62 protein-coding genes (2 of these 62 cut by a window edge) are annotated in these 57,671 nt (G+C 39.2%); all 62 read left to right on the top strand.

Annotation, left to right across the window (positions count from 1 at the left end):
• On the top strand, positions 1 to 574 hold the 3' portion of the coding sequence (ftsY, locus tag JNUCC25_RS21170) for a signal recognition particle-docking protein FtsY (RefSeq protein WP_013058902.1). It extends 425 nt beyond the left edge of the window; 574 of the gene's 999 nt are visible here — the last part of the coding sequence; its start codon lies beyond the left edge, outside the window; the stop codon is at positions 572 to 574.
• Positions 575 to 864: 290 nt separating this feature from the next.
• Positions 865 to 1,197 carry a putative DNA-binding protein gene (locus tag JNUCC25_RS21165; RefSeq protein WP_013058901.1) on the top strand — a complete coding sequence of 111 codons (333 nt, stop codon included), beginning with the start codon at positions 865 to 867 and terminating at the stop codon, positions 1,195 to 1,197.
• Positions 1,198 to 1,209: 12 nt separating this feature from the next.
• Positions 1,210 to 2,553: a signal recognition particle protein gene (gene ffh / locus JNUCC25_RS21160; protein ID WP_013058900.1), complete on the top strand. Its 1,344-nt coding sequence runs from the start codon at positions 1,210 to 1,212 to the stop codon at positions 2,551 to 2,553.
• 136 nt (positions 2,554 to 2,689) lie between these two features.
• On the top strand, positions 2,690 to 2,962 hold the full coding sequence (rpsP, locus tag JNUCC25_RS21155; RefSeq protein ID WP_013058899.1) for a 30S ribosomal protein S16: 273 nt from the start codon (positions 2,690 to 2,692) through the stop codon (positions 2,960 to 2,962).
• 11 nt (positions 2,963 to 2,973) lie between these two features.
• The gene (locus tag JNUCC25_RS21150; protein ID WP_013058898.1) at positions 2,974 to 3,204 is read left to right on the top strand and encodes a KH domain-containing protein; all 231 of its coding nucleotides are present in this window, start codon (positions 2,974 to 2,976) and stop codon (positions 3,202 to 3,204) included.
• 151 nt (positions 3,205 to 3,355) lie between these two features.
• Positions 3,356 to 3,739, top strand: coding sequence for a YlqD family protein (locus JNUCC25_RS21145; protein WP_064472091.1), 384 nt, complete (start codon positions 3,356 to 3,358; stop codon positions 3,737 to 3,739).
• Between the two features lie 12 nt (positions 3,740 to 3,751).
• Positions 3,752 to 4,264, top strand: coding sequence for a ribosome maturation factor RimM (gene rimM, locus JNUCC25_RS21140; protein WP_013058896.1), 513 nt, complete (start codon positions 3,752 to 3,754; stop codon positions 4,262 to 4,264).
• Complete coding sequence (gene trmD, locus JNUCC25_RS21135; protein WP_013058895.1) at positions 4,264 to 5,004, top strand: tRNA (guanosine(37)-N1)-methyltransferase TrmD; 741 nt, start codon at positions 4,264 to 4,266, stop codon at positions 5,002 to 5,004. Before rimM ends, trmD begins: the two co-directional genes overlap by 1 nt.
• Before the next feature lie 161 nt (positions 5,005 to 5,165).
• Positions 5,166 to 5,510 carry a 50S ribosomal protein L19 gene (gene rplS / locus JNUCC25_RS21130; RefSeq protein ID WP_013084808.1) on the top strand — a complete coding sequence of 115 codons (345 nt, stop codon included), beginning with the start codon at positions 5,166 to 5,168 and terminating at the stop codon, positions 5,508 to 5,510.
• A gap of 180 nt (positions 5,511 to 5,690) precedes the next feature.
• Positions 5,691 to 6,242, top strand: a complete 552-nt coding sequence (lepB, locus tag JNUCC25_RS21125) for a signal peptidase I (protein WP_013058893.1) — start codon at positions 5,691 to 5,693, stop codon at positions 6,240 to 6,242.
• 21 nt (positions 6,243 to 6,263) lie between these two features.
• Complete coding sequence (gene ylqF, locus JNUCC25_RS21120) at positions 6,264 to 7,130, top strand: ribosome biogenesis GTPase YlqF (RefSeq protein ID WP_013058892.1); 867 nt, start codon at positions 6,264 to 6,266, stop codon at positions 7,128 to 7,130.
• Between the two features lie 107 nt (positions 7,131 to 7,237).
• Positions 7,238 to 8,005: a ribonuclease HII gene (locus JNUCC25_RS21115; protein WP_029320570.1), complete on the top strand. Its 768-nt coding sequence runs from the start codon at positions 7,238 to 7,240 to the stop codon at positions 8,003 to 8,005.
• A gap of 369 nt (positions 8,006 to 8,374) precedes the next feature.
• The gene (sucC, locus tag JNUCC25_RS21110) at positions 8,375 to 9,535 is read left to right on the top strand and encodes an ADP-forming succinate--CoA ligase subunit beta (protein WP_013058890.1); all 1,161 of its coding nucleotides are present in this window, start codon (positions 8,375 to 8,377) and stop codon (positions 9,533 to 9,535) included.
• 18 nt (positions 9,536 to 9,553) lie between these two features.
• Positions 9,554 to 10,456, top strand: a complete 903-nt coding sequence (gene sucD, locus JNUCC25_RS21105) for a succinate--CoA ligase subunit alpha (RefSeq protein WP_454222437.1) — start codon at positions 9,554 to 9,556, stop codon at positions 10,454 to 10,456.
• A 63-nt stretch (positions 10,457 to 10,519) separates the two neighbouring features.
• Positions 10,520 to 11,401, top strand: coding sequence for a DNA-processing protein DprA (gene dprA, locus JNUCC25_RS21100; protein ID WP_029320572.1), 882 nt, complete (start codon positions 10,520 to 10,522; stop codon positions 11,399 to 11,401).
• A gap of 154 nt (positions 11,402 to 11,555) precedes the next feature.
• Positions 11,556 to 13,631, top strand: a complete 2,076-nt coding sequence (gene topA, locus JNUCC25_RS21095; RefSeq protein WP_013058887.1) for a type I DNA topoisomerase — start codon at positions 11,556 to 11,558, stop codon at positions 13,629 to 13,631.
• Positions 13,632 to 13,837: 206 nt separating this feature from the next.
• On the top strand, positions 13,838 to 15,142 hold the full coding sequence (trmFO, locus tag JNUCC25_RS21090) for an FADH(2)-oxidizing methylenetetrahydrofolate--tRNA-(uracil(54)-C(5))-methyltransferase TrmFO (RefSeq protein WP_013058886.1): 1,305 nt from the start codon (positions 13,838 to 13,840) through the stop codon (positions 15,140 to 15,142).
• A gap of 65 nt (positions 15,143 to 15,207) precedes the next feature.
• Positions 15,208 to 16,110 (top strand): tyrosine recombinase XerC, encoded by a 903-nt coding sequence (xerC, locus tag JNUCC25_RS21085; protein ID WP_013058885.1) that lies wholly within the window; start codon positions 15,208 to 15,210, stop codon positions 16,108 to 16,110.
• Positions 16,111 to 16,124: 14 nt separating this feature from the next.
• Positions 16,125 to 16,667, top strand: coding sequence for an ATP-dependent protease subunit HslV (gene hslV, locus JNUCC25_RS21080; RefSeq protein WP_013058884.1), 543 nt, complete (start codon positions 16,125 to 16,127; stop codon positions 16,665 to 16,667).
• 16 nt (positions 16,668 to 16,683) lie between these two features.
• Entirely contained in the window at positions 16,684 to 18,084 is a 1,401-nt protein-coding gene (gene hslU / locus JNUCC25_RS21075; protein ID WP_013058883.1) for an HslU--HslV peptidase ATPase subunit, read from the top strand.
• Between the two features lie 28 nt (positions 18,085 to 18,112).
• Positions 18,113 to 18,892, top strand: coding sequence for a GTP-sensing pleiotropic transcriptional regulator CodY (gene codY / locus JNUCC25_RS21070; protein ID WP_013058882.1), 780 nt, complete (start codon positions 18,113 to 18,115; stop codon positions 18,890 to 18,892).
• 443 nt (positions 18,893 to 19,335) lie between these two features.
• A complete protein-coding gene (gene flgB, locus JNUCC25_RS21065; protein WP_028411435.1) occupies positions 19,336 to 19,725 on the top strand; it encodes a flagellar basal body rod protein FlgB in 390 nt (129 codons plus the stop codon).
• 2 nt (positions 19,726 to 19,727) lie between these two features.
• Positions 19,728 to 20,177: a flagellar basal body rod protein FlgC gene (gene flgC, locus JNUCC25_RS21060; RefSeq protein WP_064472089.1), complete on the top strand. Its 450-nt coding sequence runs from the start codon at positions 19,728 to 19,730 to the stop codon at positions 20,175 to 20,177.
• Positions 20,178 to 20,189: 12 nt separating this feature from the next.
• Positions 20,190 to 20,480 carry a flagellar hook-basal body complex protein FliE gene (gene fliE / locus JNUCC25_RS21055; RefSeq protein WP_013058879.1) on the top strand — a complete coding sequence of 97 codons (291 nt, stop codon included), beginning with the start codon at positions 20,190 to 20,192 and terminating at the stop codon, positions 20,478 to 20,480.
• Positions 20,481 to 20,529: 49 nt separating this feature from the next.
• Positions 20,530 to 22,122, top strand: coding sequence for a flagellar basal-body MS-ring/collar protein FliF (gene fliF, locus JNUCC25_RS21050; RefSeq protein ID WP_078082139.1), 1,593 nt, complete (start codon positions 20,530 to 20,532; stop codon positions 22,120 to 22,122).
• 11 nt (positions 22,123 to 22,133) lie between these two features.
• Positions 22,134 to 23,153, top strand: a complete 1,020-nt coding sequence (gene fliG / locus JNUCC25_RS21045) for a flagellar motor switch protein FliG (RefSeq protein WP_025750326.1) — start codon at positions 22,134 to 22,136, stop codon at positions 23,151 to 23,153.
• On the top strand, positions 23,146 to 23,934 hold the full coding sequence (fliH, locus tag JNUCC25_RS21040) for a flagellar assembly protein FliH (protein WP_064472088.1): 789 nt from the start codon (positions 23,146 to 23,148) through the stop codon (positions 23,932 to 23,934). The genes fliG and fliH overlap by 8 nt, the downstream gene beginning before the upstream one ends.
• On the top strand, positions 23,909 to 25,222 hold the full coding sequence (gene fliI, locus JNUCC25_RS21035; protein ID WP_029320581.1) for a flagellar protein export ATPase FliI: 1,314 nt from the start codon (positions 23,909 to 23,911) through the stop codon (positions 25,220 to 25,222). Before fliH ends, fliI begins: the two co-directional genes overlap by 26 nt.
• 2 nt (positions 25,223 to 25,224) lie before the next feature.
• Positions 25,225 to 25,668, top strand: coding sequence for a flagellar export protein FliJ (gene fliJ, locus JNUCC25_RS21030; RefSeq protein WP_013058874.1), 444 nt, complete (start codon positions 25,225 to 25,227; stop codon positions 25,666 to 25,668).
• Positions 25,669 to 25,677: 9 nt separating this feature from the next.
• A complete protein-coding gene (locus tag JNUCC25_RS21025) occupies positions 25,678 to 26,295 on the top strand; it encodes a MotE family protein (RefSeq protein WP_064472087.1) in 618 nt (205 codons plus the stop codon).
• Positions 26,296 to 26,312: 17 nt separating this feature from the next.
• Entirely contained in the window at positions 26,313 to 28,580 is a 2,268-nt protein-coding gene (locus tag JNUCC25_RS21020; protein WP_064472086.1) for a flagellar hook-length control protein FliK, read from the top strand.
• Between the two features lie 9 nt (positions 28,581 to 28,589).
• A complete protein-coding gene (gene flgD / locus JNUCC25_RS21015) occupies positions 28,590 to 29,018 on the top strand; it encodes a flagellar hook assembly protein FlgD (protein WP_029320587.1) in 429 nt (142 codons plus the stop codon).
• A gap of 25 nt (positions 29,019 to 29,043) precedes the next feature.
• Positions 29,044 to 29,859 carry a flagellar basal body rod protein FlgG gene (flgG, locus tag JNUCC25_RS21010; RefSeq protein WP_064472085.1) on the top strand — a complete coding sequence of 272 codons (816 nt, stop codon included), beginning with the start codon at positions 29,044 to 29,046 and terminating at the stop codon, positions 29,857 to 29,859.
• A 35-nt stretch (positions 29,860 to 29,894) separates the two neighbouring features.
• Positions 29,895 to 30,104, top strand: coding sequence for a flagellar FlbD family protein (locus JNUCC25_RS21005; protein WP_025750317.1), 210 nt, complete (start codon positions 29,895 to 29,897; stop codon positions 30,102 to 30,104).
• A 3-nt stretch (positions 30,105 to 30,107) separates the two neighbouring features.
• Positions 30,108 to 30,539, top strand: coding sequence for a flagellar basal body-associated protein FliL (fliL, locus tag JNUCC25_RS21000; RefSeq protein ID WP_064472084.1), 432 nt, complete (start codon positions 30,108 to 30,110; stop codon positions 30,537 to 30,539).
• Between the two features lie 20 nt (positions 30,540 to 30,559).
• The gene (fliM, locus tag JNUCC25_RS20995; RefSeq protein ID WP_053487698.1) at positions 30,560 to 31,546 is read left to right on the top strand and encodes a flagellar motor switch protein FliM; all 987 of its coding nucleotides are present in this window, start codon (positions 30,560 to 30,562) and stop codon (positions 31,544 to 31,546) included.
• Positions 31,547 to 31,550: 4 nt separating this feature from the next.
• Positions 31,551 to 32,681: a flagellar motor switch phosphatase FliY gene (fliY, locus tag JNUCC25_RS20990; protein ID WP_029320593.1), complete on the top strand. Its 1,131-nt coding sequence runs from the start codon at positions 31,551 to 31,553 to the stop codon at positions 32,679 to 32,681.
• Between the two features lie 21 nt (positions 32,682 to 32,702).
• Positions 32,703 to 33,065, top strand: coding sequence for a response regulator (locus tag JNUCC25_RS20985; RefSeq protein ID WP_013058865.1), 363 nt, complete (start codon positions 32,703 to 32,705; stop codon positions 33,063 to 33,065).
• Positions 33,066 to 33,128: 63 nt separating this feature from the next.
• Complete coding sequence (locus JNUCC25_RS20980; RefSeq protein WP_029320595.1) at positions 33,129 to 33,770, top strand: flagellar biosynthetic protein FliO; 642 nt, start codon at positions 33,129 to 33,131, stop codon at positions 33,768 to 33,770.
• Entirely contained in the window at positions 33,763 to 34,431 is a 669-nt protein-coding gene (fliP, locus tag JNUCC25_RS20975; protein WP_013058863.1) for a flagellar type III secretion system pore protein FliP, read from the top strand. Before JNUCC25_RS20980 ends, fliP begins: the two co-directional genes overlap by 8 nt.
• A 10-nt stretch (positions 34,432 to 34,441) precedes the next feature.
• Entirely contained in the window at positions 34,442 to 34,711 is a 270-nt protein-coding gene (gene fliQ, locus JNUCC25_RS20970; protein ID WP_016765390.1) for a flagellar biosynthesis protein FliQ, read from the top strand.
• A 2-nt stretch (positions 34,712 to 34,713) separates the two neighbouring features.
• Positions 34,714 to 35,490: a flagellar biosynthetic protein FliR gene (gene fliR / locus JNUCC25_RS20965; protein WP_064472082.1), complete on the top strand. Its 777-nt coding sequence runs from the start codon at positions 34,714 to 34,716 to the stop codon at positions 35,488 to 35,490.
• Positions 35,491 to 35,492: 2 nt separating this feature from the next.
• Complete coding sequence (gene flhB / locus JNUCC25_RS20960; RefSeq protein WP_013084780.1) at positions 35,493 to 36,575, top strand: flagellar biosynthesis protein FlhB; 1,083 nt, start codon at positions 35,493 to 35,495, stop codon at positions 36,573 to 36,575.
• A gap of 30 nt (positions 36,576 to 36,605) precedes the next feature.
• The gene (flhA, locus tag JNUCC25_RS20955; RefSeq protein WP_013058859.1) at positions 36,606 to 38,642 is read left to right on the top strand and encodes a flagellar biosynthesis protein FlhA; all 2,037 of its coding nucleotides are present in this window, start codon (positions 36,606 to 36,608) and stop codon (positions 38,640 to 38,642) included.
• Positions 38,642 to 39,739, top strand: a complete 1,098-nt coding sequence (gene flhF / locus JNUCC25_RS20950; protein WP_064472081.1) for a flagellar biosynthesis protein FlhF — start codon at positions 38,642 to 38,644, stop codon at positions 39,737 to 39,739. The genes flhA and flhF overlap by 1 nt, the downstream gene beginning before the upstream one ends.
• Positions 39,732 to 40,601, top strand: a complete 870-nt coding sequence (locus tag JNUCC25_RS20945; protein WP_029320606.1) for a MinD/ParA family protein — start codon at positions 39,732 to 39,734, stop codon at positions 40,599 to 40,601. The genes flhF and JNUCC25_RS20945 overlap by 8 nt, the downstream gene beginning before the upstream one ends.
• A 9-nt stretch (positions 40,602 to 40,610) precedes the next feature.
• The gene (locus tag JNUCC25_RS20940) at positions 40,611 to 41,654 is read left to right on the top strand and encodes a protein-glutamate methylesterase/protein-glutamine glutaminase (RefSeq protein ID WP_064472080.1); all 1,044 of its coding nucleotides are present in this window, start codon (positions 40,611 to 40,613) and stop codon (positions 41,652 to 41,654) included.
• Positions 41,655 to 41,668: 14 nt separating this feature from the next.
• Positions 41,669 to 43,648, top strand: coding sequence for a chemotaxis protein CheW (locus tag JNUCC25_RS20935; protein ID WP_454222428.1), 1,980 nt, complete (start codon positions 41,669 to 41,671; stop codon positions 43,646 to 43,648).
• Positions 43,649 to 43,678: 30 nt separating this feature from the next.
• Positions 43,679 to 44,107: a chemotaxis protein CheW gene (locus tag JNUCC25_RS20930; protein ID WP_013058854.1), complete on the top strand. Its 429-nt coding sequence runs from the start codon at positions 43,679 to 43,681 to the stop codon at positions 44,105 to 44,107.
• 50 nt (positions 44,108 to 44,157) lie between these two features.
• On the top strand, positions 44,158 to 44,652 hold the full coding sequence (locus JNUCC25_RS20925) for a chemotaxis protein CheD (RefSeq protein WP_013058853.1): 495 nt from the start codon (positions 44,158 to 44,160) through the stop codon (positions 44,650 to 44,652).
• Positions 44,653 to 44,701: 49 nt separating this feature from the next.
• The gene (locus tag JNUCC25_RS20920) at positions 44,702 to 45,463 is read left to right on the top strand and encodes a FliA/WhiG family RNA polymerase sigma factor (protein WP_216887196.1); all 762 of its coding nucleotides are present in this window, start codon (positions 44,702 to 44,704) and stop codon (positions 45,461 to 45,463) included.
• 15 nt (positions 45,464 to 45,478) lie between these two features.
• On the top strand, positions 45,479 to 46,006 hold the full coding sequence (locus JNUCC25_RS20915) for a hypothetical protein (RefSeq protein ID WP_454222426.1): 528 nt from the start codon (positions 45,479 to 45,481) through the stop codon (positions 46,004 to 46,006).
• Between the two features lie 158 nt (positions 46,007 to 46,164).
• Positions 46,165 to 46,884 carry a 30S ribosomal protein S2 gene (gene rpsB / locus JNUCC25_RS20910; RefSeq protein WP_013058850.1) on the top strand — a complete coding sequence of 240 codons (720 nt, stop codon included), beginning with the start codon at positions 46,165 to 46,167 and terminating at the stop codon, positions 46,882 to 46,884.
• A 107-nt stretch (positions 46,885 to 46,991) separates the two neighbouring features.
• The gene (tsf, locus tag JNUCC25_RS20905; RefSeq protein ID WP_013058849.1) at positions 46,992 to 47,873 is read left to right on the top strand and encodes a translation elongation factor Ts; all 882 of its coding nucleotides are present in this window, start codon (positions 46,992 to 46,994) and stop codon (positions 47,871 to 47,873) included.
• 76 nt (positions 47,874 to 47,949) lie between these two features.
• Entirely contained in the window at positions 47,950 to 48,672 is a 723-nt protein-coding gene (pyrH, locus tag JNUCC25_RS20900; RefSeq protein ID WP_013058848.1) for a UMP kinase, read from the top strand.
• A gap of 2 nt (positions 48,673 to 48,674) precedes the next feature.
• Positions 48,675 to 49,232: a ribosome recycling factor gene (frr, locus tag JNUCC25_RS20895; RefSeq protein WP_013058847.1), complete on the top strand. Its 558-nt coding sequence runs from the start codon at positions 48,675 to 48,677 to the stop codon at positions 49,230 to 49,232.
• Positions 49,233 to 49,366: 134 nt separating this feature from the next.
• The gene (locus JNUCC25_RS20890; RefSeq protein WP_028410833.1) at positions 49,367 to 50,149 is read left to right on the top strand and encodes an isoprenyl transferase; all 783 of its coding nucleotides are present in this window, start codon (positions 49,367 to 49,369) and stop codon (positions 50,147 to 50,149) included.
• An 18-nt stretch (positions 50,150 to 50,167) separates the two neighbouring features.
• Entirely contained in the window at positions 50,168 to 50,959 is a 792-nt protein-coding gene (locus JNUCC25_RS20885; protein ID WP_029320614.1) for a phosphatidate cytidylyltransferase, read from the top strand.
• 35 nt (positions 50,960 to 50,994) lie between these two features.
• On the top strand, positions 50,995 to 52,143 hold the full coding sequence (gene dxr / locus JNUCC25_RS20880; RefSeq protein WP_098279090.1) for a 1-deoxy-D-xylulose-5-phosphate reductoisomerase: 1,149 nt from the start codon (positions 50,995 to 50,997) through the stop codon (positions 52,141 to 52,143).
• A gap of 78 nt (positions 52,144 to 52,221) precedes the next feature.
• The gene (gene rseP, locus JNUCC25_RS20875) at positions 52,222 to 53,481 is read left to right on the top strand and encodes an RIP metalloprotease RseP (RefSeq protein WP_025750292.1); all 1,260 of its coding nucleotides are present in this window, start codon (positions 52,222 to 52,224) and stop codon (positions 53,479 to 53,481) included.
• Positions 53,482 to 53,586: 105 nt separating this feature from the next.
• On the top strand, positions 53,587 to 55,284 hold the full coding sequence (locus JNUCC25_RS20870; protein ID WP_013058842.1) for a proline--tRNA ligase: 1,698 nt from the start codon (positions 53,587 to 53,589) through the stop codon (positions 55,282 to 55,284).
• Positions 55,285 to 55,402: 118 nt separating this feature from the next.
• Positions 55,403 to 57,671: the 5' portion of a PolC-type DNA polymerase III gene (locus tag JNUCC25_RS20865; protein ID WP_013058841.1), read on the top strand. The gene runs 2,042 nt beyond the window's last position; the window shows 2,269 of its 4,311 coding nt (coding positions 1-2,269); the start codon lies at positions 55,403 to 55,405; its stop codon lies off the right edge, out of view.

Genomic DNA, 57,671 nt, shown 5'->3' with positions numbered 1-57,671 from the left:
TAAATTCAAACAAGAAGGCAAAAAAGTCGTAATGGCAGCAGGAGATACGTTCCGTGCCGGTGCGATTGAGCAGTTAGAAGTATGGGGAGAACGCGTTGGTGTTGATGTTATTAAGCAATCTGCAGGCTCTGACCCTGCCGCTGTCATGTATGACGCTGTTCAGTCAGCCAAGGCTCGAAAAGCAGATGTTTTACTATGTGATACAGCAGGGCGCCTTCAAAACAAAGTGAATTTAATGAAAGAATTAGAGAAAGTAAAGCGTGTTATTGAGCGAGAAATTCCTGGTGCTCCTCATGAAGTACTTCTTGTACTTGATGCGACGACGGGTCAAAACGCTTTAAGTCAGGCTAAAACATTCTCAGAAGCAACGAACGTGACGGGAATTGTGTTAACAAAACTAGATGGTACGGCTAAAGGCGGAATTGTTCTTGCCATTCGAAACGAACTGAAGCTTCCTGTTAAATTCGTTGGACTTGGAGAAAAAGTAGACGACCTTCAGCCGTTTGACACGGAGCAATATATCTATGGGTTATTTGCCAATGCTGTAGAAGAAGAAACAGAAAAAGAGGCGTAATCTAAAAAGAGGCTGGGATATAAGTATCTTAGTTGAAGAAAGATCCGAACGATTAATCGTTCGGATTTTTTTATTAGTAGGGTGGACGCAGGTTGCATACGAGCTCCCTTAACCCGTTTGTTCGTCTTTAAATCGAAGTAATTTAATCATATCTCCATCTCTTTCAAGTGGGAAAATGTGAGGTGTTAAGGAAAAAACTTGACATTCAAACCTAGCCTAGTTAAACTAATAACATGTAAAGGCTTTTCACTTAACAAGGGGGCGGTCAGATGGTTGAAAAGAGCGTGCATATGCTCGAAAAAACAACAAGAATGAATTACTTATTTGACTTCTATCAGGCGCTGTTGACGCCCAAACAAAGAAGTTATATGTCACTTTATTACTTGGATGATTATTCCCTCGGTGAAATAGCGGAAGAATTTGATGTGAGTCGTCAAGCAGTTTATGATAATATAAAACGTACAGAGCAAATGCTTGAACAATATGAGGAAAAGCTATTGTTATTTCAACGGTTTCAAGAGCGTCAATCAATTGTTCAACAACTGAAAGACGAACTTGCAGCTGACTTAAACAAGAACAGTAAGCTTTCTTCTCTTCTTGATTCGCTCGAGAAATTAGATTAGGGGGCGGCGTATATGGCATTTGAAGGATTAGCCGACCGTTTGCAAAGCACACTGCAAAAGTTAAAAGGAAAAGGAAAAGTTAACGAAGCTGATGTTAAAGAAATGATGCGTGAAGTTAGACTTGCCCTTTTAGAAGCCGATGTAAACTTTAAAGTAGTAAAAGACTTTGTTAAGCGCGTAAGCGAACGTGCTGTAGGTCAAGACGTTCTTAAGAGCTTAACGCCTGGACAACAAGTTATTAAGGTTGTACAAGAAGAATTAACTGCACTTATGGGCGGAGAGCAAAGCAAGATTGCAGTAGCTCCAAAAGCTCCAACTGTAATTATGATGGTTGGACTTCAAGGTGCAGGTAAAACAACAACAACCGGTAAACTTGCCAATTTATTACGTAAAAAATATAACCGTAATCCATTGCTTGTAGCAGCAGATATTTATCGTCCGGCAGCTATTAAACAGCTTGAAACACTAGGGAAACAGCTTAGCATGTCTGTTTTTTCATTAGGTGATCAAGTAAGTCCTGTGGAGATTGCGAAACAAGCTATTGCTCATGCGAAAGAAGAGCATCACGATTATGTATTAATTGATACAGCGGGACGTTTGCATGTTGATGAAAATCTAATGGAGGAGTTAGAACAGATCAAAGAGCTTTCTAACCCAGACGAAATTTTCCTTGTTGTCGATGCTATGACGGGTCAAGATGCGGTAAACGTTGCGGATAGCTTTAATAAGCAATTAGGATTAACTGGAGTTGTATTAACGAAACTAGACGGCGATACGCGCGGTGGTGCAGCGCTTTCTATTCGTGCAGTAACCGATACACCAATTAAGTTTGTCGGTCTTGGAGAAAAAATGGATGCTATTGAAGCATTCCATCCAGAGCGTATGGCTTCCCGTATCTTAGGTATGGGTGATGTGCTGACGCTTATCGAAAAGGCTCAGGCAAATGTAGATGCTGAAAAAGCAAAAGAGCTTGAAGCTAAGTTGCGCACGCAGTCATTTACATTTGATGACTTTTTAGATCAACTTGCTCAGGTGCGTCAAATGGGACCGCTTGATGAGCTAATTGGTATGCTTCCGGGCGCCAATAAAGTAAAGGGGCTCAAAAACCTGCAGGTTGATGAAAAGCAAATTAATCATGTAGAAGCAATCATTCGTTCTATGACGAAAGCGGAAAAAACAAACCCTGAAATCATTAATGCAAGTCGAAGAAAGCGTATTGCAAAAGGAAGCGGACGATCTGTACAAGAAGTCAACCGTTTACTTAAACAATTTGAAGACATGAAAAAAATGATGAAACAAATGACAAATATGTCAAAAGGCAAGAAAAAGGGTATGAAACTTCCATTCTTTTCATGATAAAATGCTTGATTTGGACTGAAAAACCAAAGAAAATAAAATATTTTTCTAGTGTTAAGAAAAAAACCTTTACAAACATTTTACCTATTTGATATTATATTATCTTGTTGAAACATATTCGGAGGTGCTTTATAAAATGGCAGTAAAAATTCGTTTAAAACGTATGGGAGCTAAAAAATCTCCTTTCTATCGTATCGTAGCAGCAGACTCTCGTTCACCACGTGATGGACGTTACATCGAAGTAGTTGGAACTTACAATCCTGTAGTTCAACCAGCTGAAGTTAAAATCGATGAAGAGCTAGCTCTTAAATGGTTACAAAATGGTGCTAAACCATCTGATACAGTTCGTAACCTTTTCTCTAACGAAGGCATCATGGAAAAATTCCATAATGCTAAATTAGGAAAATAATTTCACTCGAGATGACATCACTAATCGAAACAATTGTAAAGCCGCTTGTTGATTATCCAGCTGATGTTAAAGTGGAGGAACAAGAAGATGAACGTCAAGTGACTTACATCCTTACTGTTCACCAAGAAGATGTCGGCAAAGTAATCGGCAAACAAGGCCGCGTTGCAAAAGCGATTCGAACTGTTGTGAATGCAGCAGCATCACAGCAAGGTAAAAAAGTGTATGTGAAAATTCAAGAGTAATCAAAAAGGGAGAGGGATAACCTCGCCCTTTTTTTATGTTATGATAAGATGAACGTTTTGATCACAGTAAGTCTTTTGCGAGCAAGAGGTAGCTATTTCAATATGCATGTAAAAAGCACAAGGTCACTATCTTGAGGGCGGAGGGAACGTTTTGAACATTATTCAAAAAGTGGTTGTGAAACAAGTGTTAACTGAAGCAAGCAAACAAGATCTTGAAAATCGTTTTATAAACCGCAAGCAGGCGCTTGAAAAAGAAATGGAACAGCTGAAATTTCAGTTAAAGCACATGGAAAAAGCCAATAAAGGTTCTTCTTTATTACATAGTCAGTTTGAAAAAGAAAAATCCGCTCGCCTTGAAAAAATTGAAGTGTTGAACTTTCAGCTGACGCAATTAGAAAAGCTTCCTTTAGGGAGCGAACTCATTGAAACGGAACTGGATGCCTTAGTAGAGGTAAAAATCGGCGATGATTGGGAAAAGATAAAAGAAAGTAAAACAATTATTATAAAAGATAGCAAAGTTGTTGAGATTAGATAGAGGTGAAGAAGCATGAAATGGTTTAAGGTTGGAAAAATTGTGAATACCCATGGTGTAAAAGGAGAAGTTCGTATTGTATCAACTACGGATTTTGCTGATGAGCGCTATGAAAAAGGAAATAAACTTTATATCTTCAAAGAAAAGCAAAGCGAGCCGGTAGAAGTAACGGTAGCAAGCCACCGCAGGCATAAAAATTTTGATCTGCTTACATTCGAAGGCTATCAAAACGTAAATGATGTTGAGCAGTATAAAAACTGCGAAGTGAAAATCCCTGAGGAGCAGCTAACGGATTTAGAAGACGGTGAATTCTATTTCCACGAAATTATTGGCTGTACAGTAAAAACAGAAGACGGAGTAGAGGTAGGAACGGTCAAAGAAATTTTAACGCCGGGAGCTAATGATGTGTGGGTTGTTAAAAAAGGCGGAAAAGAAGTTCTTATTCCTTACATCGACGACGTTGTACAATCTATTGATATAGATGAAAAAGAGATTGTTATTACAGTAATGGAAGGGTTATTGGACTAATGAAAATTGATGTACTGTCGCTATTTCCTTCTATGTTTGACGGTGTTTTTGGTGAATCAATTTTGAAAAAAGCACAGGAAAAAAATGCGGTTGAACTGAATGTAGTTAATTTCCGAGAATATTCTACGAACAAACATCAAAATGTGGACGATTATCCTTACGGCGGAGGTGCTGGAATGGTATTGACGCCTCAGCCTATTTTTGACGCTGTAGAAAAGCTGACTGAAACAGCTAAGAAGCCCCGGGTAGTTTTGCTTTGTCCGCAGGGCGAACGTTATACACAGGCAAAAGCAGAAGAGCTAGCAGCAGAAGAGCATTTAATTTTTATTTGCGGTCATTACGAAGGATATGATGAACGAATTCGTGAGCAGTTGGTAACTGATGAAATTTCAATTGGTGACTATGTATTAACTGGAGGAGAGCTTGGTGCAATGGTTGTGATCGATAGCGTTGTTCGCCTGCTTCCCGATGTGCTTGGCAATAATCATTCAGCTGTACAGGACTCACACAGTACAGGTTTACTAGAGCACCCCCACTATACGCGTCCTGCTGATTTTAGAGGCTTAACGGTTCCTGAAGTACTTATGTCAGGAAATCATAAAAAAATTGAACAGTGGCGCCAAAAAGAGTCTTTAAAGCGCACGCTGCTTCGAAGACCGGATATGCTTGAAAAGATGGAGCTAACGGAAGAGCAAAAGAAACTAGTAGCTCAATTAAAAGAAGAAAACCAGCTTTCATAAATCCATAAAATTTATGCATAAACTCTGTTGCATACGGTATAAGAGTGTGCTAAGATAGATTTTGTGGCTTGGGCAGATGTCTGGTCACCTATAACGATGTTCCGCTGCAATGATTGAAAAGCATTGGTATGAGCGTCTGTTGGAAGGAGTTGAAACACGCGATGCAAAAATTAATCGAAGAGATTACAAAAGAACAATTAAAAACAGATCTTCCTACGTTCCGTCCTGGTGATACTGTACGTGTACACGTAAATATCGTTGAGGGTACTCGTGAACGTGTTCAGGTATTTGAAGGTGTTGTTATTAAGCGTCGTGGCGGTGGTATCAGCGAAACATTTACAGTACGTAAGATTTCTTACGGTGTAGGTGTAGAGCGTACATTCCCACTTCATACGCCAAAAATTGCAAAAATCGAAGTAATGCGCCGCGGTAAAGTACGCCGTGCGAAACTTTATTACCTACGTGAATTACGTGGTAAAGCTGCGCGTATTAAAGAAATTCGATAATAGTAAAGGGGAGCTTGTTTATACAAGCTCCTTTTTTCAAATGTTTTTTTAGAACGATTCGTTCTCTGACAGTAAAAAATAGACGTACAAGTCATCATTTTTTTATTCTATTTATTTATTAGGCGTTTCAAACATTATCGTTTAAAATAAAGGTATGACATAAGAGTTGGAGGACTGAAGATGGCTCGAAAGAAAAATGAACTGTGGGAATGGATAAAAGCAATCGCCATTGCCGTACTGTTAGCTGTTGTAATTCGCTATTTTTTGTTTGCACCGATTGTAGTAGATGGACTTTCTATGATGCCTACGCTGCATGACCAAAATCGAATGATTGTAAATAAGTTCTCCTATAAGATTGGTGATCCTGATCGCTTTGATATTATTGTTTTTCATGCTACAGCGGAAAAAGATTACATAAAACGTATTATCGGACTGCCGGGTGATCATATTGAGTATCGAAATGATACGCTATATGTAAATGGAAAAGCTTATAAAGAGCCCTATTTAGATCAGTATAAAAAAGAAGTGATTGACGGTAATTTAACCGAAGACTTTAAACTAGAAGACGTAACGGGTAAAAAGACTGTGCCAGAAGGCTATTTGTTCGTGATGGGAGACAATCGACGCTACAGTAAAGACAGCCGTCAGATTGGCTTTGTGAGCATGGACAAGGTGCTTGGTAAAACGAGTGCCGTATACTGGCCGATTAAAGAAGCACGTTTTGCAAAGTAAAATATAAAAGGTGAGTAAAATATGACAATTCAATGGTTTCCTGGCCATATGGCCAAGGCCAGAAGACAAGTAACTGAAAAGCTAAAATTGATTGATATTGTATACGAACTGGTTGATGCACGCATTCCGCAATCATCGCGAAATCCGATGATTGATGAGATTATTGTGAACAAGCCGAGAATCGTATTGCTGAATAAAGTGGACAAAGCTGATCCGCGCGTTACTCAGCAGTGGCTAGATTATTACAAAGAACAAGGTATTTATGCCTTAGCTATTGACGCACAAGCAGGTAAAGGAATGAAACAAATTGTTTCGTCTTCCAAAGAACTTCTTCAAGAGAAGTTTGACCGCATGCGCGCAAAAGGAGTTAAAAAACCCCGCGCTATCCGAGCGATGATTGTAGGGATTCCTAACGTCGGTAAATCAACGCTGATTAATCGCCTTGCCAGCAAAAAAATCGCCAAGACCGGAGACCGTCCAGGTGTGACGCAAGCACAGCAGTGGATTAAGGTAGGGAATGAGCTGGAGCTACTTGATACGCCAGGTATTTTGTGGCCTAAATTTGAAGATGAAAAAGTTGGATATAAGCTTGCGACAACGGGTGCTATCAAAGATACCATTTTAAATATGCAAGATGTCGCTGTTTATGCACTGCGCTTCTTATCTAGCCATTACCCAGAACAATTAAAGCAGCGTTATGATTTAAATGAAATCCCTGAAGATATTGTAGAGCTTTTTGATGCAATTGGGTCGCGCCGCGGCTGTTTAATGGGTGGCGGCATGGTGGATTACGATAAAACAGCTGAGCTTGTTCTTCGAGAAATTCGAACGGATAAAATTGGCACCTTTACATTTGATGATCCAAGTGAAGCTGAACAGCAGCTGTAAGCAATACATTGCGAACTGAAACAAAAAACGCCTCTGCCTTTTCAGCATGAGGCGTTTTTTATGTAAAGGTGCCGTGTGAAAATGTTGATATAAAGAAGGTGGAGCTAATGAAAAAGAGTATTAAGGAAATAAAAGAAGAACTAAAGCAAGTGAGAAGCCCGGAAGATGCTTTATTTAAGGCATATGCGCAAGATGAGCGTAAAGGTGTGCAGCAGGTTATTATTCAAAAACAAAGGCAATTTGAAGCCGCTGAGCGCTTGAAGAAACAGTTTGATGAAATGATGGCATATGAAAATGAATTATATAGCCAAGGAGCAACCTATATTGCCGGAGTAGACGAAGTAGGAAGAGGGCCGTTAGCGGGACCGGTAGTAGCGGCTGCCGTTATTTTGCCTCCTGATTTTTTTCTTCCTGGTCTGACAGATTCCAAGAAGTTATCAGAGGCAAAGCGAGAAGCGTTTTATGAAGAAATTTGTAAAAGCGCTGTTGCTATCGGTATAGGCATTATAGGGGCAGAGGTTATTGATTCTATTAATATTTATGAAGCAACAAAAAAGGCAATGACTGAAGCAATTGAACTTCTAGCTGTTCAGCCTGATGAACTGCTTATTGATGCGATGAAGCTGCCGGTGCCTATTTCGCAGCAGTCAATCATCAAAGGCGATGCTACAAGCATTTCGATTGCTGCAAGTTCTGTTATTGCAAAAGTGACGCGAGATCGAATGATGAAAGAACTTGGTGAACGCTATCCTGCATATGGATTCGAAAAACATATGGGATATGGAACAAAACAACATTTAGAAGCAATCGAACAATATGGAATTTTGCCAGAACATCGCCGATCTTTTGCACCGATAAAAAACCAAGTAAACTAGAACATGATACCCGAGCATATCTCTGCTTTTTAGCGCATGTTTCACGTGCGGGATTTTAGGTTCAAAAAGAATATAGCCTATTTAAGTGGAGATATTGTAGAGGGTGAAGTTCGTAAATTATTTTCCTCTCAGTTCGCTTTAGTTATGAAGGTTGATTTACATGATCAACTATACGTTTAACGTCCGCAAAGCCTCATCGACTTCATAAGGTATAGTTAAGTACTATCTCCATAAAAATATCAATTTTCTTATTATTTCAATATTTTTCACTAGAATAGTAGACAATTAGACAATTATTTTTATACAATGAAAGCGCAGTCTATTTTGTGCAGTATAGTTTTGTGGTTGATTATGTTAGGAGGATGGGAAATGAATATCCATGAGTATCAAGGAAAAGAACTACTCAGAAAATATGGGGTTGCAGTACCAAACGGTCGAGTAGCTTTTACTGTTGAAGAAGCAGTTGAAGCAGCAAAGGAATTAGGTTCACAAGTATCAGTGGTGAAAGCACAAATCCATGCTGGTGGACGCGGTAAAGCGGGCGGTGTCAAAGTAGCAAAAAACTTAGATGAAGTTCGTACATATGCACAAGATATTTTAGGAAAGACCCTCGTAACACACCAAACAGGCCCTGAAGGAAAAGAAGTTAAGCGCTTGTTAGTTGAAGAGGGATGCGATATTAAGAAAGAATACTACATCGGTTTAGTTCTTGATCGTGCAACGTCTCAAGTTGTATTGATGGGTTCTGAAGAAGGTGGAACTGAAATTGAAGAAGTGGCGGAAAAAACGCCTGAAAAAATCTTTAAAGAATATGTAGATCCTGCGATTGGTTTACAAGCATTCCAAGCTCGCAGACTTGCATTTAATATTAATATTCCAAAAGAATTAGTTGGAAAAGCAGTTAAGTTCATGACAGGTTTATATACAGTATTTGTTGAAAAAGACTGCTCAATTGCAGAGATTAATCCTCTAGTTGTAACAGGTGACGGAGACGTTATGGCATTGGATGCGAAGTTAAACTTTGATTCAAATGCGCTGTATCGTCAAAAAGATATTCTTGAATATCGTGACCTTGAAGAGGAAGATGCTAAAGAAATTGAAGCATCTAAATATGACTTAAGCTACATTTCACTAGACGGTAATATCGGTTGTATGGTAAACGGTGCAGGTTTAGCAATGGCAACGATGGATATTATTAAGCATTATGGAGGCGACCCTGCTAACTTCCTGGATGTTGGGGGCGGCGCAACTGCTGAAAAAGTAACAGAAGCATTCAAAATTATTTTATCTGACCAAAATGTAAAAGGTATTTTCGTTAATATTTTCGGCGGGATTATGAAATGTGATGTTATTGCAACAGGTGTTGTTGAAGCAACGAAACAAGTTGGATTAAGCCTTCCATTAGTTGTTCGCTTAGAAGGAACAAACGTTGAACTTGGAAAAGAGATTTTACAAAAATCAGGCTTAAATATCACAGCTGCTGAATCTATGGCAGACGGCGCACAAAAAATCGTTTCACTAGTGAAATAGAAAGGCTGGGGGATAGGAATGAGCGTATTTATTAATCAAGATACAAAAGTAATTGTACAAGGAATTACAGGCGGAGTTGGCCTTTTTCATACACAGCAAATGTTAGAATATGGAACGAAAATTGTTGGTGGCGTAACGCCAGGTAAAGGCGGCTTAGAAGTAGAAGGTGTTCCGGTATTTAATACGGTTGCCGAGGCAAAAGAAAGAACAGGCGCAACGGCTTCTGTTGTATATGTTCCGCCAGCATTCGCAGCTGACTCCATTATTGAAGCAGTTGACGCAGATTTAGATTTAGTTATTTGTATTACGGAAGGTATTCCAGTATTAGATATGGTAAAAGTAAAGCGTTATATGGAAGGAAAACGTACGCGCCTTGTGGGACCTAACTGCCCAGGTGTTATTACACCGGAAGAATGTAAAATTGGAATTATGCCAGGGTACATTCACAAAAAAGGTCATGTAGGTGTAGTTTCACGTTCTGGTACATTAACATATGAAGCTGTTCATCAACTTTCTGAAGCTGGCATTGGCCAATCAACAGCTGTTGGTATCGGCGGTGACCCAGTGAACGGCACGAACTTTATCGATGTATTAAAAGCGTTTAATGAAGATGAAGATACGTATGCAGTAATTATGATTGGTGAAATCGGCGGTACGGCAGAAGAAGAAGCGGCAGAATGGGTAAAAGCAAATATGACAAAACCTGTGGTCGGCTTCATTGGCGGTCAAACAGCACCTCCGGGAAAACGTATGGGCCATGCTGGTGCTATTATTTCAGGTGGTAAAGGGACAGCGTCTGAAAAAATTAAAACAATGAATGAGTGCGGTATCCAAGTAGCTGAAACACCATCTGTTATGGGAGAAACACTTATTAAAGTGTTAAAAGAACAAGGCATTTACGAGCAGTGTAAGACTCATTAATAGAAGACATATAGCCTCCTTTGACCGGGGGCTATTTTGTCCATTTAAAAAGGAGATTGTAGAATGTCTGATTTACGGGAAAAATTAATTCATTTAGCACATTGTCCATCTGTTAATTGGAAACAAATTTTTACGCTACTTCAACAGAATTCTTCATTACAAAATCTCTACGAGTACTCTCCATCACAGCTTCAAAAACTATTGACTCTCTCGATTGAACGTGCTAATCAAATAAAAAAAGATTTGCAAACTATTCCAATACGAGATATTCTAGATAAATATGACGCTGAGAATATTCAATGTGTCACCATCCTAGATAATGAATATCCTGAACTTTTGCGCCATATTTATGATCCGCCTTGGGTATTATTTGCAAGAGGAAAGGTTTCTCTTCTACACGCTCCAGAAAGCTTAAGCGTTGTAGGAACAAGGAATCCCACTTCATATGGAACTGCAGCTCTGACTCATATTGTTAAGCCGATGCTGCATGAAGAATTTGTCGTTGTAAGTGGACTAGCTCTAGGGATTGACCAGGCTGCTCATGAACTGGCTATCGCTGAAAAAGCTAAAACGATTGCAGTTTTAGGCGGAGGGTTTTATAATATTTACCCAAGAGGAAACCAAAATTTAGCAAGAGAAATTGCGCAGCATCATTTGCTGCTTTCTGAATATGTCCCGTTTATGAAGCCGACGAAATGGTTTTTCCCTCGCAGAAACAGAATCATTAGCGGATTAACAGGAGGCACGTTGGTGGTGCAAGCAAAAGAAAGAAGTGGATCTTTTATTACCGCTGACCAGGCGCTTCAGCAAGGAAGAGAAGTATTTGCCATACCGGGTTCTATTTTTGAAGAAACATCATGTGGAACGAATAAGTTAATCCAATTAGGGGCAAAACTTGTGCAAAGCGCTGCTGATATTACAGATGAAATGATGTATATAAGATGAATGTTTCAAAGTAGTCATATTCTTGCATGGTATGAAATACTAGTGAGATACGTAGTAAAATCGTATGACTTATCTTTTGGACATTTGACAAACAAGAACCAAATATTTAATAATAATGAAGATTTTATTCTACCTCTTGAGGAGGAACAAATAGATGTCTGACTACCTAGTGATTGTAGAATCGCCTGCAAAGGCTAAAACAATTGAACGTTATTTAGGAAAGAAATATAAAGTAAAAGCATCGATGGGACATGTTCGCGATTTACCTAAAAGTCAAATGGGAATTGATATTGAACAGGATTACAATCCGAAATATATTACAATTCGCGGGAAAGGCCCGGTTTTAAAAGAACTAAAAACAGCGGCTAAAAAAGCAAAAAAGATTTACCTAGCAGCCGATCCAGACCGTGAAGGAGAAGCGATTGCATGGCACTTGGCGCACAGTTTGGATGTAGACATTGCATCGGACTGTCGCGTAGTATTTAACGAGATTACAAAAGAAGCGATTAAAGAATCTTTTAAACATCCACGAGCAATTAATATGGATTTAGTAGATGCTCAACAAGCACGCCGTATTCTTGACAGGCTGGTTGGCTACAACATCAGTCCATTGCTGTGGAAAAAAGTGAAAAAAGGATTAAGTGCCGGAAGGGTTCAATCAATTGCAGTGCGGTTAATTATTGATCGTGAAAAAGAAATTGCAAAGTTTATCCCAGAAGAATACTGGACGGTAAAAGCAACTTTTCAAAAAGGGAACGACCAATTTGAAGGCCAGTTAATCGAATATCAAGGGAAAAAAGTAGAGCTATCGAATGAAAATGATGTAACCAACATTGTTAAACAATTAGATGGAAATGAATTTTCAATTTCTAAAGTAACAAAACGTGAGCGAAAGCGTAATGCGGCTCCTTCTTTTACCACGTCTTCATTACAGCAAGAGGCAGCGCGGAAACTGAACTTCCGAGCGAAAAAAACAATGATGATTGCGCAGCAATTATATGAAGGAATTGATTTAGGAAAAGAAGGTACAGTAGGTCTTATCACGTATATGCGTACCGATTCTACTCGTATTTCAGAAACAGCTCAAACAGAAGCTAGAGATTACATTACGAACGCATACGGAAATCAGTTTGTGGCAACGGAAAAGCGTAAAGAAAAGAAAAATTCGAACGCGCAAGATGCCCACGAAGCGATTCGTCCAACTTCAGCTCTTCGTAAACCAGGAGAGGTAAAAGAGTTCTTATCGCGTGATCAGTATCGACTGTATAAGCTAGTATGGGAGCGCTTCGTTGCTAGTCAAATGGCACCTGCAATTATGGATACAATGGCTGTAGATTTGAAAAATGGAGACGTAACATTTAGAGCAAACGGCTCGAAAGTTAAATTTCCAGGCTTTATGAAAGTGTATGTTGAAGGCAATGATGATCAAGTGGAGGAAAAAGAAAATCTTCTTCCAGACTTAGAAGAAGGAGAAGTAGCTTATTCTAAGGACATCGATGAAAAGCAGCACTTCACACAGCCGCCGCCAAGATATACTGAAGCTCGTTTAGTCAAGACATTAGAAGAGCTAGGCATTGGCCGACCGTCTACATATGCTCCAACACTTGACACGATTCAAAAGCGCGGGTACGTAGCGCTCGATAACAAGCGTTTTGTTCCAACAGAACTTGGAGAAATTGTACTAGAGCTTGTATTGGAGTTTTTCCCAGAAATTTTAGATGTAGAGTTTACAGCTAAAATGGAAAACGATTTGGATGAAGTGGAAGATGGTAATGTTCAATGGGTGCGTGTTATTGACGAATTTTACAGTGATTTTGAAAAACGCTTAGAACATGCTGAAAAAGAAATGCGCGAAGTGGAGATTAAAGATGAACCTGCCGGAGAAGATTGTGAAGAATGCGGTTCACCTATGGTATACAAAATGGGACGCTACGGAAAATTTATGGCATGCTCTAATTTTCCTGACTGCCGCAACACAAAGCCAATTGTAAAAGAGATTGGTGTAAAGTGTCCGAAATGTGAAGAAGGAAATATCGTTGAGCGAAAATCGAAGAAAAAGCGTACATTTTATGGCTGTGATCGATTCCCGGGCTGTGACTTCGTATCTTGGGATAAGCCGATTGCAAGAAAATGTCCGAAATGTGAAAATCTGCTTGTGGAGAAGAAACAGAAAAAAGGAACTCAAGTCGTCTGTACAAGTTGTGATTATAAAGAGGAAGCTCAGCAGTAAAAGAGAATGGGATGAATTCCCACACTTTAAATTTAAAAATAGCAGTTATATAAGATGCGGCGACATTGCTTCATGTGCTAAAATGGAAACGTTATTAGCGACATTGAGTAATGTCGCATTTTCTTTGTCCCGTTAAAAAAGGAAAAGACAAGTGAATGAATAAGTAAAATGATAGAAAAGATAGAAATGAAGTTGGAGGATTTACAATGAATGAACAAGTAATTAATGTTATCGGAGCAGGTCTTGCTGGAAGTGAAGCGGCTTGGCAAATCGCAAAGCGCGGTTTGAAAGTCCGTCTTTATGAGATGAGACCAGTAAAGCAAACACCTGCTCATCATACGGACAAATTTGCTGAATTAGTATGTAGTAATTCACTGCGTGCGAATACATTAACAAATGCAGTGGGTGTGTTAAAAGAAGAAATGCGATTATTAGACTCTGTAATTATTCGTTCAGCAGACGAGTGTGCGGTTCCAGCAGGTGGAGCACTGGCTGTTGACCGTCACGAATTTGCCGCTCGTGTGACGGAAAGCGTTAAAAACCATCCAAACGTAACGGTTGTTAATGAAGAGATTACGGAAATTCCACAAGGACCAACTGTTATTGCAACAGGTCCGTTAACGTCAAAAGATTTATCAGAAAAGCTGCGTGCGTTAACAAGTGAAGATTATTTATATTTTTACGATGCGGCTGCACCTATTATTGAAAAGGACAGCATTGATATGGATAAAGTATATCTTAAATCTCGCTATGACAAAGGGGAAGCTGCCTATTTAAACTGTCCGATGACAAAAGAAGAATTCCAACGTTTTCATGAAGCATTAATCAATGCAGAGACGGTTCCTTTAAAAGAATTTGAGAAAGAAATTTATTTTGAGGGATGTATGCCAATTGAAGTAATGGCTTCACGCGGAGAAAAAACAATGCTCTTTGGACCAATGAAACCAGTTGGGTTAGAAGATCCGAAAACAGGAAAGCGACCTTATGCAGTTGTTCAGCTTCGTCAAGATGATGCAGCAGGTACACTATATAATATCGTAGGTTTTCAAACACATTTAAAATGGGGAGCACAAAAAGAAGTATTAAGCTTAATTCCAGGTTTGGAAAATGCAGAAGTAGTACGCTACGGAGTTATGCATAGAAATACGTTTATTAATTCTCCTAAATTGTTAAAGCCGACGTATCAATATCGTGAGCGTGATGACTTATTCTTTGCTGGACAAATGACGGGAGTAGAAGGATATGTAGAATCAGCGGCGAGCGGACTAATGGCCGGAATGAACGCAGCTCGACTTGTACTTGGTGAAGAATTGGTTGTATTGCCGCAGGAAACGGCGATTGGCAGTATGGCTCACTATATCACACATACAAGCGCTAAAAACTTCCAGCCGATGAATGCCAACTTTGGCTTATTCAAAGAATTGGAAGTGCGAATCAAAAACAAACAAGAACGAAATGAAACGCTTGCTAAAAGAGCATTGGAAACTATTCAGAATTTTACAACAAAATAATCAAAATTGTTTGCAAGGGCTACTTAATTGTGATAATATTTAGTAGCCCTTGTGAGGTGATAACATTGGAATTTGTTAAAGATGTATTAAATTCCTTTCTAGAATATTTACAAATTGAGAAAAACTATTCAAAATATACAGTTGACTGCTATGAAAAAGACATAGGTATCTTCATGTCTTTTATGCAGGAAGAGCAAATACAAAACCTACAAAGTGTTACATATGCTGATGCAAGGCTGTTTTTAACACGCCTATATGAAAAGCAGTATTCAAAAAGATCGATGTCACGCAAAATTTCTTGTTTGAGAACGTTTTATCGTTACTTAAATAGAGAAGAATTAGTAGAAGATAATCCATTTGCGCTCGTTACCCTTCCTAAAAAGGAAGAGCGAAATCCTCGCTTTCTGTATGAAGAGGAGATTGTGAAATTATTTCAAATGAATGACTTAACAACTCCGTTAGGGCAGCGTAATCAGTCTCTATTAGAATTGCTGTATGCCACCGGAATACGAGTGAGTGAATGTGCATCTATTAAGCTTAGCGATATAGATTTTTCACTTCAAACTTTGCTCGTATATGGCAAAGGGAAAAAACAACGGTACGTGCCATTTGGCTGTTATGCCAAGGGCGCTCTTAGAGTATATATAGATAATGGAAGAAAGCTTCTTTTAAAAAAGGCTCCTTCTGATACTCATTCGCTCTTTTTAAATTATAAGGGGACACCGTTGACAGACCGAGGCATACGCTTAGTCATTGATCAGTTAGTAAAGAAGACCGCTGAGAATATACATATTAGTCCACACGTTTTGCGGCATACTTTTGCGACTCATATGTTAAATGAAGGGGCAGATTTACGTACAGTTCAAGAAATGCTAGGTCATGAACATTTATCAACCACTCAAATATACACACATGTGACGAAGGATCGTTTAAAGGCAGTTTATATGAATCACCATCCTCGCGCATAAAAGGAGGAGTTAATTTGTCTACTTTCCATGCTACTACGATTTTTGCGGTTCAGCATAACGGTCAATGTGCCATGTCTGGGGACGGACAAGTAACGTTCGGAAATGCTGTTGTTATGAAACATACTGCTCGAAAAGTAAGACGTCTATTTCAAGGGCAAGTTCTTGCCGGCTTTGCAGGTTCAGTAGCTGATGCATTCACTCTTTTTGAATTATTTGAAACGAAGCTTGAAGAGTATAACGGAAATCTTCAGCGTGCAGCCGTTGAGCTTGCTAAACAATGGAGAAGTGACAAAGTATTGCGAAAGTTAGAAGCAATGCTTATTGTTATGAACAAAGATAACTTACTGTTAGTATCAGGAACGGGTGAAGTTATTGAACCGGACGACGGCATTTTAGCAATTGGATCAGGCGGAAATTATGCTTTATCAGCGGGACGTGCATTAAAACAACATGCAGGCGAACATTTAACAGCTAAAGAAATTGCAAAAGCAGCTTTAGATGTAGCAAGTGAGATATGTGTTTATACAAATGATCATATTATTGTAGAAGAACTGTAGGAAAGGGGATTTTTTTATGAATTCTCATTTAACACCTCGACAAATTGTAGAAAAGCTCGATCAGTATATTATTGGTCAAACGAAGGCAAAGAAAGCGGTCGCTGTTGCGCTGCGAAATCGCTATCGACGCGGTCTGCTAGACGAATCTTTACGTGATGAAGTTGTGCCGAAAAACATTTTAATGATTGGTCCTACAGGTGTGGGTAAAACCGAGATTGCACGCCGCTTAGCTAAGCTTGTCGGTGCACCTTTTATTAAGGTTGAGGCAACAAAATTTACGGAAGTTGGATATGTAGGACGCGATGTAGAATCAATGGTTCGTGATTTAGTGGAAACGTCAGTTCGACTTGTGAAAGAAGAAAAAATGAACGGCGTGCGTGATCGCGCAGAAGAAAATGCAAACAAGCGGATAGTAGAGCTTCTTGTTCCAAGCAAAAAGAAGCAGCAATCGTTTAAAAATCCGTTTGAAATGATTTTTTCAAACGGTACACAGTCAAGCGATGCGGATCCTGATCAAGATGAGGAAACGAATATTGCAACGAAGCGCAAGCAGATTGCTCATCAGCTTGCTTTAGGAGAGCTTGAAAATCATTATGTCACAATTGAAGTAGAAGAGCAACAGCCTTCTATGTTTGATATGTTACAAGGTTCGGGTATGGAACAAATGGGCATGAACATGCAGGATGCCTTAAGTAATTTTATGCCTAAAAAACAAAAAAAGCGCAAACTTACTGTTAAAGATGCACGAAAAGTATTAACAAATGAAGAAGCGCAAAAATTGATTGATATGGATGAAGTGACGCAAGAAGCTGTGAATCGTGCAGAACAATACGGAATTATTTTCATTGACGAAATTGATAAAATTGCTCAAAAAAGTGCTAATTCATCTTCCGCTGACGTTTCACGTGAAGGCGTGCAGCGAGATATTTTACCAATTGTAGAAGGGTCAACGATTGTTACAAAATATGGCGCAGTCAAAACTGATCATGTTTTATTTGTAGCAGCCGGTGCTTTCCATGTATCAAAACCGTCGGATTTAATTCCAGAATTGCAGGGTCGATTCCCAATTCGCGTTGAATTAACGAAGCTAACCGTTGAAGATTTTATAAACATTTTAGTAGAGCCAGATAATGCGTTATTAAAGCAATATGCGGCATTATTGGAAACTGAAGGTATACAAATTGAATTTTCTGACGATGCTATACGTAAGATTGCAGAAATTGCATATCAGGTGAATCAAGATACAGACAATATTGGTGCAAGAAGGCTTCATACGATTTTAGAACGTTTGCTAGAGGATTTATCGTTTGAAGCACCAGAAGTAACATTAGAGAAAATTGTGATTACTCCACAGTACGTGGAAGAAAAATTAGAAAAAATCGCTAAAAACAAAGATTTGAGTCAATTTATTTTATAGAACTGAAATCGCAGGAGGAAGAGTACTAATGGATTTATTAGGGAAAACTAGAAAGATTAATGCAATGCTACAAAAAGCAGCTGGTAAACCAGTAAACTTTAAAGAAATGGCTGAAACACTTTGCGAAGTGATCGAATCAAACGTATTCGTAGTAAGCCGTCGCGGTAAATTATTAGGAATCGCTGTTAAACAGCAAATTGAGAATGCGCGCATGAAAGATATGTTAGAAGCACGCCAGTTCCCAGAAGAATATACTCAAAGCTTATTTAACATTCAAGAAACATCTTCTAACTTAAACATTGAAAGTCAATATACAGCTTTCCCAGTTGAAAATAAAGACTTATTTGATGCAGGACTAACAACAATCGTTCCAATTATCGGAGGCGGAGAGCGTCTAGGTACGCTTGTACTATCTCGTTTAGACCGTCAGTTCGAAGACGATGACTTAATCCTTGCTGAATACGGTGCAACGGTAGTAGGTATGGAAATTCTTCGTGAAAAAGCAGAAGAAATTGAAGAAGAAGCACGTAGCAAAGCTGTTGTACAAATGGCAATTAGCTCATTATCATACAGTGAGTTAGAAGCTATTGAGCACATCTTTGAAGAGTTAAATGGAAATGAAGGACTATTAGTAGCAAGTAAAATTGCTGACCGCGTTGGAATTACACGTTCAGTAATCGTAAATGCGCTACGTAAATTAGAAAGTGCTGGCGTTATCGAATCACGTTCTTTAGGAATGAAAGGAACTTACATTAAAGTTCTTAACAACAAATTCTTAGTAGAGCTTGAAAAATTAAAATCTAACTAAGTTTATGAACTAAAAAGCACACGGGCAAAGCCCGTGTGCTTTTTTTGTGTGCTCTCAGTACAAAAAGGTTCGCTGTGAGTTAAGACGATTCGTTCACTATTTTTACAAATCTATAACAAACTTCATATAAAAATCTAAAAATTATATTATAGAATCTTTAAATAGTAAAAAGATACTAGTTGATTACAAATCGTTACTTTTATTACATATTGTTCAGGACTTATGATATATATTTTGATTTTAAATTTAAAAAATAGAGCTAAAGTATAGCATTGATGTTAAAATATGCTTGGAAAACGAATGAAAATTTTGGTTTATAGTCCAAAAGTTCTTAAAAAAGGATAGACATTGCATGAAGTTTTTCTTACAATAAGTTCTATGGTACTAAAGTCGAAATTTGTCTCATTTTTGAGGAAAATAGAATAGATAAGCAGGTGTAAGAATTGAGTTTGTTTTCAACTACTTTTCAAACAATTGAAAATGGAATTAGCTACGCGTCACAAAAGCAGCAGACGATTGCACAAAATATCGCAAACGTTGATACTCCAAATTATAAATCGAAAACAGTATCGCGTACGAGTGAATTCCGAGATTTATTACATAACGAGTTAGAAGCATATCAGACTGATTCAAAACATATCCCATTTTCCGATTCATCCCAGCGAGTGATTACCCAGCAAGGAAACACTTCCTATCAAGCAAATGGAAACAATGTGGATATGGATAAAGAGATGGCGGATATGGCTGAAAATCAAATTTACTATGAGGCGCTAGTAGATCGTTTAAATGGAAAATTTAATTCTCTTCAAACAGTCATTAGAGGAGGTAAATAAGTTTGACTATTTTTCAAAATATGAATATTACATCTTCAGCTTTAACTGCCAATCGTTTAAGGATGGACGTTGTTTCATCTAATATGGCGAATGCTGAAACTACAAGAGGGACGTACGTTAATGGTGAGTGGCAGCCTTACAAAAGAAAAATGGTTGTCATACAGTCTGATCGTTCGCCTTCTTTTTCGTCCCTCTTACACTCCGAAATTAATAAAAATCAAAACAATGGTGTAAAAGTCACAGATATCGTAGAAGATAATACTCCTTTTAATTTAGTATATAACCCGACGCATCCAGATGCGAATGACCAAGGGTACGTAAAGATGCCGAATGTAGATCCTTTAAAGGAAATGACGGATTTAATTAGTGCTACTCGATCTTATGAAGCAAACGTGACGGTCTTTAATACAAACAAAAGTATACTAACAAAGGCGTTAGAAATTGGGAAATAAAGGAGTGATAAAATGATTAATGGTATCAGCAATCAAATAGCAATAGCAAAAACAGCAGCTTCTACTAGCACTGGACAAACAACTCAACAGTTTTCAACGTTTTTAAAAGACTCAATCAATGAGTTAAACAATACTCAACGCGCTTCGGATATAGCGACTGAAAAGCTTGCTAAAGGAGAAAACGTCGAAATCCAAGATGTAATGATTACTGCTCAAAAAGCAAGTATTACGATGCAAACGGCTCTTGAAATACGCAATAAAGCTGTTGAAGCCTATCAGGAAATGATGAGAATGCAAATGTAATTGAGCGGTTATTAAAGAAAATGAAAATAGTAATAACCGGAGGAATACCATGAATGAAAGAATAGCTCTTTATCGAGATAAGATGAAAGTCTTTTGGAATAACCGCAAAAAAGGACAGAAAATAGCCCTTATCGCTGCTCCTCTTGCGGCTATTCTAGTCATTAGTTTAGCATCTGTTTTTTTAAACCAGGATAAATTTGTCCCTCTTTATAGCAATCTATCGGCTCAAGAAACAGGACAAATCAAAGCGGAGCTTGATGCTAGAAGCGTTCCTTCAGAAATCTCTGATAACGGAACAACCATTTCGGTGCCTGAACAAAGCGTTGACTCGCTAAAAGTTGATTTAGCTGCACAAGGAATTCCTGATAGCGGAAGTATCGACTATTCGTTTTTTGGGAAAAATGCGAGCTTTGGTATGACAGATAATGAATTTGATGTGTTAAAACTCGATGCGATGCAAACTGAATTGGCTAACTTAATGAAAAACATTCAAGGAGTCAACGATGCAAAAGTGATGATTACCCTTCCCAATGAAAGCGTCTGGGCGAATGAAAAGCAGGGAGAAGCATCAGCATCGATTGTGCTTAATACAAAGGCTGGTTATAAATTTGATGATCAGCAAATTAAATCTCTTTATCATCTAGTATCCAAAAGTGTGCCAAACCTTCCTACAGATAATATCGTCATCATGAACCAATATTTTGAGTACTTTGATTTAAAAGGTAACGAAACGAATTCAGCTTCTAGCTCATTTGCTTCGCAGAACGAAGCGAAAAAAGAAGTTGAGCGAGATATTCAGCGTCAAGTACAGCAAATGCTAGGAAGACTGGTCGGTCAAGATAAAGTAATGGTCTCTGTTACAGCAGATCTTGATTTTACACAGGAAAATCGCGAAGAAAAGCTAGTAGAGCCTGTTGATAAAGATAATATGCAAGGAATTGCCGTTAGCGCTGAAAAAATTAATGAAACATTTTCTGGTAAAAATGCTCAAGATGGAGGCGTTGCTGGAACAGGAGAAGAAGATACAACAAATTACTCATCCAGTACAACAAGTGGAGACGGAGACTACGAAAAAAATGAAGAACGAATTAATTATGAAGTGAATCGAATTCATAAAGAAATCGTCGAAAGTCCATACAAAATTCAAGACCTTGGCATTCAAGTAATGATAGATCCGTCCAATGCAAAAGGGAAATCGCAAGTTTCCGATACGCTTGAGTCAGACGTTCAAAAAATGTTAGGTACAATTGTCCGTACTTCTATTTCAAAAGATGCAAATACGAAAGCTCTCTCGGATAACGCGGTCAGCGATAAGATTACCGTTTCCGTTCAGCCGTTTAATGGACAAGAAACAGCTGACAACACAGCAAGTTCGATTCCATTGTGGATGTATATAATCGGAGGAGCACTGCTGCTTATTATTGTTGTTCTTATTGTGCTGTTGGTTAAGAAAAGGCGTCAAGACTTAGATGAAGAGGAATATGATGAAGAGTATGATGAAACTTTTGAAGCATATGAAGCAGCACAAAAAGCCCCTGTTTTAAGTGCTGAACAGCAAACAAAAAGCAATCTTGAAACGTTAGCGAAGCAAGACCCGGAAGAGTTTGCAAAACTGCTGCGAACATGGATTAGTGAGGATTAGGAGGAAGGCTAATGGTAAAGGCTATGCAAAAAAATGAGTTAACTGGAAAGCAAAAAGCAGCAATTTTGTTGATTTCTCTCGGTCCGGATGTATCAGCTTCTATCTATAAACATCTCAGTGAAGATGAAATTGAGCAACTAACGCTTGAAATTTCTTCAGTGAGAAAAGTAGAGCCGTCTCTAAAAGAAGCTGTGCTTCATGAGTTTGAACAAATAACGCTTGCTCAAAACTACCTTGAAAAAGGAGGAGTAAGCTATGCGAAACAGGTGTTAGAAAAAGCACTTGGACCAGAGCAGGCTATGATGATTATCAATCGATTAACTTCTTCTTTGCAAGTTCGTCCGTTTGACTTTGCCAGAAAAGCTGATCCTATGCAGCTGTTAAATTTTATTCAGCATGAGCACCCTCAGACGATTGCCCTTATTTTATCTTACTTAGAGCCGCCGCAGGCAGGACAAATCTTATCATCACTGCCTCAGGAAAGGCAAGCGGATATTGCAAGACGGATTGCAACGATGGGAAGTACGTCTCCGGAAGTTATTAATGAAGTGGAGCAAATTTTAGAGAGAAAGCTTTCTGCTACTGTTACCCAAGACTACACCCAAACAGGTGGTTTAGAAGCGGTAGTTGAAGTATTAAATGGAGTAGACCGAGCGACTGAAAAAATTATTATTGATACGCTTGAAATTCAAGATCCGGCATTAGCAGAAGAAATCAAACAGCGAATGTTTGTATTTGAGGATATCGTAACGCTCGATAACCGTTCTATTCAGCGTGTGATAAGAGATGTAGAAAATGATGATTTATTGTTGAGCTTAAAAGTAGCAAGTGAAGAAGTGAAATCTATTATTTTTAAAAATATGTCTAGCCGTATGGTGGAAACGTTTAAAGAAGAAATGGAATTTATGGGTCCTGTGCGTTTGAAAGATGTAGAGGAAGCTCAGTCACGTATCGTTGCTGCAATTAGACGTTTAGAAGATGCTGGTGAAATTGTACTAGCTCGAGGTGGAGGAGACGATATTATTGTCTAATATCATTAAATCAACTTATACGAACAAACTTTCAGACGAAAATGCTAAGCACATTCAAGTCATTCCATTTGGTTTTCCGATACAAGATGAGCCCGCAGAAGAACATCTTCAGCAAGAAAATGCACAGCACGTTATTGAACAAGCGCACAGTGAAGCTGAAATAGTAAAGGCCGAGGCAGACGCTTACCGCAAACAAGCTCAAAACGAAGTTGAACGTTTGAAAAAGCAGTGGGAAGAAGAGAAGGTGCTGCTGTTTCAACAAGAACAAAAGCGAGGCTATGAAGAAGGATACGAAGAAGGGCTGCTTCAAGGAAAACAAGAGTATGAGCATGTATTAGCCATGTCGCGAAACATTGTTGACGAAACAAAGAATCAGTACTACGAATATATAAATCAATCTGAAGAAGTCATCTTTGAATTAGGTTTCGCCCTCGCTGAAACGATTTTAAATGAGCAGCTTCAAAGAGATGAATCATTTTTATCACTTGTTGCAAGGTCTTTAAAAGAAGTTAGAGAACATAAAGAAATCCAGCTTTTTGTTTCTCCGAAAAAATATGCATATGTATGTGAACATAAACGAGAACTGTTCGATTTATTAAACGGAGAAACCGGGCTATTTATTTATGCAGATGAAAATCTTCAGGAAATGGATTGTGTCATCGATTCCTCTTATGGCCGTCTTGTTGCTTCTTTTGATAGTCAGTTAACAGAAATGAAGAAAAAATTAAAAGAACGTTTGTTAGAGGAGAGTAAACATGAAAGTCGCACAACTCATTCATGAAATCCCGCGCACATCTTCTTTTAAACGGTACGGGAAAGTTAGCCGAGTAGTAGGAATGATGATTGAATCTAGAGGACCTAGAACGTCAATAGGAGATGTTTGCTTTATTCATCTTAGTGAACGAGGAGATAAAATTCGTGCGGAAGTTGTTGGTTTTAACGGTGAGCACGTCATTTTAATGCCTTATACGTCTGTTCGATATATCGGACCTGGCTGCCTAGTGGAAACGACAGAAAAACCTCTGCAGGTAAGCGTGGGAAAAGAGTTAATAGGTCAAGTGCTTGATTCGTTAGGGAACCCTTTAGACGGGTCTGAACTTTCTCATTATTTGCCGTTTGTTTTAACTGATCAAGACCCCCCTAATCCCTTAGAGCGGCCGCCTATTGAACAGCCGATTGAAGTAGGGGTACGAACGATTGATAGTTTGCTAACAGTAGGTCAAGGGCAGCGCATAGGTATTTTTGCAGGAAGCGGTGTTGGAAAAAGTACGCTGCTCGGGATGATTGCACGCAATACAAAAGCAGATATCAATGTCATTGCCCTTGTAGGCGAGCGAGGAAGAGAAGTTAGAGAGTTTATTGAGCGAGATCTTGGAGAGGAAGGGTTAAAGCGCTCCGTTGTAGTAGTTGCTACCTCGGATCAGCCTGCTCTACTTCGAATGAAAGCAGCATATACAGCTACTTCTATTGCTGAATACTTTCGAGATGAGGGGCTGAGCGTCATGATGATGATGGATTCTGTTACTCGTGTAGCAATGGCTCAGAGAGAAATTGGATTAGCCGTAGGTGAACCTCCAACTACCAAAGGTTATACACCATCTGTTTTTGCTAGCTTGCCAAGGCTGCTTGAACGTACGGGAACTAATCAACATGGATCTATTACTGCTTTTTACACTGTATTAGTAGACGGTGATGATATGAACGAACCTATTTCGGATACGGTGCGAGGCATTATAGACGGACATATTGTACTAGACCGGGAGCTGGCCAATAAAGGTCAATATCCGGCCATCAATGTCTTAAAAAGCGTTAGTCGGGTGATGAACCATATCGTAAGTGAACGGCATAAAGAAGCAGCTGAAAAACTGCGTTCATTAATGGCTACCTATGTTAATTCTGAAGACTTAATTAACATAGGTGCCTACAAAAGAGGATCTTCTGCTTACATTGATGAGGCCATCCACTATCACCCTGTCATTGATGCATTTTTAAAGCAAAAAACGAACGAACATCCATCATTTGAAACAAGTGTAACAAAGCTCTGTGAACTGTTTGTGAAAGGTGAGTAAATATGGCATATGAATTTAGGTTATCTAAAATAATGGCAATCAAGTCAAATGAAAAAGATGAACTGCTATCTCAATATAATCAATCCTTACAGCAGTTTGAAACAGCGGGTGAAAAGCTTTATAAAAAGTTAAAAGAAAAAGAAACGCTGATTGAACAGCATACGGGCAAAATGAAGCAAGGGCTTTCTATTTTAGAAATTACGTCATTTCAGCAGTTTTTAACAAGTGCCGAACGAGTGATTGAGAGGCTGCAACAAGAGGTCATGTTTGCAAGACAGCAAATGAACTTAAAAAAACTGAAGCTAGAAGAAAAGAACATAGAAGTAAAGAAGTATGAAAAGTTAAAAAAGAGAGACTACGATTCTTATATAACCGCGGAAAAACAGTTAGAAGCGAAGCAAATGGATGAGCTGTCGCTACAGCAGTATATGCTGCATAGGAATTAGGTGGACAACATGGCTAATCAAAAAGAGTTAAGAGAAGAGTACGAAGAAGAAAAGTCTTACAGTAAAAGCCAAGTGTTTTTATTTTTAATCTTTATTCCAGCGGTGTTCCTCATCTTGGCGGCTTATATTGTTCTGACGCTTTTAGGCGTTAATGTAAATGATAAAGTTTCAGGTATTACACACGCCATTCCGCTTGTATCAAGTGAACAGTCGCAAAAAAATGAAAATATTCAAGAAAGCAATGAAGAAATACAAAAGCAGGTTGATAGCCTTCAAAAGAAGCTGAGCACGAAAGAAAAGCAAATCGCAGCTTATGAGAAAACGATCACTACAAAAGATCGTCAAATGGATGAACTAAAAATTGAAATGCGCGATATGGAAGAAAAAGCCGATGATGAAGCGGAAAAACAAAAGAACAATCAGCTGGCAAAAAAAGATGTAATTGCTACCTATGAAAACATGTCTCCTAAAAATGCAGCACTTATCTTTGCCGAATTAAAAGAAGACAAAGCGGTCGCGATGCTTAAGCAGTTCAAAGCGAGTACAAGAACGGCAATCTTAGAAAAAATGGATCCAAAAGTAGCTGCACGCTATACGACATTGTTAACAGATCAGATTGAGGAATAAAAGCAGAGGTGAAAACAGTGGAAATTTCACTACGTCCAGCAGCTGCATCAAAGTTAAACTGTGATGAAAAAGCAGCTGCTAGTCAGACTCAGGGTTTTTTTGAAGAAATCGTTCAGCAGCTTCAGCAGTTAGATACGCAGCCTTCAGCATCCGAGGAGAAATCATCAGATGAAACAGCGGTAGATCAAAACCTCTTGCAGGCGGTTGGGTTAATTGCGATTCAGTTAAGTGAAGCAGAAGATAAAGAAATGGAACCGGCTGTCTTATACGAACATCTAACCGAAATGATTAATAGGATTCCAAGTAGTCCAGATTTGGAACAGCCGCTTCTAAAGCTGCAGCACGTGCTAACAGACATGCAGCGGGCACCTGTTTCACCTGAAACAGACAGTCAAGAACAGTATTTAACTTCTATTTCTACCTTGCTGGAACTATGTAAAAATACGTCAGCTGTTTTTCAAACAGAGTTTGCTCAGCTGATGGAAGAACTACAAAAACCGCAGCTGCAGTCAGTGAAGCTTTCGGATTCGCAGCTTGAGGGTTTGCGGAAAACTGCTGCTGAAAAAATAGAGAAAATTCATAAACAACCACGTGTATTAACCGATACCTTACATGAAAAGCGCTCAGCTGATTTCTTCGCCGTTGTTCAAGCAGCCCCAAAAAGTTCTGTAAGAGATATGACCGCTTTTCATAAAGAGGAAAAAGTGCCGCTTTTGAATCAGCTTCCATGGAAAAAAGATGTGATTTTACGTAACGAAAGTATGGATAGAGATAGTTCAAAAAAGGATAGTGAAATTTCTTTCACTGCTAACACGGCCGGGGCGACGTTAGAAAATACTCCATCATCTTTTAAATCTAAAGAAGCACCTAAGGTCCAAGAGTTTTCTATTGATCTAGGGCAAGTGAAATCTGATCATCAACAGTCTGACAATCTTTTAAATGAGCTGCAAAAAATATGGAGTAAAGCTTCGCTCAGTGCTGAAAAGGGAAGATCCAAGCTTTTCATTGCGTTATTTCCAAAACAGCTAGGTACGATTTCAATTGAAGTGCTTCAGCAAGAAAATGAAACGATTGCGCAAGTGGTTGTATCGTCAGCGAAAACAAAAGAGCTATTAGACGCTAACCTTTCGACTTTACGGCAAGTTCTGACTCCTCAGCATGTATCCGTTGATCAAGTCGATGTGGCCGCTGTTCAAGCAGCTCCAGAAACTTCTGTAAAAGATATGAACGCTTTTGGTAAACAAGAAAAAGTGCCGCAGTTTTCTATTGATTTAAGGCAAGCAACATCTGAGTATCAACAGTCTAGAGATCTGGTAAACGAATTGGAAAATATATGGAGTAAAGCTTCAATCAGTACTGAAGAGGGAGCATCCAAGCTTTCCATTAAGTTAGTTCCAAAGCAGCTAGGTACGATTTCAATTGAAGTGCTTCAACAAGATTATAAAACGATTGCGCAAGTAGTTGTATCGTCAGCGAAAACAAAAGAGCTGTTAGACGCCAACCTTTTCAGATTACGGCAAGCTCTCACATCTCAGCATGTATCCGTTGATGTTGATAAAGTTGGTGTGGACGCTGTTCATACCGCTTCAGAAAGTTCTGTGAGAAATACGAACGCTTTTCGTAAAGAAGAAAAAGTACCGTTTTTCAATCAGCTTCCATGGAAAAAAGATGTGGTATTACACAGCGAAAGTATAGATACAAATAGCTCTTTAAAAAATAGCGAAAGTTCTGCAGGTACAAACACAACCGGAGCGACAGTAGAGAATCAGTCATCATCCTTTGGAACTGGAGAAATGCCTAAGCTTCAGCAGTTCTCTATTTATCTAGGGCAAGCAAAATCTGACTATCAACAGTCTAGCAATTTGGTAAACGAGCTGGAAAAAATATGGAGTAAAGCTTCGTTCAGTACTGAAGAGGGAACATCCAAGCTTTTCATTAAGTTATTTCCAAAACAGCTAGGTGCGATTTCAATTGAAATGCTTCAGAAAGACAGTGAAACGGTTGCACGAATTGTCGTATCGTCAGCAAAAACAAAAGAGTTATTGGACTCCAACCTTTCAACTTTGCGGCACGGTCTCGCGTCTCAGCATGTATCAATTGATAAAATCGATGTGCTACTGTCAGAACAAGCGATGTCGTATAACAATGAAAATGATCAGCAAAAAGAAAGACAGGAAAAAGAAGCGTTTAAAAAAGAAGAAGAAGATCAAGAGTCACAACAATTGGAAGAATCGGCTTCCTTTCTATCTTCTTTTGAAGCAGCGCTCATTAACTACAACGTATAGGTGATAACAATGACAAATGAAATTACGTCTGACTTGTATTTAAGCAATAGGGAGGCACAAGTGAAGCAAACGGGAAACAGCTCGCTTGGCAAAGATGACTTTTTAAAGCTTTTGATTGCTCAGCTTCAAAATCAAGATCCAATGAATCCAATGCAAGACAAAGACTTTATTGCTCAAATGGCTCAGTTTTCATCTCTTGAACAAATGACAAATATGAGCACATCGCTCAATACGTTTTTAACGCAGTCTCAGGCTTCCCCTATTTTAAAAGGAAGCGAATTAATTGGTAAAACCGCTGCATGGTTAGATGAAGAAGGAAATAAAAAGCAAGGAGTCATTTCGACAGCATCTGTCAAAAACAATGAGGTATCGTTTAGGATCAATGATGAAAATCATACGGTACTTTCGCTAAACGAGATCTTAGAAGTAAGCAGTTAACCAACCAAATTTAAGGAGTGATTTTATGTTACGTTCGATGTATTCAGGAATCAGCGGCATGAAAAATTTTCAAACCAAATTAGATGTCCTAGGAAATAACATTGCCAACGTTAATACATACGGCTATAAAAAAGGACGTACAACGTTTCAAGATTTAGTGAGTCAGCAGGTAGCAGGAGCAACAGGGCCGGCTGGGAACCGTGGAGGTGTTAATGCTAAACAAGTCGGATTAGGTTCGCAAATTGGCACAATTGATACAGTTCAAACATCAGGAAGCATTCAGTCAACGGGACGTCCGCTAGATTTAGCTATTTCTGGTGACGGCTATTTTGTTGTAAATGATGGAACATCAGACTATTACACAAGAGCGGGGAACTTCTATTTAGATAAAGATGGTTACCTTGTGACAGGTGATGGGTTGTTTGTGAAATCTACTAGTACTAATGACAATGGAAGAATTAAAATTGATCCAACTACAGCTAAAAGCTACAGCATTGGGGCAAATGGGACCGTTAATATTGTTGGTCTAAACGGAACTATGCTTCCGAATCCTCAGACTATCAAGCTTGCAAAATTCGCTAATAATGAAGGGCTTCAAAAAGCAGGAGGAAATTTGTTCGCTAATACTCCAAATGCTGGTCTGGTTACAACTCCTGCAAACATTACTCCTGGAAACAGCGGTACGGGAACTTTAATTTCAAGCGCCCTTGAAATGTCCAACGTTGATTTATCGGAAGAATTCACGGACATGATTGTTGCACAGCGCGGATTTCAAGCGAACACAAGAATTATTACAACATCCGATGAAATACTGCAAGAGCTAGTGAATCTAAAACGATAGGCGGGAGGAAGGAGTAAGTATTACTCCGGTTGATTATGATCACTTTAACAAGGCTAAACGGCAAAACGTTTACGTTAAATGCTCTTTACATCGAGCAGGTTGAGGCATTTCCCGATACGACCATTACGCTAACGAATAACAAAAAGCTAGTGGTAAAGGATTCAGTTGAAGAAGTGAATGAGAAAGTGACGAGCTATTATCAGCGAATTAACGTATTAGGGCTGCAGCAAACGACGGAGGAATAAAGTGTGTTTAAAAATAAGCTAATTAGTAAGATGATTATTATCCTGCTTTCTCTTACTTTAATAGGAAGCATTGCGGTTATTGTGACGTTAAAGTACACGGAGCAGGCAGGTACTGAAAAAGGTCCATCTATCGACGATGTGATTAAAGCTTCTGTAGATGTAACGGATATCAAAACCAATTTAAAAAGCAATAATTACATCAGCATCTCTTTTAAAATTCAAATGGATAGCAAAAAAGCAGCGGGAGAGCTTCAAAAAAGAGACTTTCAAGTAAGAGACATCATTATCAAACGGCTCTCAGATATGAGTGCTCAAGATTTTGAAGGAACACAAGGGCTCAGCACGTTAGAAACAGATATTGCAAAACAAATTGATCAATTAATGGAAAACGGACATGTTGTTAAAATTTATACAACGTCTAAAGTGTTGCAGTAAAGAAAAAGGGAGGGAAGCTAGTGGCAGGGGATGTATTATCACAAAATGAAATTGATGCCCTATTATCCGCGTTATCAACCGGAGAGATGGATGCGGATGAGCTAAAAAAGGAAAATAAAAAACAGCGTATTCGTACATATGATTTTAAACGCGCCCTGCGTTTTTCAAAAGATCAGATTCGCAGTTTGACGCGAATTCATGAAAATTATGCGCGCATGCTCATCAACGTCTTTTCGGCGCAGCTTCGTAACGTTGTACAAGTGTCCGTTGTATCCGTGGATCAAATTCCGTATGAGGAGTTCATTCGCTCTGTTCCGAAAGTAACCATCTTAAATGTGATAGCTGTCCCTCCTTTAGAAGGGCATATCATTATGGAAGTCAATCCGAACATTGCCTATGCGATGCTTGACCGCTTGCTCGGGGGACAAGGCGAGAGCGGTGGGGAAATTAGTAACTTAACGGAAATTGAAACGAGCTTGGTTCGAAACTTGTTAGAGAAAACGTTAGATAGTATGAGAGAAGCTTGGAGTTCTATTGCGGAAATTGAGCCTGAAACATCAGAGTTTGAAGTGAATCCTCAGTTTTTGCAGGTGATTTCACCAAATGAAATTGTCATCGTCATTTCATTAAACGTACAAATTGGAGATGAAACGGGCATGATCAATCTATGTATTCCGCACGTGACGCTTGAGCCGATCGTGTCCAAACTGTCCGTTCATTACTGGATGCAATCTTCGAAAAAAGAACCTAATGTACAAGAGGTTGAACAGCTAAAGGAACAAATCAATGATGCGGAATTGCAGGTTGTAGCCGAGCTAGGAACAGCGGATATTTCAATTGAAGATTTCCTAGCATTAGATGCAGGAGATGTTATTCGACTGCAAACAAGCGTTCATAATCCGTTAACTATTTACGTCGGAGAACAACCTAAATTTATTGCACAGCCTGGAAAAGTCAGTCGAAAAGTTGCTGTGCAAATTCTAGATGATGTTAAGAGGAGGAACTAAAAGAATGAACGATGACATGCTTTCGCAAGATGAAATTGATGCATTGTTAAAAGGAACTTCTTCACTTGACGAGTTCTCAGAGCCGAATAAGTCAAGTCAAGTAGACGATTACTTTACGGAAATGGAAAAAGATGCGCTTGGCGAAATTGGAAATATTTCGTTTGGCAGTTCAGCAACAGCGCTATCGGCTTTATTGAATCAAAAAGTCGATATTACCACACCGTTTGTATCGCTCGTATATAAAGAAGAGCTGACGGATGAATTTCCAAATCCTCATGTCGCTGTGCAAGTTCAGTATACAGAAGGCTTTTCTGGTACGAATTTGTTAGTTATTAAACATGAAGATGCAGCTGTTATTTCAGATTTGATGCTTGGTGGAACGGGAGAGAATCCGACGGAAATCATGGATGAAATTAAGCTGAGTGCAGTGCAGGAAGCGATGAATCAAATGATGGGTTCTGCAGCGACGTCTATGTCTACGGTATTTCAAAAGAAAATTGATATCTCTCCGCCGAGCTTAGATATTTTAAATATTCAAAAAGGGAAAGGCACAGAGCTGATTCCCCAAGATGACGTCTTTGTAAAGGTCTCTTTTAATTTGAAGGTAGGCACATTAATTGATTCGAATATTATGCAGCTTTTATCGATATCTTTTGCCAAAAGCTTGGTGGAAGAGCTCTTAGTTCCAAGCGCAGAAGATACGGCAGCTTCTATTGAAAAAGAATCAGATCTTAACGAAAAGCAAACAGAACCGCCGGCAGCTGAATACATACAGCATGAAGAAACGCAGCAGGCAGAACCTGGTCATGTATCAGTTGATGTTCAGCCCGCATCGTTTTCAGAGTTCGAGCACGTGTCTTCTCCTCAAGGGGATTCACGAAATTTAGACATGCTGCTTGATATACCGCTTCAAGTTACCGTGGAGCTTGGAAGAACTAAGCGAACGGTTCAAGAGATTTTAGCATTATCTTCTGGTGCAATCATTGAACTTGATAAACTAGCAGGCGAACCAGTAGATATCTTGATTAATAGCAAATTAATTGCAAAAGGTGAAGTGGTCGTCATTGACGAGAATTTTGGCGTTCGCGTAACCGATATTATTAGTCAAAAAGACCGTATTAACAAACTAAAGTAATGATTTTTAGGAGGAGTAGAGATGGGAAACCGAATTTTAATTGTAGATGATGCTGCATTCATGCGCATGATGATCAAAGATATTTTAACGAAAAATGGATATGAAGTAGTAGCAGAAGCGGCAGATGGCCAGCAGGCTGTGGAGTTATTTAAAGAGCATGCACCAGATCTTGTCACAATGGATATTACAATGCCTGAAATGGATGGAATTACGGCCTTAAAAGAAATTAAAACCATAAAAAGTGATGCTAAGGTGATTATGTGTTCAGCCATGGGCCAGCAGGCAATGGTGATTGATGCCATTCAAGCAGGGGCAAAAGATTTTATCGTTAAGCCTTTTCAAGCAGATCGTGTATTAGAGGCAATTTCAAAAGCAATTGGATAAACAACAGATTGGCGGGGCTTTCCCGCTAATCTTACACTATGTTGAAGTAAGAGGTGGCAGACAATGCTGCGAAAGTTCGTAATTGCTGCGCTGTTAATAAGCGTATTAGCAGGATCAAATCAAATCGTCTATGCAGAAAGTGGATCTGCATCGGTAAAAGAATGTTTGGAAAAAACGGAGAAGTGTTCAGAGAGTGGGAGTACTGATTCAAAAGAAAAAACTGAACTCCAGGGGACACCTACGCTTTCAGCTGGAGATATCGTGAAGATGATATTCGCGTTTTTACTTGTAATTGGGCTGCTTTTTGTGCTCTTGAAATTTGTCAATAAAAAAGGAAGGCTGCTGCAAAAAAATAAAGTAGTACAAAACTTGGGCGGTACAAATGTTGGAAGCAGCAAATCTGTACAAGTAGTTAAAGTTGGAAATCAGCTTTTTATCATTGGAGTCGGTGAAAATGTGCAGCTTCTTTCAGAAATTACAGGGCAAGAGAAACAGCAGCTGCTTACGCAGTATGAGGAACAACAGAAAAACGAGAGCGAATATAAAGTCGTACTACCGTCTTTTTTAGAAAAATTGACTTCTAAAAAAGAAGAGAAATCTAGTCATTCTTTTCAACAGCTTTTTCAGAGAGAAATGAATGAAATGAAAATAAAAAGGCAAAACGTACTAAAAGAGTTAGAAAGGAACAAAAAGAACGATGAATGAAGTGATGAACCTCTTTAACTCGAGCAGTCCTACAAATATTTCCACGTCTGTTCAGCTCTTGTTGCTGCTGACGGTGTTTTCGGTTGCTCCTGGAATTTTAATTATGATGACCTGCTTTACACGCATTGTCATTGTGCTGTCATTTGTACGTACATCGCTCGGGACACAGCAAATGCCTCCTAATCAAATATTAGTTGGTTTATCGCTGTTTTTAACGTTTTTTATTATGGCACCCACTTTTTCTCAGGTGAATGAACAGGCGCTTCAGCCGCTTTTAAAAGAAAAAATCACGCTGAATCAAGCCTATGAAAAAGCAGCTGAACCGATGAAAGAATTTATGAGTGCTCATACAAGACAAAAAGATTTAGCTCTTTTTTTAGAATATGCGGATATAGATAGACCATCCTCTGTTCAGGATATTCCTTTAACAGCGCTCGTCCCAGCCTATGCGATCAGTGAGCTAAAGACAGCATTTCAAATTGGATTTATGATTTTTATTCCTTTTCTCATTATCGATATGATTATAGCAAGCGTGCTGATGTCTATGGGAATGATGATGCTTCCTCCCGTTATGATTTCGCTCCCTTTTAAAATTTTACTATTTGTACTGGTTGACGGCTGGAATTTAGTTGTTAAATCATTATTAATAAGTTTTCAATAGGTGATAGACAATGAATGGAGAATTTGTCATTTCGTTAGCAGAAAAAGGCGTGTATACGATCTTAATTGTATCTGGCCCTTTATTGCTGCTGGCCCTTGTAGTTGGGCTCATTATTAGTATTTTTCAAGCAACTACCCAAATTCAAGAGCAAACTCTTGCTTTTGTTCCTAAGATTGTAGCGGTCTTAGTAGGAATTGTATTTTTTGGTCCGTGGATGTTATCAAAAATGATTTCATTTACATATGAAATTTTTTCAAATCTGTATCGGTACGTAGGATAGCTATGAGTCAGTTGATCTTATCCTATCCCGCGTTTTTACTAGTGCTAGTGCGGGTAACGTCTTTTTTTATCACGGTTCCGCTATTTTCATACAAAACGATTCCCGCAGTTCATAAGGTAGGTTTGTCTGCCTCGCTATCCGTCATTATTGCGACAACGATTGATTTACCCGTCGTTTCGTTAGATGCACAGTTTGTACTTTTAGTAGTAAAAGAATGTGCTGTTGGGTTGTTTATTGGTTTGACTGCGTATGTATTTATTATGGCTATTCAAATTGCCGGAGGTCTCATCGATTTTCAAATTGGGTTTGCGATTGCCAACGTAATAGATCCGCAGACAGGGGCGCAAAGTCCGATACTAGGTCAATATTTATATATATTTGCTCTCCTATTTTTATTATCGACCAATGGACATCATTTATTAATAGACGGCATCTATAATAGTTATTTAATTATTCCGTTAGACAAAACAGCCTTCCCTGTGGGAAGCCAAGCATTTGCTACACACATCATAACTGTTTTTTCATCGATGTTTTTAGTAGCTGTTCAAATGTCTTTACCTTTGGTAGGTTCATTATTTTTAGTAGATATCGCGCTTGGAATTGTCGCAAGAACCGTTCCGCAGTTAAATATTTTTGTAGTGGGATTTCCGGTAAAAATTATTGTTGCCTTTATTTTGCTGATTGTCGTGATGGGGAGCATGTTTTATATGATGCAAATCATATTTGAACAAATGATAGAAGCGATGCACGCGATGATCCGCATATTAGGAGGAGTGTAGCTTTGTTTTTAGTAAAAGTTGATTTGCAATTTTTCGCGGGAGAAAAAACGGAAAAAGCTACACCTAAAAAAAAGCAAGACTCTAGAAAAAAAGGACAGGTAGCTAAAAGTCAAGACGTTACAACTGCGCTCATCCTTTTAATGGTTTTTCTTTATTTTTTGTTTGGAGCTAAACAGTTTTTACAGCAAATGATGAAGTTGTTAAGAGAAGCTTTTCAAACGTATATGCTTGAGGAAGTGACGGCAGAGCGCGTATTTGCAATGTTTAAGCACCTTCTTCCTTCAATAGCCCTTGCAGCAGGTCCTGTTATGCTCGCAGCTTTTATTGCTGCGCTCGGAGCGAATTATATGCAAGTTGGCATTCTTTTTTCCACGGAGGCTCTTCAGCCTAAGTTAGAAAAGATTAACCCTATTAGCGGAGCCAAACGGATTTTTGCCATGAGAGCGCTGGTAGAACTAATCAAGTCAACGCTGAAAATTATGTGTATCGGAGCCGTCACGTTTTTTATCTTATGGATTCACATAGAAGATGTATTAAATTTATCTCAAAAAAGCATAGGGGACTCGCTGGTTGTTCTGTCTAAGCTTGTTTTTCAAATGGGACTTGCAGCCTCGCTTATGCTTTTATTTTTATCGCTGCTTGATTATTTGTACCAAAAGTTTGATTTCGAGAAAAATATTCGAATGTCAAAGCAAGATATCAAAGATGAGCATAAAAACATTGAAGGGGATCCTCTAATCAAATCAAAAATAAAGCAAAAGCAGCGGGAAATGGCAATGTCTCGCATGATGCAAGAAGTTCCAAAAGCAGATGTCATCATTACAAACCCCACTCATTATGCCATTGCTTTAAAATATGATGAAGAAAAAATGGATGCTCCCTATGTTGTAGCCAGCGGCGTGGATTTTATTGCTCAAAAGATTAAAGGGATTGCCAAAAGCCATGAAATCATCATGGTAGAGAACCGCCCGCTGGCAAGAGCACTTTTTGACCAAACCAAAGTAGGAGATGCAGTACCCGAAGAATTTTTTAAAGCGGTGGCTGAAATATTAGCTTACGTATACCGCATTCAAAATAAAATGTAACGTTACGCTATTGTAAGGAGAGAAAAATTAATGTCTGCAAGAGAACTGCCAGTTGTTATAGGTGTTGTACTCATTATCGTCATGCTTGTTATTCCGTTGCCTTCATGGTTATTAAGTATTTTAATCATGATTAACATTTCTCTTGCGCTGCTTGTACTGCTCGTTTCCATGAATATGAAAGAACCTTTAGAGCTATCGGTATTTCCGTCTTTGCTGCTGGTTCTTACGCTGTTTCGATTAGGTTTGAATGTATCGACAACACGTTCAATCTTAGGAACAGGAGAAGCAGGCGGAGTGGTGGAAACATTTGGCCACTTCGTTATTGGAGGCAATCCGTTAGTGGGCTTTGTTGTCTTCATTATTTTAATTATCATTCAGTTTCTCGTTATTACAAAAGGAGCGGAGCGTGTTTCTGAAGTAGCCGCACGCTTTACTTTAGATGCGATGCCGGGTAAACAAATGAGTATTGATGCAGATTTAAATGCAGGTATGATTTCAGAAAAGCAAGCAATTGACCGCCGTGAAAAAATTCAGCGTGAAGCAGATTTTTATGGAGCAATGGATGGAGCTAGTAAATTCGTCAAAGGTGATGCCATTGCAGGGATTGTCATTACCCTTATTAATATCTTGTTTGGAATTATTATCGGCATGCTGCAAATGGGAATGTCCATCACTGAAGCATCCCAAACCTTTACTTTGTTAACAGTAGGCGATGGGTTAGTGAGTCAAATTCCAGCTCTTATGATTTCAACAGCGACAGGTATTATCGTCACTAGAGCTGCTTCAACAGGCAATTTGAGCGAAGATATTACCCAGCAGCTGTTTGCTTTTCCCGTTATGCTTTATGTCACTGGAGGAACGATTGCGGCTCTTGGTTTAATTACGCCAATTAATGATGTTATTACAATGCCTATTGCTATTTTGTTAGGAGTGGGAGGCTATTATTTGTCTCGGGCTAAGCATCAGGCGGTTCGTGAAGAAATGGCGCCTACTGAAGAAGAGCTTGAAGACAATGAAATGAAAAGTCCGGAGAGTGTTGTCAATCTATTAAGCGTTGATCCAATTGAATTTGAATTTGGGTATGCATTAATTCCGCTTGCTGATACGAATCAAGGAGGCGATCTGCTTGATCGAATTGTGATGATTAGGCGACAGCTGGCACTTGAGCTAGGATTGGTCATTCCGGTTGTTCGCATCAGAGACAACATTCAGCTTCAGCCCAACGAATACTGTCTTAAAATAAAGGGCAATGAAGTGGCAAAAGGGGAGCTGCTGCTCGATCACTACTTAGCAATCAGTCCGGGAATGGATGATGATTTGATTGAAGGAATTGATACGTTAGAGCCAGCTTTTAAAATGCCTGCAAAATGGATTAGTGAGTCGGTGAAGGAGCAGGCTGAGATGTTCGGGTATACCGTTGTTGACCCACCGTCGGTTGTGTCTACGCACATAACAGAAGTTATAAAATCGTATGCGCATGAGCTGATTGGAAGGCAGGAGACAAAGCAACTAATCGATCACACAAAAGAAACGTATCCTATATTAATTGAGGAAGTAACGCCTAATCCGCTTTCTGTTGGAGACATTCAAAGGGTACTGGCAAAGCTTTTAAAAGAAAGCGTCTCAATTCGAAATTTACCCATTATTTTTGAGGTGCTGGCCGACTACGGCAAAATGACGTCAGACACCGATTTGTTAACTGAATATGTCCGGCAAGGACTCGCAAGACAAATTACCAGTCAATACACGGTCCAAGAAGGTCTGCTTCGAGTTCTTACCCTTTCAGGAAAAGTTGAAAAAACGATGGCTGAAGCTGTTCAACAAACGGAGCATGGGAATTATTTATCACTAGACCCTAGCGTTTCACAAGCTATCGTAGAAAGTATAGCCAAGCAAACAGAAACACTTTCTTTTCAAGAACAGTCTCCAATTGTGTTATGTTCTCCTGCGGTGAGGATGTACGTGCGTCAAATCACTGAGAGGTATTTTCCTCATATGGCGGTTTTATCATATAACGAGCTAGAAGCAAATGTTGAAGTTCAAAGTGTTGGAGTGGTGGATATCTGATGAAAGTAAAAAAATACGTAGTAGCATCTATGCCGCAAGCTATGGAAGCCATTCGTTCAGATTTAGGTGAGGAAGCGGTTATTTTACATTCAAAACAAATTCGAACAGGAGGGTTTCTTGGCTTATTTACTAAGGCAAAAATAGAAGTTTTGGCAGCTGTCGATTCCGTAGAAAGGCTGAGCGTAAAGAAGAACTCATCGCCGCCAGAACCCAGTATGGAAGATAATCAATCTTTTATGAAGCAGCAGCTCAGTGAGTTAAATACTCTTCTCTCACAAATGAATCAAATGCCAAAGGTTTCTTCAGGTTCGTATCCAAAAGCAGTGGAGGATGTGCTTGCCTATTTGCGTTTGCAAGAAATAGACGAAGCTATTTTAAAAAGCATAGAGGCTCCTATGCTAGAGTACTACTACTTACATCGCCCTCACTCAAACCAACTTATGGAGTGGACGAAGAGCTGGTTTGTCAATCAGTTTAAAGCAAGTGAATGGAGCGGCCCTTTCAAAAAATATGTAAGTGTAGTAGGACCAACAGGTGTCGGTAAAACAACAACTCTTGCTAAATTGGCCGCAAAGTGTGTCCTGGAATACAATCAAAAAATAGCATTTATTACAACTGACACGTATAGAATTTCAGCGATTGAGCAGCTCAAGACGTACGCTTCGATCTTGAATGCTCCTTTAACGATTTGTTATAACGGAGCAGATTTTAAAAAAGCTTTGCTAGAAACGGAAGCATACGATGTGATTTTTATTGACACAGCAGGCCGTAACTTTTTGGAACAGCAATATGTAAATGATTTAAAGAAAATTATTACGTTTCAAGAAGATTTGCAAACGTTTCTTGTTTTAGCACTAACGTCAAAAGTATCAGATATGAAAGCTGTATATGAACGTTTTGCTAGTCTGCCTGTTGATCACTTGATTTTTACGAAGCAAGATGAAACAACCCACAAAGGCTCGCTTTTAAATATGTTATATCATTACGGTAAGCGAGCTGCTTTTACAACAAACGGGCAGGATGTACCAGAAGATGTTTCGGCATTTAAAATAAAAGAGTTTATTGACGATGTGTTTGGAGATTGGAAAGATGAATGATCAAGCAGCAGTTTTAAGAGAAAAAGTGTTAAAGAAGCATCAAAACTCTTTAAGGAATTGTAAAACACTAGCCGTGTTAAGCGGAAAAGGAGGAGTTGGAAAGTCGAATCTATCATTAAACTTATCTCTTGCACTAACGAAGCAAAAGCAAAGAGTTCTTCTTTTTGACATGGATATAGGGATGGGAAATATTGATATTCTGATTGGTCAAACTGCTTCATATACGATGGTTGATTTGCTGGAAAAAAAGCTTTCCATCCAGCAAATTATTAAAAAAGGTCCTCAAAATTTAGCTTATGTGGCTGGTGGAACAGGAATTTCCTCTGTATTTGAATGGTCTCCATCAGATCTTGCTCATTTAATACAAGAATTGAATTCGTTAACAAATCAATATGATTATATGATTTTTGATATGGGAGCGGGCATGTCAGAGAGTGTGCTTAAGTTTTTAAAAGCTGTAGATGAAATGATCGTGGTCACAACACCAGAACCTACATCTATAACAGATGCCTACGCTGCTATTAAGCTAGCAGCTTCCTATTCTGTATCAGCACCGGTCCGTCTTATTATCAATAAAACGCTTTCTGACAAAGAAGGAAATCAGACGTATGAACGATTTAATCGAGCTGTTCAGCAGTTTTTGAACGTATCTATTTCTCTATTAGGTATTGTCCCAGATGATCAAGCTGTCCAAAAGGCAGTTAATCGTCAAATCCCTTTTTTGCTTCAAGACCCAAAATCTAAAGCTAGTACATCACTGGTGGATATGGTAAATATTCTTGTTCCACAAGACGATAGGACAGCCACTAACACACAAGGAATGTTTATTCGGCGCCTTAAACGATTTTTTCTTGAAAGGTAGGAAATTAGAGTGAATGAAATAAAGGTGCTTATTGTAGATGATTCTGCATTTATGCGAAAGCTAATCGGCGATTTTTTAACATGTGACAGTCGTTTTCACGTTGTGGGTACCGCACGTAATGGTGAAGAAGGGTTGAAAAAAGCGCTCGAGCTGTCGCCAGACATTGTGACACTTGATATTGAAATGCCCAAAATGAATGGCTTAGATATGTTAAAACAGCTCATGCGCGTGAAGCCCCTTCCTGTTGTCATGTTATCGAGTACAACAATAGAAGGTGCTGAAAATACGCTGACCGCTATGCAGTACGGCGCAGTTGATTTTGTTGCTAAACCTTCGGGAGCTATTTCGCTGGACTTACATAAAGTGAAAGATGAGCTTATCTCTAAACTATTGCTTGCTAGTAAAGCCAACATATCTTCAAGCAGTCATCAGGACGCGCAAAACAGCAGTGTATATAACCTCCCGATGGGGACGAAAGTGAACAAAATGATTTGTATTGGCACTTCTACTGGAGGACCGCGTGCACTGCAAGAAGTATTATCAACTGTTTCAAAAGACATAAACGCACCTATTTTTATTGTGCAGCATATGCCGCCAAATTTTACAAAATCATTAGCAGCTAGATTAAATCAGCTGTCTGATATTGAAGTGAAAGAAGCAAAAGACAATGAAATCGTTCGCTCAGGATGTGCGTATATTGCGCCTGGAGGTTTTCATATGACGGTTGTAGAGAAAAAAGGACAGCTCAGCATTTGTTTAGATACTTCTTCACCTGTAAAGGGACATCGCCCCTCAGTGGATCGTTTGTTTCAGTCGATTAGTAAAATTTCAGGTTATCAAACGCTTGCCATTGTGTTGACGGGAATGGGGGCGGATGGAACGGAAGGCGTGATTGAGTTAAAGAAAAATAAAGATGTGCTTGTACTAGCTGAATCTAAGGAAACTGCTGTCATTTATGGGATGCCCAAATCAGCCGTTTCTACAAAACTTGTTGATTATATTGAACCGCTGAGAAACGTTGGAAGCTTTATTTCTCGCTACGCACAGAAATAGGAGGGGAAGTTACGATGGATATGAATCAATATCTAGAAGTGTTTATTGAAGAAAGCAGGGAACATCTTCAAAACGTTAATGACCAGCTAATGCGTTTTGAAAAAAATACCGATGATCTTGGCTATGTAAACGAAATTTTTCGGTCTGCTCATACGTTAAAAGGTATGTCTGCAACAATGGGATTTGATGATTTAGCACAATTAACTCACAAAATGGAAAACGTGTTAGATGCTGTTCGAAATCACCAACTCGACGTTCATACGGAAGTTCTTGATGCTTTGTTTGAATCAGTCGATGCGCTAGAAATAATGGTTCAATCTATTTCTGAAGGCGGCGATGGTCAGCTTGATGTCAAATTGCTTGTTCAAAAGCTGCAGCGTATTGTAGCAGAGGAACCCGTAGCACAGCATGCAGCTTCTTCCATTGAGTACGATGAATTAGTACAAACGCTGCTCAGCCAAACAGCAGACCAAGGGTTTAACGCGTTTGAAATAACCATACAGCTTGAACGCACCTGCTTATTAAAAGCTGCACGCGCTTATATGGTATTTGATGTGTTAGAGCAAGCGGGAGATGTCATTAAGTCAGCGCCAACTGTTCAAGATATCGAACAAGAAAAATTTGAATCATCTTTTATCGTTATATTAGTAACAAACGAATCGCAAGAAAAGCTGCAGGCGAGCATTATGGAAGTTTCTGAAGTAGAAAGTGTGAAAATTGCTGCGGTCCCCGTAAAAAAGGAGACAAAAATGGAGGAGCTTGTTTCACCAGAAGTAGCAGCAGCCATACAGGAAGTTACTGTGTCAGCACCTTCTAAATCGCCTGTTGAAGAGAAAAGACAGCTCTCAAATAACAAGACGATTCGAGTTAATATTGACCGTTTGGACAGTCTCATGAACTTGTTTGAAGAACTAGTTATTGATAGAGGCAGGTTAGAACAAATATCAAAAGAATTGAATAATAGCGAATTAGACGAAACGGTAGAGCGGATGTCTCGTATTTCTGGAGATTTGCAAACGATTATTTTAAATATGCGTATGGTGCCTGTAGAAACCGTTTTTAATCGTTTTCCCCGTATGGTGAGACAGCTTTCAAAAGATTTAGGGAAACAAATTGAACTTCAAATTGTCGGAGCTGATACAGAGCTGGACCGGACCGTCATTGATGAAATTGGAGATCCGCTTGTTCACTTATTAAGAAATGCCGTTGACCACGGAATTGAAATGCCTCAAGCACGCTTAGAGAACGGAAAGAATGAAAAGGGAACGATTCGCCTTAAAGCTTATCATAGCGGAAATCATGTCTTTATTGATTTAGAAGATGACGGGGCGGGCATCAATCGTGAAAAGATACTGCAAAAAGCGTTAGATCGAGGAATTATTGATGGGAAAACAGCTGAAACGCTGACGGATAAACAAGTGTACGAGCTCATTTTCGCTTCGGGCTTTTCGACGGCTGAGCAAATTTCAGATGTTTCCGGACGAGGAGTAGGTTTAGATGTCGTGAAAAACACGATTGAATCGCTAGGGGGTTCTGTAACGATCGATTCTAACGAAGGATACGGTTCGCGTTTTTCTATTCAACTGCCGCTCACTCTGTCTATCATTTCTGCTTTACTCGTGCAAATGAGTGAAGAGCGCTATGCCTTGCCGCTTTCTTCGATTATTGAAACAGCTATTGTTCAGCCGAAAGAGGTCATGCATGTACACGGTCAAAAGGTTATTGACTTTCGAGGAGCCATTATTCCTCTTATTGATTTAAAAGAACTATTCACTGTGCCTAACTCAGTACAAGGCGATCATTATTCAGTAGTCATCGTGAAAAAAGGAGAAAAGACCGCCGGGCTAATTGTTGATTCTTTTATCGGTCAGCAGGAAATTGTTTTAAAATCTTTAGGTCATTATCTGCCGGATGTGTTTGCTATTTCAGGAGCCACGATTTTAGGCGATGGACAAGTAGCACTTATCATTGATTGCAACGCTTTGATTAAATAACAAATGCTGTAAAAAGAAAGGGAGAAAGGCATGAAAATTATTGTGTTTCAATTGGGAGACGAGGAGTACGGAATCTCAGTAGAAGAAGTGCAGTCGATTGAAAAGATTCAGCACATAACACGTGTTCCTGGAGTAAAAAAATATGTAAAAGGTGTTATTAATCTTCGCGGTGTTATTACACCGATTATTGATTTGCGCACTCGTTTTAACTTGCAAGAACAGCTTAACCATGAGCTGACACGTATTATTATGGTTCGTCTTAATGATGTAGAAGCAGGTTTGATTGTCGATGCAGCAAATGATGTAGTGGATATTGATGAAAAAACGATTGCTTCAGTGCCTGAAACAGTTGAAGGAACAGCTGTAGAATACTTAAACGGAGTCGTTAAAGTAGATAGCCGTTTAATTGTTCTTCTAAATTTACCTAAAGTGCTCTCTTTAGAAGACCACCTCCAGTGAGCCAAACGAATAATGGATATCACGCTGAAGGTTCTAGGAGTTGAAGAATCGTGAGAGATGATAAACAAGTGATTAAGGTAGGAATTGCCGAGATGAATGTTACACATGCACCCGCAGTGCTTCGAACAGCGGGATTAGGATCATGTGTAGGAGTTGTCGTTTATGACTCTATTCACTCAGTAGCTGGGCTCGCTCATGTGATGCTTCCGGATTCAAGCGGGGCTAAATGTCCTTTTAATAGAGCTAAATATGCAGATACAGCCATTTTTGATTTGATAAATATGTTGATTAAACAAGGCGCACATAGAAAGTTGTTAAAAGCAAAAATAGCAGGAGGCGCGCAGATGTTTCAATTTGAACCAAGAAATGATGTCATGCGAATTGGCCTTCGAAATGTTCAAGCAGTAGAGAGAGAGCTGCATAGAAACAATGTAGAAATTGCAGCAAAAGCTACAGGAGGACACAACGGACGCACAATTGAATTTGATCCTCAAACGGCTATTTTAAAGGTTCGTACGATTAACGAAGGGATAAAAACGATATAAAGCGCGCTCTGACCGTTTAATAGCGCTATAAAAAGGAGTTGAAAGACCCTTGAAAAGTATACAAGAAGTTGAAAAACATAAAATTTGGCAGGAATGGATAGAGACGAGAGACTCACATGCAGGAAACATGCTTGTTAAAAAGTACATGCCGCTTGTTAACTATCACGTTCAGCGGATTAGCGTGGGGCTGCCAAAGAATATTCATAAAGAAGAGCTTCGTAGTTTAGGGTTAATCGGCCTTTACGATGCTTTGGAAAAGTTTGATTACGGTAGAGACTTAAAGTTTGATACATATGCGTCTTTTCGAATTCGAGGGGCGATAATAGACGGGCTTCGTAAAGAAGATTGGTTATCAAGAAGCGCAAGGGAAAAGACGAAAAGGATTGAGCAAGCAACAGAAGCACTTGAACAAAGATACTTGCGCAGAGTTGCACCAAGTGAGGTTGCAAAAGAAGTAGGCATGACAGAAGCAGATGTCGTTCATACGATGAACGAAGGCTTCTTAGCTAACGTGTTGTCAATGGAAGAACAGCCGAAAGAGTATGAAGATGGAGAGCAAAAATATACGATTAAAGATGAAAAAACGCTCTCTCCTGAAGAGGAGCTAATTAACGACGAACGATATCAAGAGCTTGCTGAAGTTATCGAGCAGCTAAATGAAAAAGAGCAGCTCGTTGTTTCATTATTCTATAAAGAAGAGTTGACTTTCACAGAAATCGCACAGCTGTTAGGGCTATCTACTTCACGTATTTCTCAAATTCATTCGAAAGCGCTGTTTAAAATGCGTACGAGCTTAAGCAAAATAATTTAACAAAGAGGTAAAAAGATGGGGTTTTTACTCGCAGTTAGTTTTTTAATTCATGGTCTATCACTGTTTTGCATTATTCTTTTATATATGCAAGTGACCAAAGTGAAAAGGATTGAACGCTTGCACCAGCAAAATATAAATAAAATGGAAGCTGCGATGAGTTCATATCTAGCTGAATTTCAGGAACAAAACGAGCAGTTTTTAAGGCAGCTTCGAGAGCGTTCCACTTCGCTTTCTTCGGAAGTGGAAAAAAACAGCGTAAAATCACCTTTGGTAGATGAAGAAGACGTGCCTGTTCAAAGGGTGGATCTAAAAAGTGAGCCTTCCCAGTCGCTACATGAACTTCTTTCTATAGAAGAAAATCAGAAGCATATACACACATCTTTTGACGAATTAACTACAGACCAAATTCAAGATTTGTCAAGTGAAGAGATAAAAGAATTTTCCGTTTATTTAAAAAGAAAAGGTTTAACAATCGAAGAAATTGCAAAACATTTACACAGAGGGAAAACTGAAATTGAATTATTATTGAAATTTCATCAATAAACTTAATGAAACGCTTGCTTGTGAAAAAGGAGTGTGCTATATTTGTTTTTGGTGTTATTACACACGCTTGTTGATTCGGTTGATGGTGCTACTATTTGTAGTTTCGGCTGAAGATGAAATGAGCGGAGGAGACTTAAAACCATTAGGAGGAAAAACACATGTCAGTAATTTCAATGAAACAATTACTAGAAGCTGGTGTACATTTCGGTCACCAAACTCGCCGTTGGAACCCAAAGATGAAGAAATACATCTTCACTGAGCGTAACGGCATCTACATTATCGATCTTCAAAAAACAGTTAAGAAAGTAGAAGAAGCGTACAAATTCGTTAAAGAATTAGCTGCAGACGGCGGTACTGTTTTATTCGTAGGTACGAAAAAACAAGCTCAAGATTCTGTTAAAGAAGAAGCAGCTCGCGCTGGTATGTACTTTGTTAACCAACGTTGGTTAGGTGGTACATTAACTAACTTCTCAACTATCCAAAAACGTATCAAACGTTTAAAAGATATCGAAAAAATGCAAGAAGACGGTACTTTCGAAGTATTACCTAAGAAAGAAGTAGTTCAACTTAAAAAAGAGTTAGAGCGTCTTGAAAAATTCTTAGGCGGCATTAAAGATATGAAACAACTTCCAGATGCATTATTCATCATTGACCCTCGTAAAGAGCGTATTGCAGTAGCGGAAGCTAAAAAATTACACATTCCAATCGTTGGTATCGTAGACACTAACTGTGATCCAGACGAAATTGATTATGTAATCCCTGCAAACGATGATGCAATTCGTGCTGTTAAACTTTTAACTTCTAAAGTTGCTGATGCTATTTTAGAAGCTAAACAAGGTGAAGAAACAGCAGTTGAAACTGAAACAACTACTGCTTAATTCCGTGAAAGGTGATAAGAGGGAATAGCCTTTTATCACCTTTTTTTGAAAAGATTTAACCCATTTATATACATTAATTACATACCCAAACAAGGAGGCTACACATTATGGCAATTACTGCTCAAATGGTAAAAGAACTACGTGAAAAAACTGGCGCTGGTATGATGGATTGTAAAAAAGCGTTAACTGAAACTAACGGTGATATGGAGCAAGCAATCGATTTCTTACGTGAAAAAGGTATTGCAAAAGCTGCTAAAAAATCAGACCGTATTGCTGCTGAAGGTCTAACTTACATCGAAACTCAAGGTAACGAAGCTGTTATCCTAGAAGTTAACTCTGAAACTGATTTCGTTGCGAAAAACGAAGGTTTCCAAAAATTAACAAAAGAATTAGCTGCTCACATCTTAGCTAACAAACCAGCTGACGCTGCTGAAGCTGCTACTCAAAAAATGGAAAACGGTGCAACTGTTGAAGAACACATCAACTCTGCAATCGCTACAATCGGAGAAAAATTATCTCTACGTCGTTTCGCTGTAGCAACAAAAACTGATGCTGATGCATTCGGTGCTTACCTACATGCTGGCGGACGTATCGGTGTGTTAACAGTATTATCTGGTACAACTGAAGAAGCTGTTGCAAAAGACGTTGCTATGCACATTGCTGCAATCAACCCTAAATACATCTCTCGTGATCAAGTTTCTGCTGAAGAAACTGAGCGTGAGCGCGAAGTATTAACTCAACAAGCATTAAACGAAGGCAAACCAGAAAAAATCGTTGCAAAAATGGTTGAAGGTCGCCTTGGCAAATTCTTCGAAGATATTTGCTTACTAGATCAAACATTTGTTAAAAATCCTGATCAAAAAGTACGTCAGTTCGTTGAGAGCAAAGGCGCTACTGTTGAAAGCTTCGTTCGTTTTGAAGTAGGAGAAGGTATTGAGAAACGTCAAGACAACTTCGCTGAAGAAGTAATGAACCAAGTTAAAAAGTAAGGGTTTGACCGTATAGGGAACACTGTGTGTTCCCTTTTTTACAAAAGAGATCTCACCGTTAACGATGGAGGTAAGCATGAGTCAAGCAAAATATAATCGTATCGTATTAAAGTTAAGTGGAGAAGCATTAGCTGGTGAAGAGGGTTTTGGTATTAACCCATCCATCATCAAATCTGTTGCTGAACAAGTAAAAGCCGTTTATGAATTAGGTGTGGAAATTGCTGTAGTCGTTGGTGGCGGAAACATTTGGCGTGGTAAAATTGGCAGTGAAATGGGTATGGATCGTGCCGCTGCTGATTATATGGGAATGCTAGCAACAGTAATGAACTCTTTGGCTCTTCAAGATAGCTTAGAGAACATTGGTGTGCAAACACGAGTTCAGACTTCTATCGAGATGAGACAAGTAGCAGAGCCTTATATTAGAAGAAAAGCTGTTCGTCATCTTGAGAAAAAACGCGTTGTTATTTTCGCCGCGGGTACAGGAAACCCTTATTTCTCTACAGATACAACAGCAGCTTTGCGTGCAGCTGAAATCGAAGCTGACGTGATCTTAATGGCTAAAAACAACGTAGATGGCGTTTATAATGCAGATCCTAAGCTTGTACCTGATGCTGTAAAATACGAAACATTAACGTATATTGATGTTTTAAAAGATGGACTAGCTGTTATGGATTCTACAGCTTCTTCATTATGTATGGATAATGATATTCCGCTAATTGTTTTTTCAATTACGGAAGAAGGCAATATTAAACGTGCCGTTACAGGCGAAAACATTGGAACAATTGTAAAGGGGAAATAAACATGCCAAAACAAGTGTTGCAAAACGCAAAAGAAAGAATGGAAAAAGCAATTCAATCATTTAGCCGCGAACTAGCATCAATTCGTGCTGGACGTGCAAGCGCGTCACTTCTTGACCGCGTAACGGTAGAATACTACGGTGCACCAACACCAATTAACCAATTGGCGCAAGTAAGCGTGCCTGAAGCTCGTATGCTTGTTATTCAGCCTTATGACAAATCACAAATTGGTGAAGTTGAAAAAGCTATTTTAAAATCTGACTTAGGGTTAACGCCTACAAGCGATGGAACTATTATCCGTTTATCGATTCCTGCTTTAACGGAAGAACGTCGTCGTGAGTTAGTGAAAATGGTGAAAAAATATGCTGAAGAAGCAAAAGTTGCGGTTCGTAACGTACGCCGTGATGCAAACGATGATTTCAAAAAGTTAGAGAAAAAAGGTGAAATTACTGAAGACGATTTACGCGGCTACAGTGATGACATTCAAAAACTAACAGATGACCATATCGTAAAAGTGGATAAAGTGGCGAAAGATAAAGAAGAAGAAATTATGGCAGTTTAAGTCATTTCAAGGTAAAATATATTGTAAAAGACCCTCTATTGTTTACAGGGGGTTTTTTTGTTAATAATGTGTAGTAAGAAAAAACTCACATAAGCCACACGTTTATGTGAGAGCGTACAACGGGGGACCTTTGCATGTTAAGAAAATTTCAAGCATGGAAGAAAAGTCAAGATTTAAATACACTGTCTTTGTCAGAACGAAAAGATCAAGTGAAACAGCACCCTGTTCCTGAACATATTGCAATTATTATGGATGGGAACGGTCGTTGGGCGCAAAAACGAGCTCTTCCTCGCATGATGGGCCATCATGAAGGAATGAAGGTAGTGCGTCATGTGACCAGATTGGCCAATGAATTAGGTGTTAAAGTATTAACTTTATATGCATTTTCCACTGAAAATTGGAAGCGCCCCAAAACTGAAGTCGAGTTTTTAATGAAACTGCCAGAGGAATTTTTAACAACCTTTCTGCCTGAGCTAATTGAAAAAAATGTGCAAGTTCGTATTATGGGGGATAAAAGTGAGCTCCCTGCCCATACGATTCGAGCCGTGGATAACGCAATTGAAAAAACAAAGCATAACACAGGGCTGATTTTAAACTTCGCGCTCAATTACGGTAGCCGTCACGAAATCATGGGCGCTATTCAGTCATTGGTAGAAGATGTAGAACAGGGAAAAGTAGCTTCCTCTTCTATTTCAGAAAATTTATTTTCTTCCTATTTAATGAGCAAAAGCCTTCCAGATCCGGATTTGCTTATTCGTACAAGCGGTGAGCTTCGCTTAAGTAATTTTATGCTTTGGCAGCTAGCTTACACAGAGTTTTGGTTTACAGAAGTATTATGGCCAGATTTTAAAGAAAATCATTTAATCGAAGCAGTCGAGGCGTTTCAAAAGCGCGGTCGTCGCTTTGGTGGTGTATAAGAAGGTGTGGAAAACAAGATGAAACAGCGCATTATCACCGCGATTGTAGCACTTGCGGTATTTGTGCCGATTGTTTTAATTGGAGGGTTACCTTTTACCCTTATCATGTATGTAATCGGAACAGTTGGTGTAATTGAGCTTTTAAAAATGAAACATTTGAAAGCAATGTCTTTTCCAAGTATCATTAGTTTATTGCTAACCTGGGTGTTTTTACTACCAAATGGAAGAGATGTTGCATTTCAATTCTTAAGTGAACATAAGATAGAAGTAGCGCTTGCTGCTGTCCTTCTTTTATTAATGTACACGGTTATAGTTAAAAATAAATTTACCTTCGATGACGTTGGGTTTATTTTGTTAACGACAGTATATGTTGGCTTTGGCTTTCATTATTTTATCGAGGTTCGTCAAGAGTTCGGGTTAGCTTATTTGTTCTTTGCTTTTCTTATTATTTGGGCGACGGATTCCGGAGCTTATTTTATTGGACGAGCAATGGGGAAACGAAAGCTATGGCCGGAAATCAGTCCCAATAAAACAATTGAAGGTTTTGTTGGTGGCGTCGTATGCGCTATTATAGTAGCTATTGTATTTAAGCTGTTAGCAAATATTGATCAAACTATGATCGAACTACTTGTAATTGGTATTATCGTATCGTTATTTGGACAGATGGGTGATCTTGTACAATCAGCGTTCAAACGTCACTATGGCGTAAAAGATTCAGGAAAGATTTTACCGGGTCATGGTGGGATTTTAGACCGTTTTGACAGTTTAATGTTCATCATGCCAATTTTAGCTTTTTTATTATCTCTATAAAAAAGATGTCTTTGTTTTAATAGGAGTGAATATACTTGAAGAAAATTTCCTTGTTAGGAGCTACAGGCTCAATCGGTACTCAAACCGTTGATATTGTTCGAGCGCATACTGAGCATTTTGAGCTCTCAGCAATCTCTGTAGGTCGAAATATTAATGAAGCAAGAAAGATTATTCAGCAGTGTAAGCCAGCCCTTGTTTCTGTGATGAAGAAAGAAGATTGTCTGTCACTGCAAGCGGAATTCCCTTCTATTCGATTTGTTTATGGAGAAGAAGGACTTGTGGAAGTGGCAACTCATCCATCCACAGAAGTTTTAGTAAATGCTGTTCTTGGAAGTGTAGGGTTGACTCCTACGCTAGAAGCAATCAAAATGAGAAAAACGATTGCTATTGCAAATAAGGAGACACTTGTTACCGCTGGTCACCTTGTCATGGAAGCAGCCAAGGAATATGGCGCTGATATTTTACCGGTAGACAGTGAGCACTCAGCTATTTTTCAAAGTTTGCAAGGGCAAGATCAAAAAGCAATAGACCGTTTAATTTTAACGGCTTCTGGAGGGAGCTTTCGAGATAAGACGAGAGCAGAACTACAGGGAGTAACGGTTGAAGATGCGTTAAATCATCCAAACTGGTCAATGGGAGCTAAAATTACAATTGATTCGGCAACGATGATGAATAAGGGACTAGAAGTGATTGAAGCACATTGGCTTTTTGATCTTCCCTATGAGAAAATTGATGTATTGTTACATAAGGAAAGCATCATTCATTCTATGGTAGAGTATTCTGATACAAGCGTTATTGCTCAGCTTGGAACGCCTGATATGCGCGTGCCAATTCAATACGCGTTAACGTATCCAAAACGCATGTCTTTGCCCAATACCAAGCGTTTAAGTTTGGCGGATATTGGCCAGCTTCACTTCGCTAAAATGGATGAAGAGCGTTTTCGCTGTTTAGCTTTTGCATTTGAGGCTGGCAAAGCGGGTGGAACACTTCCGACTGTTTTAAATGCAGCTAATGAAGAAGCTGTTCAAGCCTTTCTAGATGGTCACATTACATTTTTACAAATTGAAGATGTGATTGAAAAAGCAATGAATGAACATACTGTAATACAGAAACCTTGTTTATCTACTATTAAAGAAGTAGATTTAGAAGCAAGAGAGTTTGTTAGATCCGCCATCTCTCGATAATGTGCGTGCGAGAGAAGCCACTCATTTATTTCTGGTGGGTGGAGGTTTGACTCTATTACATGAAGGGGGTAATACCCATTGAACACAGTCATTGCGTTTGTCGTCATTTTTGGAGCTCTTGTATTCTTTCATGAGCTTGGTCATTTAGTTTTTGCAAAGCGTGCAGGCATCTTATGCCGTGAGTTTGCCATTGGGTTTGGTCCCAAAATCTTTTCATTTAAACGAGATGAAACAGTTTATACCATTCGATTGCTGCCTCTAGGTGGATTTGTTCGAATGGCTGGAGAAGACCCAGAAATGATCGAAGTTAAGCCTGGTCAAATGGTGGGCCTCATGTTTGATAAGGAAGGCAAAGTAAATAAAGTCATTATTAACAACAAGGAACAGCATCCAAATGCAAAAGTTATTGAGGTAGAGCAAGCAGACTTAGAGCATAATCTATTTATTTCAGGTTATGAAGAAGGTGAAGATGAACGTCTGCAAAAATTCGAGGTAGCAGAAGAATCTTACTTCGTTATGGACGGAGAAGAAATTCAAATTGCACCTTACAGCCGTCAGTTTGCTTCCAAAACTCTTGGTCAGCGTGCGCTAGCCATTTTCGCTGGTCCGCTAATGAACTTTATATTAGCCTTTGTTATTTTTATCGTTCTTGGGATTTCTCAAGGATATGTTGTTGACAAACCCGTGATGGGCAAATTAACATCAGATGGAGTAGCCGTTGATGCGGGACTTAAACAAGGAGATAAAGTTCAAGCAATTGATGGACAAAGTGTTTCAACGTGGGATGATGTCGTAAAAGTAATTCAAAAACATCCTGAACAGCAAATTACATTCACGGTTCAGCGCGGCGGCAAAACGCTAGATATTCCGATTACACCTGAAAGTCGCAAAGTTGGGGAACAGACAATTGGACTAATTGGCGTATATGCACCGGTTGAAAAGTCATTCATTGGTTCGATCACGCACGGAGCTACTGAAACATATACGTGGATGAAAGAAATCTTAACGGGTCTAGGGAAGCTTGTGACAGGACAGTTCAAATTGGATATGCTTTCTGGTCCTGTAGGTATTTACGCAGCAACCGATCAAGTAGCACAGTCAGGCATTTATTATTTAATGAAATGGGCAGCCGTTTTAAGTATTAACTTAGGGATTGTCAATTTGCTTCCACTTCCTGCTTTAGATGGAGGACGACTATTGTTCTTCGCTGTAGAAGGAATTCGCGGTAAGCCAATTGATCGTCAAAAAGAAGGCATTGTTCATTTTATCGGTTTTGCTTTATTAATGCTGCTGATGCTCGTTGTAACGTGGAACGATATTCAAAAGTTCTTTTTATAAGACATACGCTCAGCGAGGGATATTCCCTCGCTGATTATATGAAAATTGCGGCATGGTCCGCCTAAAAAAAATAAGATAGAGAAGTAAGCAAAGAGGTGCGAGGTTATGAGACAAAGTTCTACATTGATTCCTACATTAAGAGAAGTGCCAGCTGATGCGGATATAAAAAGCCATCAGCTTCTATTGCGCGCAGGTTATATGCGCCAAAATGCAAGCGGCGTGTACAGCTTTTTACCGCTTGGTAAGCGCGTATTGCAAAAAGTTGAACAAATTGTTCGTGAAGAGATGGACCGTGCAGGTTCTGTCGAATTATTAATGCCTGCTTTACAACAAGCTGAATTGTGGCAAGAGTCTGGCCGCTGGTATTCATATGGACCTGAGTTAATGCGTATGAAAGATCGTCACGGCCGTGAATTTGCTTTGGGAGCAACACACGAAGAAGTTATCACAAGCTTGCTTCGTGACGAAGTGAAGTCATACAAACGTTTACCGCTGAATTTATATCAAATTCAAACGAAGTTCCGCGATGAAAAACGTCCACGCTTTGGCTTATTACGCGGTCGTGAATTTATTATGAAAGATGCATATTCGTTTCATGCTTCTCAAGAAAGTTTAGATGAAGTATATGACAAAATGTTTGCTGCCTACAGCCGCATCTTTGAACGCTGCGGATTAAATTTCCGTGCGGTTATCGCTGATTCAGGTGCAATGGGCGGAAAAGATACGCATGAATTTATGGTTCTTTCTGAAATCGGGGAAGATACAATTGCTTATTCAGATACATCTTCTTATGCAGCAAATGTTGAAATGGCACCGGTTGTAAATACGTATGAAAAATCAGGTGAAGCTGAAAAAGAATTAACAAAGGTAGAAACACCAAATCAGCATAGCATTGAAGACGTAGCTGCTTTCTTAAATGTTGAAGCGACTTCTTGTATCAAGTCCCTTTTATTTAAAGTAGATGATCGTTTTGTGCTTGTACTTGTTCGCGGGGATCACGAAGTAAACGATATTAAAGTGAAAAACTATTTTGAAGCTTCCGTTGTTGAACTGGCAACTCCAGAAGAAACAAAAGAAGTATTAAAATGCGCAGTTGGTTCAGTAGGACCGATTGGAGTAAGTGATTCAGTAGAAGTGGTAGCTGATCATGCTGTAAAAGCAATTGCTAACGGTGTATGCGGAGCAAATGAAGAAGGTTATCACTACACAAATGTGAATGAACGTAACTTTAATGCAACTTACGAAGATTTCCGCTTCATCCAAGAAGGGGATCAGTCACCGGATGGACAAGGCGTTATTAAGTTCGCTAAAGGTATTGAAGTCGGACACGTCTTTAAGCTAGGAACTCGCTACAGTGAAGCGATGGGAGCAACGTATCTAGATGAGAACGGACGCAACCAGCCAATGATTATGGGCTGCTATGGTATTGGTGTTTCTCGTACGGTAGCTGCGATTGCAGAACAATTTAATGATGAGAACGGTCTTCTATGGCCAGAAGCTGTTACGCCTTATCAAGTGCACGTTATTCCAGTTAACGTGAAAAATGATGAACAGCGTGAACTAGGTGAGAAATTATATAATGAGTTATTAGATAATCGCTTTGAAGTGCTGTTAGATGACCGCCAAGAGCGTGCAGGAGTAAAATTTGCAGATTCAGATTTAATTGGTCTTCCTGTTCGAGTAACAGTTGGTAAACGTGCATCTGAAGGGATTGTAGAAGTAAAAGTACGCAAAACTGGGGAGTCATTAGAAGTGTCAGTTGACAATCTAGTTTCAACAGTGAAAGAACTGCTAGCGAAGTAATGAAGCAGCGGGGATTTGTATCCCTGCTGTTTTTATGTTTATAAACAGAACATATGACAGAATAGAAGTCATTTATGTTAAAATAGATTGCACTCATTTATAAAAGGAGGCAGAAAACTTGGAAGCACAAACGCTAGGAAAAAAAGAGCGTTTTAAGTTGCTGCTGCAGCAGTTAGAGCTGACGAGTGATCAAATTGTTCCTTACTTTGAAAACGCAGCGATTGAAAAGCTCGTCATTCAGAAAGAACAAAAAAGATGGCATTTCCATTTTTCTTTAGAAGGGTTATTACCTTTTGAGATTTATGAGTTATTCCATGCTCGCATGTCTTCAGCTTTTTCTCATATTGCGAGTGTTTCTTTTTCTATTCAAACCGTTAATAAAGAATGTACGGAAGAGCATGTACAGTCATATTGGAAGCATTGTATTGGAGAAATGCAGGGCATATCTCCCCTTTTACAGTCGCTTTTACAAGATCAAATGCCGAGATTGAACGGTGCCAAATTGATTGTGAACGCACGCCATGATGCAGAAGGAACGGCTTTACGTAAAAAGTATAGTCAGTTAATTGCTGATCAGTATGCGTCCTATGGGTTTCCGAACCTTCAGCTAATGACGGAAGTTGTACATTCAGAAGAAGCATTTCAGCAGTTTGTAGAGCAACGAAAACAAGAAGATACAGAAAAAGTATTACAAGCCATCACAGAAATGCAAAATAAAGAAAATGAAAAAAGTGATGGACCAGACCTACCAAAAGGTCCGCTTACAATTGGATATACGATTAAAGACGAGACGGTTCGCCTGGATTCCATTGTGGATGAAGAAAAGCGAATTGCCGTTGAAGGATACGTATTTGATGCAGAAACTAGAGAATTACGAAGCGGACGTACGCTTCTTATTTTTAAAGTGACAGATTATACAAACTCTATTATGGTTAAAATGTTTTCGCGTGACAAAGAAGATATTCCTTTACTTCAAGCTATTAAAAAAGGAATGTGGGTAAAGGTTCGCGGAAGTGTGCAAAATGATACATTTGTCCGTGATCTAGTTATGATTGGAAATGATGTTAACGAGATTACCGGTCCCGCTAGACAGGATACAGCGCCTGAAGATGAAAAGCGTGTGGAACTTCACTTGCATACGCCAATGAGTCAAATGGATGCCGTTTCATCTGTTGGAGCTTTAGTCGGACAAGCCAAAAAATGGGGACATCCGGCTGTAGCGATAACTGATCACGCGGTTGCACAGTCGTTTCCTGAAGCGTATGGAGCCGGGAAAAAGAACGGCATTAAAATACTGTACGGAGTGGAAGTCAATTTAGTAGACGACGGCGTGCCGATTGCCTATAATCCGCAGCATGTGGATTTGACAGAAGCAACTTACGTCGTATTTGACGTCGAAACAACCGGTTTGTCAGCCGTGTACGATACCATTATTGAACTTGCTGCCGTGAAGATGAAAGAAGGCGAAATCATCGATCGATTTGAACGGTTTGCAAATCCTCATCATCCTCTGTCTGCAACAACAATTGAGCTGACGGGTATTACAGATGATATGGTCCAAAATGCGCCTGAAATCTCAGAAGTACTTCGGGATTTTCACGAGTGGATGGGCGACAGTATTTTAGTCGCTCATAATGCAAGCTTTGATATGGGATTTTTAAATATGGGACTGCAAAAAATCGGATTAGAAAAAGCAGCTAACGGCGTTATTGATACGCTTGAACTCGGAAGATTTTTGTATCCGCATATGAAAAACCATCGTTTAAATACTCTTGCGAAAAAGTTTGATATTGAACTTGTGCAGCATCACCGCGCGATTTATGATGCGGAAACAACCGGCTATTTGTTAAATAAAATGCTGAAAGATGCATTTGAACGCGAAATTACGATGCACGATCGCTTAAATGATTATATGGGAGAAGGGAATGCATATCAGCGGGCCCGTCCTTATCATGCGACGCTTTTAGCACAAAACGACGTAGGTTTAAAAAATCTATTTAAACTCGTTTCGATTTCTCATTTAAATTACTTTTATCGAGTTCCGCGAATTCCAAGATCTCAGCTCGACAAATATCGAGAAGGCATCTTGATTGGAACCGCATGTGACCGAGGCGAAGTATTCGAAGGCATGATGCAAAAAGGAATTGATGAAGTAGAAGGAGCAGCTGAATTTTATGATTACATCGAAGTGCAGCCTCCTGACAACTACAAGCACTTAATTGAACTGGATTTAGTGCGAGATGAGAAAGCCTTAAAAGATATTATCAGCAATATTGTGAAGCTCGGTGAAAAGATTGGAAAGCCGGTTGTAGCAACAGGAAATGTTCACTATCTCAATCCGGAAGACAAAATTTACCGAAAAATTTTAATTGGTTCACAAGGCGGGG

This window comes from Priestia sp. JNUCC 25 (assembly GCF_053667915.1).
The sequence above is the reverse complement of the archived record's forward strand: the minus strand, read 5'-3'. Positions and strand labels throughout refer to the sequence as shown.

Coding starts and splice junctions, on each gene's coding strand:
- dprA (WP_029320572.1), top strand. CDS start 10,520: ATGTCTGATTTACGGGAAAAATTAATTCATTTAGCACATTGTCCATCT.
- JNUCC25_RS21150 (WP_013058898.1), top strand. CDS start 2,974: ATGACATCACTAATCGAAACAATTGTAAAGCCGCTTGTTGATTATCCA.
- fliR (WP_064472082.1), top strand. CDS start 34,714: ATGAGTCAGTTGATCTTATCCTATCCCGCGTTTTTACTAGTGCTAGTG.
- fliP (WP_013058863.1), top strand. CDS start 33,763: ATGAATGAAGTGATGAACCTCTTTAACTCGAGCAGTCCTACAAATATT.
- flhF (WP_064472081.1), top strand. CDS start 38,642: ATGAAAGTAAAAAAATACGTAGTAGCATCTATGCCGCAAGCTATGGAA.
- fliE (WP_013058879.1), top strand. CDS start 20,190: ATGATTAATGGTATCAGCAATCAAATAGCAATAGCAAAAACAGCAGCT.
- sucC (WP_013058890.1), top strand. CDS start 8,375: ATGAATATCCATGAGTATCAAGGAAAAGAACTACTCAGAAAATATGGG.
- JNUCC25_RS20915 (WP_454222426.1), top strand. CDS start 45,479: ATGGGGTTTTTACTCGCAGTTAGTTTTTTAATTCATGGTCTATCACTG.
- JNUCC25_RS20945 (WP_029320606.1), top strand. CDS start 39,732: ATGAATGATCAAGCAGCAGTTTTAAGAGAAAAAGTGTTAAAGAAGCAT.
- JNUCC25_RS20980 (WP_029320595.1), top strand. CDS start 33,129: ATGCTGCGAAAGTTCGTAATTGCTGCGCTGTTAATAAGCGTATTAGCA.
- fliY (WP_029320593.1), top strand. CDS start 31,551: ATGAACGATGACATGCTTTCGCAAGATGAAATTGATGCATTGTTAAAA.
- pyrH (WP_013058848.1), top strand. CDS start 47,950: ATGAGTCAAGCAAAATATAATCGTATCGTATTAAAGTTAAGTGGAGAA.
- topA (WP_013058887.1), top strand. CDS start 11,556: ATGTCTGACTACCTAGTGATTGTAGAATCGCCTGCAAAGGCTAAAACA.
- rplS (WP_013084808.1), top strand. CDS start 5,166: ATGCAAAAATTAATCGAAGAGATTACAAAAGAACAATTAAAAACAGAT.
- rpsB (WP_013058850.1), top strand. CDS start 46,165: ATGTCAGTAATTTCAATGAAACAATTACTAGAAGCTGGTGTACATTTC.
- trmFO (WP_013058886.1), top strand. CDS start 13,838: ATGAATGAACAAGTAATTAATGTTATCGGAGCAGGTCTTGCTGGAAGT.
- rimM (WP_013058896.1), top strand. CDS start 3,752: ATGAAATGGTTTAAGGTTGGAAAAATTGTGAATACCCATGGTGTAAAA.
- JNUCC25_RS21005 (WP_025750317.1), top strand. CDS start 29,895: ATGATCACTTTAACAAGGCTAAACGGCAAAACGTTTACGTTAAATGCT.
- JNUCC25_RS21115 (WP_029320570.1), top strand. CDS start 7,238: ATGAAAAAGAGTATTAAGGAAATAAAAGAAGAACTAAAGCAAGTGAGA.
- sucD (WP_454222437.1), top strand. CDS start 9,554: ATGAGCGTATTTATTAATCAAGATACAAAAGTAATTGTACAAGGAATT.
- JNUCC25_RS21165 (WP_013058901.1), top strand. CDS start 865: ATGCTCGAAAAAACAACAAGAATGAATTACTTATTTGACTTCTATCAG.
- JNUCC25_RS20890 (WP_028410833.1), top strand. CDS start 49,367: ATGTTAAGAAAATTTCAAGCATGGAAGAAAAGTCAAGATTTAAATACA.
- flhA (WP_013058859.1), top strand. CDS start 36,606: ATGTCTGCAAGAGAACTGCCAGTTGTTATAGGTGTTGTACTCATTATC.
- JNUCC25_RS20930 (WP_013058854.1), top strand. CDS start 43,679: ATGAAAATTATTGTGTTTCAATTGGGAGACGAGGAGTACGGAATCTCA.
- JNUCC25_RS20885 (WP_029320614.1), top strand. CDS start 50,168: ATGAAACAGCGCATTATCACCGCGATTGTAGCACTTGCGGTATTTGTG.
- fliJ (WP_013058874.1), top strand. CDS start 25,225: ATGGCATATGAATTTAGGTTATCTAAAATAATGGCAATCAAGTCAAAT.
- fliI (WP_029320581.1), top strand. CDS start 23,909: ATGAAAGTCGCACAACTCATTCATGAAATCCCGCGCACATCTTCTTTT.
- codY (WP_013058882.1), top strand. CDS start 18,113: ATGGATTTATTAGGGAAAACTAGAAAGATTAATGCAATGCTACAAAAA.
- JNUCC25_RS20935 (WP_454222428.1), top strand. CDS start 41,669: ATGGATATGAATCAATATCTAGAAGTGTTTATTGAAGAAAGCAGGGAA.
- lepB (WP_013058893.1), top strand. CDS start 5,691: ATGGCTCGAAAGAAAAATGAACTGTGGGAATGGATAAAAGCAATCGCC.
- tsf (WP_013058849.1), top strand. CDS start 46,992: ATGGCAATTACTGCTCAAATGGTAAAAGAACTACGTGAAAAAACTGGC.
- JNUCC25_RS20870 (WP_013058842.1), top strand. CDS start 53,587: ATGAGACAAAGTTCTACATTGATTCCTACATTAAGAGAAGTGCCAGCT.
- fliQ (WP_016765390.1), top strand. CDS start 34,442: ATGAATGGAGAATTTGTCATTTCGTTAGCAGAAAAAGGCGTGTATACG.
- ylqF (WP_013058892.1), top strand. CDS start 6,264: ATGACAATTCAATGGTTTCCTGGCCATATGGCCAAGGCCAGAAGACAA.
- hslU (WP_013058883.1), top strand. CDS start 16,684: ATGAATTCTCATTTAACACCTCGACAAATTGTAGAAAAGCTCGATCAG.
- ffh (WP_013058900.1), top strand. CDS start 1,210: ATGGCATTTGAAGGATTAGCCGACCGTTTGCAAAGCACACTGCAAAAG.
- fliF (WP_078082139.1), top strand. CDS start 20,530: ATGAATGAAAGAATAGCTCTTTATCGAGATAAGATGAAAGTCTTTTGG.
- fliG (WP_025750326.1), top strand. CDS start 22,134: ATGGTAAAGGCTATGCAAAAAAATGAGTTAACTGGAAAGCAAAAAGCA.
- frr (WP_013058847.1), top strand. CDS start 48,675: ATGCCAAAACAAGTGTTGCAAAACGCAAAAGAAAGAATGGAAAAAGCA.
- rpsP (WP_013058899.1), top strand. CDS start 2,690: ATGGCAGTAAAAATTCGTTTAAAACGTATGGGAGCTAAAAAATCTCCT.
- flgD (WP_029320587.1), top strand. CDS start 28,590: ATGACAAATGAAATTACGTCTGACTTGTATTTAAGCAATAGGGAGGCA.
- flgG (WP_064472085.1), top strand. CDS start 29,044: ATGTTACGTTCGATGTATTCAGGAATCAGCGGCATGAAAAATTTTCAA.
- JNUCC25_RS21025 (WP_064472087.1), top strand. CDS start 25,678: ATGGCTAATCAAAAAGAGTTAAGAGAAGAGTACGAAGAAGAAAAGTCT.
- JNUCC25_RS20985 (WP_013058865.1), top strand. CDS start 32,703: ATGGGAAACCGAATTTTAATTGTAGATGATGCTGCATTCATGCGCATG.
- trmD (WP_013058895.1), top strand. CDS start 4,264: ATGAAAATTGATGTACTGTCGCTATTTCCTTCTATGTTTGACGGTGTT.